We start from the raw sequence: 57201 nt of genomic DNA, 5'->3' as shown, positions 1-57201 counted from the left end.
GACCCCGGCAGCCAACCAGCGGGCAACGCCGACCGCGCCAACCCAGCCGGCGCCGCAACCGCAGACACCGGCGGCCAAGCAACCCGGCACCGATGTCGTCATCAATGTGCCCAAGCCGGCGCTTCCGTCAGCGGAAGATGACATGGCCAAGTGGAACGACCAGCGCTCCTGGGTGCGCAACTTCAACGGCGGCAATTGCTTCTACGCGAACGTGACGTCAGGACCCGGCGCCACCCCGACGATCGAAGGATATGCAACGGCGGTCCAGCCGTTTGAACAATTGCTCAACGATTTCCAGACCAGGTTCCATATCGAGCCGGACATCAGCGTACGGCTCATCACGCTCTCCCAGTGCGGGGTGCCCACTTTCCTTCGCTTCCTCGACCGGAGTTCGGCCGCGAAGCCGCAGCTTGTCCTCGACAAGACATCGATACCGGATGGCGCGCCGGTCAGCGGCGCGCTCTATACGGGCGGCGGGCTGATCTCGAACGTCATGCTGATCGACCACAAGGGTGTCGCATTCAACCTCGACGACCGCATGGTGGCGCAAACCGACAAGGTGACCTTCAACATCCCGATCGGCCTTGCCGCCGCGGACAAGGCGGCCGGCAAGGCGGTGCCGCAGATCATGCTGGTGATCACCGGCCCCAAGGACATCCAGGCCGCCATGTTCTCGAGGCCGACGCCGGCCTCGGAGCTGTTGCCAAGGATCCTCGAGGAGATCGAGGCCGACGGCTCGCAGTTCTCCGCCACGGCCACCTATTTCCGGCTTGGCGGATAGCATGAACGCCGATGGATCTTCGCACCTTGCGTTCTTTGCACCAGCCCCCGCCACGCAAGCTGCGTAGCCGGCTCCGATTGCTGTTTCCGGATCGTATGACGCTAGCCGCACTGCTCGGCGCGGCGCTGTTCTCGATGCTTTCGCCCGGCAAGGCGCATGCCGAATTCACCGTCTGCAACCAGACGCTCGACGTCGTCAATCTCGCCGTCGGACAGAAGGTCGACAATGCCGACCAGACGGACGGCTGGTGGACGATCGGCGCCAACCAGTGCGTCAACGTCATCCGCGAGGAGCTGACCAACCGCTACATCTATCTCTACGCGACGGACGTCTTCGGCCACGCGATCCTCAACGGGTCGACCGAGATGTGCATCGATCGGCGGCGCTTCTCGATCCGCGGCATCGAGGAGTGCTGGCAGCGCGGCCATATCGCGGCGCGCTTCGTCGAGGTCGATACGCTCGAGCAGGTGCGCTGGACCTATTTCCTGACCGGAAACAGCCCGTGACGCACGCGATCGACACGAGCTTCAAACAGAAGAAGCTGGCGCGGCTGGCCGAGCGGCGGCGCAAGCTCTGGCGCCGGGCTCTTGCCGGCCTTGCCACGCTCGCCGTCGTTGCCGTCGCCACCGGCTTCTATCTGACCAGGGACTATTGGTCGTTCGGCGACGAGGACGAGGAGCTGCATCCGGTCGAGGGCATGGAAGACGTGCCGCCCGACGCGTCGGTCTATGTGCCGGCGATCATCGACCTTGCCGGCGATCCGATGTGGATCACGCTTGCGCCCGACGCCGACACCGCAACGAAGGGCAAGACCGTCGCGCGTCCGGCCGAGCTCGACAGTTCCGGGGCATCGCCGCAGATCGAGATCCTCTCCGACGTGATGCTGAGCGCCAGCGAGAAGTTCATGACGACGATCCCGTCGACGCAGGAGGATTTCGCCTTCTTCCAGGCGCAGCGGCAGGCCGCGCCCAAGCCTTCGGCGACGGCGCCCGACGACCAGCAACCGGCCCCGCCGGCTCCGGCCGCGGCGCCGGACGATCAACAGGGCGATCCGCAAGGCGACCTGCAGAACGATCTCCAGGCGGCGCCGGACGAGAGCGACGCCGGCTCGGCGCCCAAGGCCGACGCCGACGACCCCGAGGCCGGCTGGGGCGAGACCATTGACCAGGGGGAAGCGGCGCTTCCCGCGTTCAAGAAAACCGCGATCGAGAACAACACGACCGTCGCGACAGTCACCAGCGAATATCAGCGCTTCGAGGCGACCGAGGACACGTTCGTGAAGATCCTCAACGACCGCAGCCTGGACTCGGTGGCGCTCGACGCGCATTTCTCTCCCGACGACGCGAAGCTTGCCGGCGAGGCGCTGAAGGCGCTGTTCAACCGCGACGGGCTGGAAGCTGGCTTTGTCGTCGCCATGCGTGGCTTCCGGCTGAACCGCGAGACGACGACCATGTCGCTGATGCAGGTCTCCATCTACGCCAAGAACGTCTATGTCGGCACGCTGACGCGCAATGCGGCCGGCGCCTTCGTGTCGGGCGTCGACCCATGGGTCCGCGAGGACCTGTTCAACTATTCCGGCACCTCCGATCAGGGCGGGCCGAAGCGGCAGTACCGCCTGCTCGACGCGATCTATTCGACCGCGGCGCGCAACAAGGTGCCGACCAGCGTCATCGGCGAGGCGATCATGTATCTGTCGCGGGGGCAAGACCTCGACGCCTTCGCCAGCGAGGACCAGCGCCTGGTGCTGATCTACTCGCAGACGCCGCGCGGCCAAGGCGAGATCTCCGGACGGGTGCTCTATGTCGGCGTCCAGGGCGCGGACAAAAGCCTTGACTGCTTCGTCTTCCAGCAGAGCGACGGCCAATATGCCTGCGTGACCGGCGACGACCAGGTGCGTTCGCTGACGGTCACCAACGGCATGGTTACGCCGGTCGCCGGGGTGATGACCTCGACCTTCGGCCCGCGCAAGCATCCGATCCTGGGCACGGTCCGCATCCACAAGGGGGTCGACTGGGCGGCTCCGGTCGGCACGCCGGTGATGGCCGCCTTCGACGGCGAGATCTCTTTCCAGGGCGATGGCGGCAGCTACGGCAATCTGGTGAAGATCACGCATGCCAATGGCCGCGAGACGCGTTACGCGCATATGCAGAAATTCGCCATCGCGAGCGGCGTCGGCACCAAGGTGAAGGCCGGCGACGTCATCGGCTATATCGGCACAACGGGGCTTTCGACCGGCCCGCATCTGCATTTCGAGCTCTACCTGAACGGCGAGGCGATCGATCCGCTGGGGACGGTCACCACAGTCGCAACTGCCGTTGCCGTCAGCTCCGGCGGTTCCGGCGATACTGCCGTCGAGACGCTCACCGACCGGATCGTGCATGTCGAAAGCGGCGGCAGCGCCCGCGCCAAGAACCCGCTTTCCTCGGCGACCGGCGCCGGCCAGTTCATCTCCAAGACCTGGATCCGGATGATGAACACCTATCGGCCCGACCTTGCCCGCTCGCTGTCGACCGCCGACCTGCTCGCGCTTCGCTACGACGCGACGCTATCGCGCGAAATGGTGCGCAACCTGGCGCGCGAGGGCGAGGCCTATCTGCGCGCGCGCGGCCACCAGATCACCGCCGGCCGCCTCTATCTCTGCCATTTCCTCGGCATGGAAGGCGCGGCCCAGATTCTGGCGGCGCCGGGCTCGACGCAACTGAGCGCCGTGCTCGGATCGGCGGTCATCCAGGCCAACCCATTCCTCACCGGCAAGACCGCGAGCTACGTCGTCGACTGGGCCGAGCGGAAGATGGGGCAGAAGGTACCGCGCGCGGCGACCGACCAGGGCCTGCCGACGACGACCACGACCGAAGTGCGGCAGGCGTCGCCGGAATTCGAGAAATACAAGCAGGCGATCACCGCGCTGATAGGCTCCATCCAGGATACGCTGGAGCCCGGCTAGCCGGTTCACCAAACCTCGCATGGCTGGATGGGCCGATTGGTTTTCAGGCCTGCCAGTGGTACATTAGCGGCTACTCACGGAGGAAATTTCGGGCTCCCGTGAACCAAATCTGTGGTCGAGATCACAGACGCTCAAGAGACGATTTTGGCAGAAGCGACGTCGTCGCTTACGACATTCAGCATGCGCAGACATCGATAACGCGCCCCACGGGGCGGAGGGCTGATCCCATGAAAGCGTTCGCCATTCTTTTGGGCGGGTTGATCCTGCTTTTCCACGCCGCGTTCGGCGCCCAGGCCGCCAAGCTCGACAGCAAGCGTGTCGCGCTGGTCATCGGCAACAGCAAATATGTCAACGCGGTCGCTCTCCCCAACCCGGCGAACGACGCCCGCCTCATCGCGTCCACGCTGCGCAACGCCGGCTTCGAGGTGATCGAAGGCGTCGACCAGGACAATGCCGGCATGCACAGCCTGATCAGCAAGTTCACCGAAGAGTCCTACAATGCCGACCTTGCCGTCATCTACTATGCCGGGCACGGCATGCAGGTCGACGGCAAGAACTACCTCATTCCGGTCGATGCCGAGCTGACGGCGCCGGCCTATCTCAAGACCCGCACCGTGCAGATCGACGAGTTCATGGCGGCGCTGCCGGCCGACCCCGCCGTCGGCATCATCATCCTCGATGCCTGCCGCGACAATCCGCTCGCGCGCACGCTGGCCGCGGCACTGCCGAAGAGCCGCTCGCTCGGCGCCGGGCTGGCGCCGGTCGACGCGAAGGCCGACGGCATGGGCACGGGCGGCGTGTTGATCGCCTATGCGACCGACCCCGGCGCTATCGCCTTCGACGGCAACGGCGTCGACAGCCCCTATTCGCTGGCCCTGGCCAAGCACCTGACCGAGCCGGGCGTCGAGATCCAGAGCGCCTTGACCCGGGTGCGCGGCGAGGTGACGGAAGCCACGCAAGGGAGGCAGCGGCCATGGCACAATGCCTCGCTGGGACGCGAGGTGTTCCTCGGCAAGCCCGCGGCAGAAACACCCCCGCCCGCCGCGACGCCGGTGGCAGACGCGACCAAGGCGTCCGCAGCCCCTGCCCCCGTGGCGAGCGAGCCGCCGTCCTGGGAGGTCGAGCAGCGGCTTTGGGACGAGGCTTCGAAGAAGAACGCCATTCCCTATTACGAGGCCTATCTCGACCAGTTCCCGAACGGCCGTTTCGCAACTGTCGCGAAGCTCAACATCGATCAGTTGAAAGACCCGGCGGCCAGCAAGCAGGTCGCGGCGCTCGGGGCGGACGATGCCAGTGCGAATCCAGGCTCGGCCGTTCGCACCTCGGTCGGCATCACCGACGAGATGAAAAAGACGCAAGGCAGCGAGCTGACGGAAAGCGCCATCGGGCTCGACCGCAGCGGCCGGATCGACCTGCAATTGCGCATCGAAGCGCTGGGCAACGAGCTCGGCCAGGTCGACGGCAATATCGGTCCGAGGACGCGCCAGGCGATCGGCGTCTGGCAAGGCAAGAACGGGCTGCCCTCAACCACCTATCTGACGCGCGAGCAGCTTGCGTTGCTGGTGATCCAGACCGACGCGATGATGGATGCCGTGCGCGCCAGGCATGCCGCCGACCAGGCCCGCGCTGCGCCGACGAAGAAACAGGTCGCGCAGAAGACCCGCACGCTGAATCCGGCGGCACAGCAAAAGCCGCGCCGGCAACAGACGCAGGTCGTGCAGCGCCGCCGCAACAACGACACCGTGGTTCGTGAGGACGCGCCGCCGCCGAGAGAAAACAATGACTTCCTGACCAAGGCATTGATCTTCGGCAGCGGCGTTGTGATCGGCAACGCGATCAAGAATTGATCGTTGAGCAATTCCAGGAAAAGTGTGAAGCGGTTTTCCGCTTGGAATTGCGTCGAAACAAACAGAAACAAAAGGGGAGCCGGCGTTTTGACCGAGCTCCCCTTGACCTGTTTCGCTGTTGACGGGTCGGCTTGCTCGCCACCCGCCTATTCCGTCCTGATGCGCATTTCCACGCGGCGGTTGACCGGATCGTATGGATTGGCGACGCGCGGATGCGACTTGCCGAGGCCGATCGCTTCGAGCCGCGCCGACTGAACGCCGTTGGCTTCGAGGAAAGCGGCCACCGATTGCGCTCTTCGCTGCGACAGGCCCTGATTGTAGCTGTCCGTGCCGGTCGCGTCGGTGTGGCCTTCGACGACGAAGCTGAACGTGCTCAGCCGGTTGTCCTTAAGCGCCTTGGCGAACTCGTCCAGCTCGGCGCGGGCGGTCTGGTCGAGCTGGGCCGAATCCAGGGCGAAGTTGATCATCATGTCTAGGCCGGCCTTCTGGGGCGGCGCCTCGTTCTTCTCGGCCTTGCTCTTGCACTCTTCCTCGGTGCCGACACAGATGCCGCGTGACGCGCCAAGATTACCCTGGCCGGCGAAGAATTTTACGATGTCTTCCGATTTCTGAAGCGGATCGGCGTAAACGTGCGTTGAAAAAAGCACGGCCGCCAATGCCAAGGCTGAGCTGCCCCACCGCATGACCGTCACTCCTGTTTTGACCTGTTTCGAGCGGATTTTCGCTGGCGCGGACTATATCAAATCCTGAAACGATTGTCTGTGAACAAGCGCACGTTGCCGACGGCCGGCGCCTGATAAGGTTGAGGCTTGACCGGCGCTTGGCCGGGGGTTTCAGTGCTGTTTGTGCCGATGCTCGGGGTGTGGCAGCCATGGCCAATGAACTCGGATACAGAACGGCAAGGGATCTGTTTCTTGCCTGCCCCGCGATCGCCCGGGACATGAAGTCGCCGGCCGCCGCCCAACCCCCGCTGGAATTCTGCCGCGCGCTGCTTGCCGGGCGCGTGCCCGAGGAAGCTGTCACCTTCTGCGCATACCTGCTGCCCGAGCGCGCAGCGGTCTGGTGGGGGCATGAATGCCTGAGCCATCTCGCCGAGCTCCTTGTCGAACGGGATCTCGAGCTGCTGGCTCTTGTCAGCGACTGGGTGGGCGAGCCCGGCAATCCTCGCCATCGAGCGGCGCTGGGCAGCGCTGCCGATCCGTCGCCGGCAACGCCGGCTGCCTGGATCGCCTTGTCGGCGGCGTGGCGTGACCCGGCCTTCGATATGCTGTCGACCGGATTTCCCGCCGCCCACGCCGTCAACGCCGGGATCCTGGCGGGGCTGGCGCGCGTCTCAACCGCCGACCGCTTCGCCGTGCTTTCCGCCTTCGTCGAAATGGGCATCCAGATTGTGGAGATGGAGGCGCAGCGACAATCGGTCGACGCGTATTAGAGGCGCATGATATTTTCCGAAAGCCGGTTCCCGCTTTTCCGGATCAGCTTAGGTGGGCACTGAGTTGGATGCGTGCTGAAGAGTGAGGTCTTATCCCCAGCCACCGCCACCGCCACCGCCGCCGCCACCGCCCAAAGGAGCAACGACCGGTGGGGTTTCGTTGACTGGTTTGATCAGTTTCTTTGCAGTGACCTTCTGTTGCTTGACAACTTTTGGCGTCGTGGTGCGGACGACCTTCGCCTGAGGTCTCGCCGCCACCGGCGTCGGCTCTGGTCCGGGCGGCAACATGGACGTACAGCCCATGAGCGCCGCCAAAACCGTAGACAAAGTTGTCCCAACGATCACCTGTTTCGATGCCCAGCCCACCACTTTTGCCTCCTGTTGATCAGAACAAGTCCCGGCGCGGATTGGCTTGTTCCCAGACCGCCCTGGCCGTCTTGACCAGTTGATCGTCCAACGAGCCGGCTGCCGAAATCTTCGATTTGAGTTCCCCACGCATCTGTTTCAGAGCCGCTGTCTTCGCCTTCGCGCCGAATTTCGCGAGCGTCGCCTTTGCGTCCGGGATTTCGTTGCGAAGATCTAGCGCGGCTGCGAAAGCAAGGTAGCGCGCGGCCACCGCCTGATTGGCCTTGTCGCCCCTTTGCATCTCCAGCGCCGCGCGATCATACGCGGCCGACTGATCGCCACGGTCGGTCGCCAGCTCGAAAAGCCTTTGCGCTTCGGTCAGATCCTGCTGGACGCCGACTCCATCCCTGTACATGCGGGCAAGGCTGCCGGGCGCATAGGGCTGGCCGAGATCCATCGACTTCTGGAACAGCGAGAGGGCGGCCTTAGGGTCCTTCTCGACCCCCGTGCCGGCGAGATAATTGCGGCCGAGCAGGTTCATCGAATACATATCCTGCCGCTCAACGCCAGCTTTGAGGAAGGCCACCGCGCGCGCCGGATCTGCCGGCACGCCGTTGCGGCCCTCGGTGAAGATCGCCGCAAGATCGTTCATCGCGTAGGTATGGCCCATCGCCGCCGCCTTGAGCAGCAGGTCAAGCCCCTTGCCGGTATCGCGGTCTACACCGTAGCCGTTGAACAAAGCACGGCCCCATGAGGTCATGCCATAAGGATCGCCCTTGTCGGACGCCGCCGCATAGAAAGTGTTGGCCTGCTTGCGGTTGGCGGGCATACCCGCCCCGGTTGCGTTGAGGTAGCCAAGCTCGAACACGGCACGGACATGTCCTTTGTCCGCTGCTTGCTGGATGGCCTTCTTCGCCTCATCGACCTTGCCGGCGGCAAGCAGCGCGCGGCCGAGTTCGTAGTGGAAACGCGCGACATCGGGATAGGCCTTCACGGCCGCCCGGCAGGCCTCCACCGCGCCGGCGCCGATCTCGTTCGGCAGCAGGCCGGGGACGACGCCCTGCAGGTCCAAAGGTTCGCCTGCCTGCGTGTCGCAGGGATCGACGCTGGGCGACAGTTTCATGGTCGCCGGCTTCGCTGACGTGTTGGCGGCACTGATCTCGAAGCCGACGATCAATGGTTTGGCAGCACCTATCTGCGGTTCGTAGCGCAGCTGGTCGACTTCATCGGCCATCAGGCTCGATTGAGGCGACAGGGTCCTGTCCGGGAGGGACAGCGTCCCGGTTGCCGGATAGCTCGCGAGCTTCAGGCTGACGCCTGGATCCTTCGCCGGGAAATCCAGCTTCAGCGGCACGGGGCCGACACCGACGGGGATCTTGACGTCGCGGTTCTCGATCGCCTCGGCGGCGCCGGCGATGTGGATGCCGCGCTCCACCACCTGCTGCTTCTGCTCGGACTCCAGCGAGGCCACGAGCTGCTTGCCCGCGGCAGCGTCGCCGTTCTTGACCCGGAACACCAATATGCCCTGCGATCCGCCGCCCCATTCGTCATGCGTGGCATAGGCCAGCATGTCGACCTGATCCTCGGCGTCGGCGCCCTTCGGCACGTCCATCTGGAGCCGCGGCAGGTCCTTGCCCTCTATCGGCTCGCCCGTCGCGACCGGCTTGCCGTCCAGGATCAGGCGCCCCATCGCCGGCGGCCTTTCGATGCTGATGGTGACGGCGCCGCCGTCGACATCGACCGGCACCGGCAGGTCGAGCGCGACCGGTCCGACGCCCGACGGCACGGTTTTTTCCAGCACCGGCGGCAAAGCCGGCCGGCTGGCGCGGCGCATCAGCACCACCTCGTCGATCAGCGAGGAGTTTTCCCACGGAACCTGCGCCCCCTTGGTGGCCGCGACCACATCGCGGCGCACGGCCGCCATCACCGAGCGTATCTCCTGGTTCGGCGCCAGCGCGCGGCGGGAGAAGGCGGATGAGAAGGGGCTGAGATCGCCGGAGCCGTCATAGGCGACGGCGCCCGGCTCGGTGGCGAAGGCTATCAGCGTGTTCAAGGAGCTTTTCACCTGGGCGAGGCCGGTGCCGCCGGCCGCGATCAACTGGTCGCGCAGCCAATAGTCCTTGCGCGGGAACGGATTGTTGCGGCAGGCGTCGAGGATGATCACCTGGATCTTCGATTTGGCGCGCAATTGCTGCAGGACATCGTCGAGCTTGACCGCCTGGACCTCGATGTCGGCCGCACCTTTGAGCGACGCATCGACCGGGATCAGGAAATTCTCGCCACCGATCTGAAAGCCGTGACCCGAATAATAGACGACCGCCAGATCGGCGCCGTCCGCTGCCGCCAGATAATTGCGGAATTCCTTCTCGAACTGGAGCTTGGTGAGGTCCTTGGCGACGAACACATCGAACCCGGCCACCCGGAACGTGTTCGACACGTCCTCGGCATCCTTGTCGGGATTCTTGAGCGCTGGGATTTCGCGGTATTCGGAATTGCCGATGACAAGCGCAACTCTTCGATCGGCCTGCGCCTGCACCGTCGTGAGGCCCACGAGGATCAAGGCTGCAATCAGAGCGCAGCGTCGCAGCATGGCAAAATCCCTAACCGCTATGACCTGTCGGCCACAAGAATTCAGCTTGCGACGCGTAGGTCTGTTAAAGAGTTCACAATCCGATAAGGCCGGATGAAACCCTTGCACTAACGACAGGATGCATGCGTATCGTCCAATCCGCCTAAGATTACCGCAGTGGCTTCGGCACCGCAACGACGGAACGGATTCGATCGCGATGATCGTCATCGGCGGGCTCAGCTCGATATGGGGGCCGCTGCTGGGCGCCGCCGTGCTGATGCTGGCCGACGAAGGCATGCGAGAATTGTCCGATTACCGCAATATCGGCCTTGGGCGGCTGCTGGCGATCTTCGTCATTGCGTGGCCGAACGGGCTGAACGGCTGGCTGCAGAGGAGCCGAACCAACCGCGGTTGAGCAGCCGTTTCAACCCGCGCTGCTTTCTGGTTAAATACGCTCATACCATCCTGGAGAGCGCGCCAATCGCAAACGATCCCTTCGCCCCGTTGCGGCAACGCTTCCTCATCCGGTGTGGCGGTCAGTTGGAAGAGTTGAAGGCCATCGCTCGTCAAAGCAACCCCCAGCACGGCAGTGATCCCCTGATCAAGATCGCGCATTCGCTGGCGGGAGCGGCGGGAACGTTCGGATTTGCGGAGATCAGCGCGCGGGCGTCGGCGCTGGAGACGCTGCTGATCGAGCAGGCGGATGGCGCGACTGTCCGCGCGGGGCTCGATGCCTTGATGGGGGAGATCGAACGGACGCTGGCGTGACATGGACTGGCCTGACGCCAGCGGTCGGGCTCACTTCTTCCCAGCGCCGCCAAGTCCGGTCCGGGTCATTTCGCCCCAACCCTGGTTGCCGCGCAAGAATTGCCACCAGCCTTTCACCCGCCAGAAATTGTTCAGCTGGCGGTAGCCGAAATTCTCGATCACGGCGGCCACCGTCAGCACGGCGAGGTCCCTGGCGCGCGGAAAGCGCTGCAGCTCGGCTTCCTCGAGGATCAGCGAGCAGACGCTGACACAGACGCCATAGGTGAAGATGAGCGCGGTGAAGGCGAGCAGGTATTCGGCCGACAGGATACCGAGCAGCCAGAAGGCCGGGATCAGGATATAGCCCAGCACCTCCGCCACCGGTCCCAGCACATCGACGATCAGGATGTGGCCGAAGCCCAGGAAGCCGACGCGGCCATAGCGCGGGTTGAAGAGCATCGAGCGGTAGCGGAAGAAGCATTCGAGCGCGCCGCGCTGCCAGCGCGAGCGCTGGCGGGCGAGCACGCTCAACGTTTCCGGCGCCTCGGTCCAGCACACCGGCTCGGGAATGAACTGGATCCGGTATTTGCGCTTTTTGTCACGCATATGGCGGTGCAGCTTGATGACAAGGTCGAGATCCTCGCCCATCGAACCCTTGGTGAAGCCGCCCACCACCACCACTTCGGCGCGGCGGAACATGCCGAAGGCGCCGGACACCAGCATCAGCGTGTTGATGCTGCTCCAGGCCAGTCGCGCCATCAAGAACGCCCTGAGATATTCGACCACCTGGAACAAAGGCAGCAAGCGTCGCGGCAAATGGATCTCGCGCACCCTGCCCGCCTCGATCTTAGAACCGTTGGCGATGCGGATCGTGCCGCCCACGGCGATGGTGCGCTCCGGGTCGTCGATGAAAGGCTGGGCGGCGCGCATCAGGGCATCGGGCTCGAGGATGGAGTCGCCGTCGATGACGCAAAAGAGCGGCGCTCGGCAGACATTGATGCCGGCGTTCTGGGCATCGGCCTTGCCGCCATTTTCCTTATCGACCACGAACAGCCGTTCGGTCATCGGCGAGGAATAGAGACCACGGATTGGCTGGTGCGCGAGCGCCTCCTCGTAAGGCCGCTGGAACTTCACCAGCCTGAAGGCGTCGATCAGGCGCTGCAGCGTGTCGTCCTTCGAGCCGTCGTTGATCACGACCACCTCGAAATTCGGATATTCGAGCGCCAGCATCGAGTGCACGCTCTCGACCACGTTCAACGCCTCGTTATAGGCAGGCACCAGCAGCGCGATCGGCGGCGCGACGTCGCCATAGCGCTGCCACAACAGCGCCGAGCGCGCTACGGGCGGGCGGTTGGACAGCGCGTAGCCGGCGACGACGAGCTGCAGGAGGTAGATCGTCGTCTGCGCCAGCCCTGCCCCGATGATGAACCAGGACAGGATGGTGGCTGCCAAAACAACCTCATGGCTCCAGTCGGCGATCATAGGGCCGGCCCCTCGGCAAGGATGAGCGAGGCGGTGCGCTGGCTGCGCGAGACTTCCGCCGAAGCGATCTCGCGCAACAGCCGCTCTCCCGGCTGGCCGAAGGAGCGCAAGGCGTTGGCGGCGGCGTAGCGCACGGTCCAGAACTCGTCGTCCATCAGCCTGGAAAGCGGCACGGCGAGCTCGGGCAGGCCGAGGCGGCCCGCGGATTCGGCGGCGGCGGCGCGCACGTCCCAGTCGTCATTGGCCATGGCGCGCTTCAGGATCGCCGGCGCCTCGGCGTGGCCCGTCAGGCCCAGCGCCCGCACCGCGGCGGCGACAACCTCGGGCGCGGCATCGCCGGCCAGGCTGGCGAAGAAATCGGCGAAGCCAAAGCCGCCAGCGTGGGCAAGCGCGTCGATCGCGGCCGCCCTGATGAAGGGCGAGGCGTCCACCCGGGATGCGTGGACCGCAAGCTCGTTGAAGCGCGAGCGTGGAAAGCGCCTGAACAGCTCGATCAAGCGCCGCGAGCGCTGCCCCGCCACGCCGATAAAATCCAGCGCGGTGCCGAGCAGGGGCAGGCTGCCCAGATCGCAGAGCGCGATGGCCGCCGCGATCCTCACTTCGCGCGAACGGTCCTGGGTGAGCGCCGTAAGCAGGCTTGCCGACGCGTCCTCCGAACCCAGCGCCGCCAACATCTCCGCCGCGTGGATGCGCTCGGCGACGTTGCCTTTCCGCAGCTGCCTGCCGACGCGATCCGGCAGTCCGCATTCGATGAAGGCGACAAGCACGTCGTCCCTCTCCTCACCGCGCAGCAGCGAAATGAACTCGAAGCCGGCATCGATGACCACGCCGGCCGGCACGCCAAGCACCGTCGCCTTCAACGCCTCGCGATCGCGGTTTTCGGTGAAGGCGATCAACGCGGCCAGCAATTGGCGCCGTTGGTCGGCCGCCACCGTGGCCCGGCGCTCCTGCAGCAGGCGGCGCGCGATCAGGAACAGCATGATCACCAGCGACAGGGCGCTCAGCAGTATCGAGAGGTCCCAGATGTACCACATGGTCAGAACCGCGCCGTCAGGCCGAGGCCGAAAATGTTGCGGTCGAAGGTCGGGCGTTCCTCATGCGCGATGCTGGCGCGCAGCGTCAAAGGATCGCTGACGTCGAAGGAAATGCCGCCGAACACGGTGCGCGTCGGCACCAGCGCGCCGTCGTCGATCTCGGGAGCGTCGGCATAACCGGCGAAAACGTTGAAGCGAGGCGTCACCGTAAGGTCGGCGCGAAGCACATAGCCGTCCGCGCGCGTCCCGATATCGTCCTCGGCATGCACCCAGCGGGCGGAGAGGCCCAGGCGGCCGTCGAAGATATAGGCCTGCACCCAAGGCTGGATGCTGGTCACGCTCGTATCGGCGAAACTGTCGTAGCGGGTGTCGATGTTGAGCGAGAGCGGGCCGAACGCCTTTGCCGGCGTCACCACCTGCCAGGACGCGCCGGCGCCGATCGAATAGCGCGCCAGGAAGTCGGCATCCGGCGTCACTGCCGCGAGCGCATAGGCGGAGAAGGCCGGCGTGAAGGCCTGGTCGATGCGGCCTTCGATCTGGATATCGGTGCGGCCGAAGCGGGTCGCCACGCGGGTGTGGCCGGAAATCGTCGTGCGCGGCGACAGCCGGTAGGCAAGCCCGGCCGAACTGTCGGTCCAGTCGCCCAGCCCATTGGTGAGATCGCTGACCTCGCTGCCGAGATCGAGCCGCCATTTGCGCGGCGGCTGCACGGCCAGCCTCTGCTCGATATCGGCGGAGCCAGGCTCGATGGCGAGCGCGTGGCTATAGGCCTTCCGCGCGGCATCGTCGTCGCCTTCGGCCCGGCGCACATCGCCGATGCCCACCAGTGCCTCGGCATTCTGCGGCTCGAGCGCCAGCGCGCCCTGGAATGACTGCGCGGCCCGCGTGTAGTCGCCCTCCAGCAGGGCGATCCTGCCGTCGAGATCGAGCGCCTCGACATTGTCAGGCGCGGTCGCCAGCACGCCATCGACGCCCGAGCGGGCCCGCGGCGTGTCGCCTTGCCAGATCGCCAGGCGCGCCTTGCCCAGTCGCGCGTCGAGAAGGCCGGGCTTGATGGCCAGCGCCCGGTCGAATAAGTGCCCGGCTTCGTCGAAGCGCTGGCTGGAGCCCACGACAAGGCCAAGCGCGACCAGGATGTCTGTGTTTTTCGGGGCCACCTTGAGGGCACGGCGATAGACCTTCTCCGCCTCGGGCAGCTTGCCTGCTTGGCGGAGCCGCCTGCCCTCCTCCATCAGGCCAGGAAGGGGATCCGGCCGGCGATGCGGTTTCTTCCCCGCCACCAGAGCCGCGGCAGCCGGTTCCGGCTTGCTGGACGTTGCCTGTTCCGCCTTGCGGATGTTCTCGACAAGCGCTGCGGCATCGGCATTACCCGGATCGGCCTTGGCGACGGTTTCGGCCAACGGCAGCGCGGCATCCAAGTTACCGGAGCGATATTCGACCTCGGCCATGCCGAAGGAGGCATCCCGATAGTTCGGAGCAAGGGAAAGCGCCTTGGAAAAAGCGTCGCGCGCCGCCGTCAGATCGTTGCGGCCGAGCTCGGCGAAGCCAAGCTGGACCAGCGCATCGGCATTGTCGGGCTTGAGCGCCAGCGCGCGCTTCAAGAGGTCGGCGGCCTCGTCGAAATGTTGCGCTTGCCTCGCCTTGACGGCCGAGGCGTAAAGCTCGTCGACCGTCTGCGCCAGCGCCCCGCGCGGAACGGCGGCGACAGCCAGGATCAGGCATGCGGCGAAGCTGAGGCGCCGGCCACGCCGCATCAGCGCTTCCCGCCCTTGCGGGCGATCAGCCGCGCGAGCCTGGCCAGCAGTTCCTCGGGAATGAATGGCTTCACCAGATAGTCGTCGGCGCCCTTGTCCAGGGCCGAGACAATGTCCTTTTGGCCCTTGCGGGCCGTCAGCATGACGACCGGCGTGTCGGACAGGGTCGGGTCGCCCTTGATGCGCGCCAGCACTTCAAGGCCGTCGGCCTTCGGCATCATCGCGTCGAGCACAACGACGTCGGGGGCCTCCTGCTGCGCCTTCTCCAGCGCCTCCGCCCCGTCGACTGCCTTGATGACCTCGTATCCCTTCGCCCTCAACCTGAATTCCATCAGCTCGAGCAACAACGGGTCATCATCGCAGATCAGAACTCTTGCCTTCGCTCCATCCACCAGTTCTGCTCCGGTTCCGTCGCCCCCCGGAGTGATCACCCATGGACCCGCATCCGCCAAATGCGTTCCATGCGTACGAGACCGCGCAACTCACAGATTAAGCCGATTCGCGCCAGTCGCATTTCGATGCAATCAGTAGATGAATATCGGCGCATGGTATAGGAGGCGTAAACACCAGGCAGGGGCTTGCCGACAGGCTTTTTGCCGCTGGCGGCGCTCTCCCCGCTAGGCCACCGGACCGCCGGCGTGCGTGGCAAGCAGCTTCTTCACGTCAACGGCAAGCGCCATTGGGTCGAAGGGCTTGGCGATGACGCCTACCGCGCCCATGGCTAGATAGCGTTCGACCTCATGCGTCTGGGTACGCGCGGTGATGAACACCACGGGTATCGACGCCGTCGGCGGCGATGCGGCCAGGCGCTTAAGCGTCTCCGGCCCGTCCATGTCCGGCATCATCACGTCGAGCAGAATGAGGTCGGGTCGCCATGCTGCCGCATCGACCAGCGCCGCGGCGCCCGAAGCGCAGGACCGCACCTCGAACTCCGGCTCAAGCTCCAGCGACATCTGAGCGATTTCGCGGATGTCGTCCTCATCGTCCACATAAAGGATTCTTGCCGGCATAGTCACTCCTTGGCTTGCGCGCTGGCTCCCGCGCCGTCGCGGGCCGAAGCCAACATGTTCCTGACCAGCTTCGCGACGTCGATCTCCGACGCTTTGGTCTTGGTCATGATGGCCTGGACCCGATCGCCCAGCTTGTCGTCCAGCTCCGCCGCCGAGAACACGATGACCCCTGTTTCAAGCGGCAGATTGGCAAGCAGGTCCAGCCCCGATCCGTCTGGCAGCGCGATGTCGAGGATGACCAGATCGAAGCGATGGTTCGCGATCGCCTGCTGCGCGTCCTTCAGCGTTTTCGCCGAGGTGATCGAGACGCCGGAACCCAGCCCTTCCGACATCACCGCAAGCACACCCTCATCATCCTCGACATGCAGAATCCGCGGCTTCGGCTCGACCCGGCGGCCGGCGATCTTGGCGAGAGCGGCGTGAAGCCGTTTCGGATCCACCGGCTTCTCCAGCCAGTCGACGATGCCGATGGCGCTGCCGTTCAGCGAACGCCTGGCCTCGTCCGCGACGGCCGAGATGACGATGACCGAAATGTCGGAATTCACCGGCGACGCCCTTATGTCGTGGAAGAGCTTGATGCCGGACTCCCCCGCCAGCTTGATGTCGAGCGTCAGTGCCACGTAATCGCGGGAGGCAAGGAGCGCCTTTGCGGTGTTGATGTCGGGGGCGACGTCGCTGGAAAAGCCTTCCGCATCGAGAAGCGTCGCGATCACCGCGGCGATGTCGGCCTCGTCCTCGCAAATCAAGACACGCAGACGGCCATCGCGCCTGCGCGCCCGCCGCTCGACCAAAACCGGCTTCTCGGCCGGCCTGCGCGCTTCGGCAAGGTCGACATGAAACGAAGTTCCCTTGCCTTCCTCTGTCTCGAAGGAAACGGCGCCACCCAGCTTCTCGACGATGGCCTTGACGATGCTCAGGCCCAGGCCGGTGCCTCCCTTCTTGCGGGTGCTGGAGGCGTCGGCCTGTTCGAACTTGCCGAATATGCGGCCGCGGAACGCTTCGGGAATGCCCGCCCCCTGATCGATCACGGAGATGCGCAGCATGTCGCCGTCGCGGCGCAGAAGCTTCACCATAACGGTGCCGCCGGGCTCGGAGAACTTGATTGCGTTCGACAGAAGATTCGCCATCACCTGGTGCAGGCGGTCTGGGTCGATATTGGCTTCGGCGCGCGGCGCATCGTCGACCAGGACGATGCGGATCCTGTTCTCGGCCATGTAGTTGGAGCTGGCGGCGATCGCCTGCTCCAGCACCGGACGCACGAGCATCTGCTTGATCTTGAAGGCGATCACGCCCGATTCGATCTTCTCGATGTCGAGGATATCGTTGATGAGAAGGACAAGCCTTTCGCTGTTGTTGTGGGCGATGTTGACGAGGTTGGCGGCCTTGGGCGGCAATTCGCCGGCGACGCCCGCCGCAATTAGGCCCAGCGAGCCGCGGATGGAGGTCAAAGGCGTGCGCAATTCGTGGCTGACCGTGGAGATGAAATCGTTCTTGAGCTGGGCGTTCCGCTTCTGCTCGGTGATGTCGCGATTGTAGGTTATGACGCCGGTAATCTTGCCGGTCTCGTCGCGGAAAGGCGCCTTCAGCGTATAGAGCCAGCCCTGCCTGCTGTCCGGGAAAAGCGCGGGCTGGTCGATGCGCAATGTCTGCCCGGCCTCCAGCGCGCCCAATTCATCCTGCCGGAAGCGCTCGGCCACCTCCTTGGGATAGAAATCGAAATCCGTCTTGCCGATCAGATCCTCGACCGATGCGGCGCCCACCATTTCGGCGGTGGCGGGATTGGCGGCGATGAAGCGCCCCTCGCCATCCTTTATGTTAAGGCAATCCGGCAGCTCGCGGACCATGGCGCGGTAGATCATGTTGGACATGGCGAGATCGCGCCGCCGCTGCTGGCGGTCGAGCAGCACGGCGATGATGAAGGTGCCGACGAAGCGGAACACGAGGGACGGGAGCGTGCTCTGCTGCGCGAGCCCGGCGAATTGCGCGGGAATGATCGGGAGCACGATCAGCCCGGCGAGCGACACCGACACGCCGAGGCCGAGTATGTCGAACATGGTGCGCGAGCGGACCGCGACGATGTGGTGCCAGGCCAGGCCGACGACAGCGGTGATCAGAATGCCCATGACGCCGGCGGCTGCACCTTGCCCGCCGAGATAGAGCCGATAGGCGATGGAGCCGGCGGTGGCGATGACCATTGCCGGCCACCCGCCGAAGAACGCGGCCGCGCCAATAAAGGCGGCGCGCAGATCAATGACGAAGCCGGAGATCGACAGGGCGGTCGCCATGGAAATGATGGAGCCCATGCACATGACCAGGCCGAGAAGCAGCGACTGTATCCGCCGCGGCAGACGCCCGGTGAAATCCACCACAAGGTCCCAGGCGACGACCAGGATGGAGACAAGGGCAAGGTTGGCTAGGAGTGAGTGCCAGATTTCGGTCATGACTTTCCGGCTCCTTTTCCAGACCAATACCGGCAAAACCTATCCGAGGTCTAAACGCCGCGCGCCTGCCTATGCATGTCGCCCAAAAGTGTGCTGCGGTTCTGGGACAACGACATGCATCAAAACAAAGACTTAAAGCGCGTCGCCTGAATCCGGTTCAGCGCGACGCGCTCTCCATGGGAGGGCCTCGGCGCTACCAAGATGGTTGATCACCGTCCTTCTCTTCAGGCGCAGGTCCGGCGCCTCGTATCGCAGGACGGTGCGCATGTCGGGATCGACGCGCAGGCGCCGCTTGAGCGGCGGCACGGCGCGCTGCAGGAGATGCCGATCGGCTGGAAGGCGACCCGACCAGGTTCGAGGGCGGCGCGATCGACCGCGCCGGGCGCTCTTTCCCGGGTCAGGCGCCGCTCCACATCGCATCCGGCACCACCACCAGCTTGCCGACGAAGTCCTTGCCCATGAAGTCGGTCTGGGCGCGGCGGAAGTCCGACAGCTTGTAGACGCCGCCGACCAGCGGCTTGATCTTCTTTTCCTCGATGTAGCGCACGATGCGGCGGAAGTCCGCGCGTGTGCCTTGGCTCGAGCCATGCAGCTGGAGCTGCTTCAGATACATGGTGCGCAAATCGAGCTGAACGACCGGACCGGCAATGGCGCCGGCCGTGGTGTAGCGGCCCTCGGGTCGCAGGATGCGCAACAGGTCGTTGAAGATGGCGCCGCCGACCAGATCGGCAACCACGTCGATGGGCTCGCCGCCGGTCGCTTCGTTGACGGCGGCGAGCAGGTCGGCCACGCCGCGCGTGATCACCTTCTCGGCGCCGATGTCGAGCACGGCCTGCTCCTTGCCCTTGCCGACGACGGCATAGGGGATGGCGCCGCGCGCCCGCGCCAGTTGCACGATGCCCGAGCCGACGCCGCCGGAGGCGCCGGTGACCAGGACGCGCTCGCCGGCTTTCAGGGCAGCACGCTCCAGCATCTGTTCGCCGGTCAGATAGGCGCAGCAGAAGGTGGCGAGCTCGACATCGCTCAACTCGGTGTCGACGACATGCGCGTTCTCGGCCGGCAGCGCCTGGTATTCGGCATAACCGCCGTCGCGGCCGTGCCCCATATAGTCGATGTCGGCCAGCGAATCGTCGTCGCGGTTGTAGATCGAGAAGTCGACCATCACGCGCTCGCCGATGCGGCTGGCAGGCACGCCGTCGCCGATGGCGACGATCGTGCCCACCGTGTCGGTGCCCTGGATGCGCGGGAAGGTCAGCGTGTTGCCTTGCCGGCGCCAGGTCGACACGGCGGCCGCGTCTTCCTCCGTGCCATAGGCGCCCTGGCGCACCCAGACATCGGTGTTGTTCATGCCGCAGGCGCTGACCTTGACCAGCACCTCGCCGGCGGCAGGTGCGGGCACTTTCACATCGGTGCGGTAGACGAGCTTCTCCAGGCCGCCATGGCCGGTAAGCTGCACGGCGGCCATGGTGGCGGGGACGGTTCTGGTCGTGGCATTCATGTCGCTTCTCGGATGTCGCTTCTTCAGATGCTGGCAAAAACGCCGTTCACCGCGTCGGCGGTCTTGGCGACGATGGTGTCGGCCTCCTCGCGCGTCAGGCAGAGCGGCGGCGCGAAGCCGAGGATGTCGCCCTGCGGCATGGCGCGGCCGATGACGCCGCTGGCGGCGAGCGCCGTGGCGATCTGCGGCCCGACCTTCAATGCCGGATCGAAGAAGACGCGATCATCGCGATCCTTGACGAACTCGACCGCGGCCAGCATGCCGTCGCCGCGCACCTCCCCGACATGCTTGTGACCGCCGACGGCCCTGGCAAGCTCGGCGCGGAAATAGGCGCCTGTTTCGCCTGCGTTCCGCACCAGGTCCATCTCGTCGATCAGCTCGAGATTGGCAACGCCTGCGGCAACGCAGATCGGGTGCGCCGAGTAGGTCCAGCCATGGCCAAGCGAGCCCAGCTTGTCGGAGCCCTTGACCAGCACCTGCCAGACCTTGTCGGAGACGATGACGCCGGAAAGCGGCGCATAGGCCGAGGTCAGGCCCTTGGCGATGGTGATCAGATCCGGCTTGATACCGTAATGGTCGGAACCAAACATGGTGCCGAGACGGCCGAAACCGGTCACCACCTCGTCGGCGACGAGCAGAACGTCGTATTTGTTCAGCACGGCCTGGATCTTCTGCCAGTAGCCGGCCGGCGGCGGTACGATGCCACCGGTGCCGAGGATCGGCTCGCCGATAAAGGCCGCGACCGTGTCCGGGCCTTCGGCGAGGATCATCTCTTCCAGCTTGTCGGCGCAATGCTGCGAGAACTGCTCCTCATTCATCGAGCGGTCGGCGCGGCGGAAATAGTACGGCGCCTCGGTGTGCAGGATCGGCGCGCGCGGCAGGTCGAAGGCGTTGTGGAACAGCTCGAGCCCGGTCAGCGACCCGGTCATCACGCCTGAGCCGTGATAGCCGCGCCAGCGCGAGATGATCTTCTTCTTTTCCGGCCGTCCGAGAACGTTGTTGTAATACCAGATCAGCTTGATGTTGGTCTCGTTGGCGTCGGAGCCCGAGAGACCGAAATAGACTCGGCTCATGCCCGTCGGCGCGCGGTCGATGATCATCTTGGCGAGCGTGATCGAGGCTTCAGTACCGTGGCCGACATAGGCGTGATAATAGGCGAGGTTCTTCGCTTGGCTTGCGATAGCGTCGGCGATCTTCTGGCGGCCATAGCCGACATTGACGCAATAGAGGCCGGCGAAGGCATCGATGCTCTTCCTGCCGGTGTTGTCCCACACGGTGACGCCCTCGCCGCCGGCCATGATGCGGGCCGGCGATTCACCGCGCGCGTGCGTGCCCATATGCGTCGAGGGATGGAAGAAGTGGTCGCGGTCCCAGGCCGACAGTTCGTTGGATTGTTCGAGCATCTTTTTTCTCCTGATTGGGATCCAGCCGGCGCGCTCAGGCGACGTCCAGGCAAAGGTATTTTAGATCGGTGAAGGCTTCGAGGCCGTGGCGCGAGCCCTCGCGGCCGATACCGGATTGCTTGATGCCGCCGAAGGGGATCGGCGCGCCGGTGATCTTGACCCGGTTGATCGCGACCATGCCGTATTCAAGGGCGCGGCCCATGCGCGCCTGCCGCGCGCCGTTCTCGGTGACGACATAGGCGACCAGGCCGTACTCGGTGGCGTTGGCGCGGGCGATAACTTCCGCCTCATCGTCGAACGACGTCACCGCGGCGACCGGGCCAAAGGTTTCCTCGTGCATGATCAGCGCTTCGTCCGGGACATCGACGACCAGCGTCGGCTGGTAGAACAGCGGTCCGGCAGCATGGCGCTTGCCGCCGGTCAGGCAGCGCGCGCCGTGGGCGAGCGCATCGGCCACCTGTTCCTCCACCTTCTTGACCGCGCGCTCATGCATCAGCGGCCCGATCACGGCATCGTCTGAAAGTCCGTTGCCGACACGGAGCTGCTCGATGCGGCGCGCGAAGGCAGCGCAGAAGCGGTCGTAGATCGGCCGCTGCACATAGATGCGATTAGCGGCGAGGCAATCTTGGCCGGAGGTTGCAAACTTTGCATCGAGCGCGATCGTGACGGCCTTGTCGATGTCGGCATCGTCGAACACGATCAGCGGCGCATGGCCGCCGAGCTCCATCACCAGCCGCTTCATGGTCGCAGCACTTTGCGCGGCGATCAGCCGGCCGACTTCGGTCGAGCCCGTGAAGCTCATGGCGCGGACCCTGGCGTCGGCGCACATCGCGCCGACAATGGTTCGCGCATCGCCGGTGACGACGTTGAAGACGCCGGCCGGCAGTCCGGCGCGCTCGCCAAGCTCGGCCAGCGCCAGCGCCGACAGCGGCGTCTCGGAAGACGGATGCGCCACCACCGTGCAGCCGGCGGCAAGAGCCGCGGCCGCCTTGCGGGTGAGCATGGCCGACGGAAAATTCCAGGGGGTCACGACGCCGACGACGCCGAGCGGCTCGCGGCGCACCGACATCTGAGCATTCGGCAGATGGCTGGTGACGCTCTCGGCGTTGAGGCGCTTCGCTTCCTCGGCATACCACTCGACGAAGGAGGCGGCATAGTCGATCTCGCCCAGCGATTCCTTCAGCGGCTTGCCTTGTTCCAGCGTCATCAGCAGCGCCAGATCGTCCTTCGCGGCGATGATCAGATCGAACCATTTCCGCAGGATCTTCGAGCGCTCTTGCGGCAACATCGTCCGCCACGCAGGAAACGCGCGGGACGCTGCGCTGATCGCCTTCGTCGCCTGGGTGGCATCGAGTGCCGCCACGAACGCGACGGTGGCTCCGGTCGCCGGATCGGTGACCTCGAAACTTGCCGCCGCTTCGCTCGCCGTCCAGTGGCCGTCGACATAGGCGAGCGCGCGCAACAGCCGGCGATCGGCAAGGCGGTCGAGCGCTTCATGGTGGTTGGTGCGGGCAAAATGCGCGGACATCGATCAGGTCTCCCGGTGCCGAGGCGATGCGGAGAGAGTAGTCTCGCGGTCGAGACAAAGAGGCTGTTTCGGCAAGCTGATAGAGAGAGATTGTCTCTATTGGCCGGCGAACGTAGACGATCTGTCTAGATGCGGCTGAGGCGGGGTTCGCCCTCACCCGGATTGCCAACCGAATTGCGAAGGGCAATTCGGGGCAATCCGACCTCTCCCCAAGGGGAGAGGAGTTGGTCAACGCCGGCGCCCAATCTCTTCTCCCCTCGGGGAGAAGGTGGCCTCGAAGCGGCCGGATGAGGGGGCCTCGCTGGGCCCTCACCCTTGCTCCGGCAGCAGGTCGGCCACCGGCAGCACGGTCTCGTCCTTGACCGTCTTGGTGACGATGTAGGTGAAGTAGCGGTCGATGCCGATCTCGCGTTCAAGCAGGCTGTCGACCAGCCGCTGATAGGCATCGATGTCGCGCGCCATCACCTTCAGCACATAGTCGACGCCGCCGCCCACGGACCAGCAGGCGACGATCTCCGGGACGTCGCGCACCACCCGCTCGAAACGGTCGAAGTCAGCCTGGCGGTGGTTGGCCAGGGTCACCTCCATCAGCACCGTCGCCACCGGCGCGATGACGCGCATGGCGATCGCGGCGTGATAGCCGGACACGATGCCGGCCTTCTCCAGCTTGCGCAGCCGCATCCAGCACGGCGTCGGCGACAGCCCGACCTTTTCGGCCAGCGCCAGCTTGGTGATGCGCCCGTCGCGCTGGATGGCGTCGAGAATCCTGAGGTCGATCGGGTCGAGCTTCGCTGCCGCCATGCGGTATCCGCCTTTCGTTCAGGACACCATGACGATGCATTATTTCGATTGTCAATTGCACTGATTTCGATCTTTAATAAGTCATGACATTATGGCAGCCAGATCCTGCTCTCATCCGCCGCCCGGCCTATCTCTCGCTGGCCGACCAGTTCGCCCGCGCCATCCATGACGGGCGGCTGGCCAATGGCACGCGGCTGCCGACGCACCGCCGGCTGGCGGACGACCTGAAGCTTTCGGTACAGACCGTCAGCCGCGCCTATGAGGAACTGATCCGCCGCGGCCTGATTTCCGGCGAGGTCGGCCGCGGCAGCTTCGTGCAGACGCAGCGCCGCGAGCCGGAGCCGCCCTACATCCCGGAGCGGCTGGGCGAGGTCATCGACCTTTCGATCCTGAAGCCGGTCTGCGAGCCTATGCATCTGGAGAAATTGAAGCAGGCGCTGGGCTGGCTGGCGGAAAACCTGCCGTCAAGCTCGGCGCTGTCGTTCCGGCCGAACATGGTTTTCCCTCGTCACCGCGCGGTCGCGGTCGAGTGGCTGAAGCTTTGCGGGCTCGAAGCATCGCCGCAGAACATCAACCTCACCAACGGCGCCACCGCCGGCATGACGGTGGCGCTGATGAGCGTCGCGCCGCCCGGCTCGACGGTCGCCACCGAGGCGATCGGCCACCACACGCTGGTGCCGTTGGCCCGCTATCTCGGCTTCAACCTCGAAGGCCTGCCGATCGACGGCAACGGGCTGATCCCCGAAGCGCTCGACGAGGCCTGCCGTCACTCGGACATCCGTGCCGTCTTCGTCCAGCCATCGGTGATCAACCCGACGGCGACGTTGATGGATGCCGTACGCCGCGAGCAGATCGCGGCGGTCGCCCGCAAGCACGACATCGCCATCATCGAGAACGACGTGCTCGGGCCGCTGGTCGAAGGCCGGCCGGCTGCCGTTGCCGCTTTCGCGCCCGAGCGCACGCTCTACGTCACCTCCTTCACCAAGATCACCGTGCCCGGCCTGCGCATCGGTTATCTGGCGGTCCCGGACCGCTACGTGGCCGCCGTCGCCAACCGCCACCTCGTCTCGAACTGGATGGCGACGCCGATGGTGGCGGAGATCGCCACGCGCTGGGTGAATGACGGCACGGCGATGGAGCTGGTCAACTGGCAGCGCGCGGCGCTGAGGCGACGCCAGGAGATTGCCGCCGAAATGCTGGCGGGCGTCGATTACCGCGTCCACCGCGACGGGCTGCATCTGTGGCTCGAACTGCCGGGCGACCGCGCCGAGGGGAGCTTTGTTTCGCAGGCGCGCCTGCGCGGCGTGGCGATCGCGCCGGGCACCTCGTTCCGCATCGCCGACACGCCCTGGCGTCCGGCCGTGCGCATCTCGCTCGGATCGACCACCGAGGGGGAACTGCGCGCGGGCTTGAGCGTTGTCGCCAAGCTGTTGCTCGGCGATCCGGAGCATCTCCTGCTCGCGATCTGATGCACAAGCCGAGCGCAGATTGCCCTGAAATTGTGCCGCGTCGGAAATATTGTCATGATATTATTTTCCTAATTGACATGATTTGACGCGTTTCGCATCGTTAAGGGCATAGGCTTCTCCAGAACGGGGAAATGGATTGCCCGCACCCATCATCAAGGTCGATGCAATTTCGAAGAGCTTCGGCACCTTCAAGGTGCTGGACGGGTTGTCGATGCAGGTGATGCCCGGCGAGAAGCTGGCGCTGATCGGCCCGTCAGGCTCAGGCAAGACGACGATCCTGCGCATCCTGATGACCTTGGAGAAGATCGACGGCGGCCATATCCAGGTCGATGGCGAGCAGCTCTACCACATGGAGCGCAACGGCCAGTTGCTGCCTGCCGACGAGCGGCACCTGGCCAGGATGCGCCAGAAGATCGGCATGGTCTTCCAGCTCTTCAATCTCTTCCCGCACAAATGCGTCATGGACAACGTCACCTTGGCGCCGATGCTGACCAAGGGCGTTGCGCGCGCCGCCGCGGAAAAGCGGGCGATGGAACTGCTCGACATGGTAGGCCTCGCCGACAAGGCGAAGGCGATGCCGGCACAGCTTTCCGGCGGCCAGAAGCAGCGCGTGGCGATCGCGCGCGCCCTGGCGCTGTCGCCCAAGATCATGCTGTTCGACGAGGTCACCTCGGCGCTCGATCCGGAGCTGGTCGAGGAAGTGCTCAACGTCATGCGCAAGCTCGCCGCCGAGACAGACATGACGATGCTTCTGGTCACCCATGAGATGGGCTTCGCCCACGACTTCGCCGACCGCGTGCTGTTCTTCGACCGCGGCAGGATCGTCGAGGAAGGCAAGCCCGACGAGATTTTCCGCCATCCCAAACAGGAAAGAACGCAGAGCTTCCTGAAGAAGATCATCGCGGCCGGACACCGCGTCTGACCGCTATGCAGAGGCGACTTTGTCGTCCTCAACGGGCGGCGCAAGCCGTCCACGGACGGCCAAAGGCTGTCCCGAACCGAGCAAACCAATAACAGAAACAAGGAGTTGGGAACGATGAAGAAACTTGGCATTCTGGCTGGCGTCGCCGGCCTCGCAGTGAGCACGATGCTGCTCGCCTCCGGCGCGCGTTCGGCCGACGATGCAAAGCTGGAGCAGCTCAAGCAGCAGGGCTTCGCCCGCGTCGCCATCGCCAACGAGCCGCCCTATACGGCAGTGGCCGCCGACGGCAAGGTGTCGGGCGCGGCGCCGGACGTGGCGCGCGAGATCTTCAAGCGCCTCGGCGTCAACGACATCGTCGCTTCCATCTCCGAATATGGCGCCATGATCCCCGGCCTGCAGGCCGGACGCTTCGACGTCGTCACCGCCGGCCTGTTCATGAAGCCGGAGCGCTGCGCGGCGGTCGCCTATTCCGAGCCGGTGCTTTGCGATGCCGAGGCGATGCTGGTGAAGAAGGGCAATCCGAAGGGCTTCAAGAGCTATGAGGACATCGCCAAGGACAGCTCCGCCACCGTCGGCGCGCCCGGCGGCGGCACCGAGGAGAAGCTGGCGCTGAACGCCGGCGTGCCGCGCGATCGGGTTATCGTCGTGCCGGATGGCCAGAGTGGCCTGAAGATGGTGCAGGATGGCCGCATCGACGCCTATTCGCTCCCCGTTCTGTCGATCAACGACCTGATGAAGAAGGCCAATGATCCGAACCTCGAAGTGATCGCACCGGTGCAGGGCGCGCCGGTCTATTGCGACGGCGCCGCCTTCAAGAAGGGCGACGAGGCGCTGCGCGATGCCTATGACGTCGAGCTCGCAAAGCTGAAGAAGTCCGGCGAGTTCGCCAAGATCATCGAGCCCTACGGCTTCTCGGCGAAGGCGGCGATGTCGACGACGCGCGAGAAACTCTGCGCGGCGAAGTGATTTTTTCCTTCTCCCCGTTCTACGGGGAGAAGGTGTCACCTGATGCATGTCGCCCAAAAGTGCGCAGCGGTTTTGGGACAACGACATGCACAGATAAGTGACGGATGAGGGCGGCGCCGTACTTTCGTAAGTTTGCGCTGCCCCTCATCTGCCTGCCGGCATCTTCTCCCCGTGAACGGGGAGAAGGGGCTGTCGCGGCCGCCTCGCTTAACGGCAAACGTAAGGACACTTCTAGTTTCATGACCCAGTGGTCCGGCTATCTCGGCCTGATATTGCAGGGAGCGCTTGTCACCATCGAGCTGACGCTGATGGGGTCGGTGCTGGCGCTGATCATGGCCTTCCTTGCCGGCATGGGGCGCGTGTCGCGCTTCTTCATCGTGCGGGCGATCGCCACGGCCTATATCGAGTTCTTCCGCGGCACCTCGATCTTCGTGCAGCTGTTCTGGGCCTATTTCGTGCTGCCTTTCGCCGGCCTGTCGCTGACGCCGCTGCAGGCCGGTGTGCTGGCGCTGGGCCTGAATGTCGGCGCCTATGCGGCGGAAGTGGTGCGTGGCGCCATCCTGTCGGTCGGCCGCGAGCAATACGAGGCCTGCACGGCGCTCAATCTCGGCCGCTGGCAGGGCATGCGCCACGTGATCCTGCCGCAGGCGCTGCTCGTCATGCTGCCGACCTTCGGCAACAACGCGATCGAACTGCTCAAGGCGACCTCGGTCGTGTCGCTGATCTCGCTCGCCGACCTCACCTTCCAGGCGCAAGTGGTGCGCTCGCAGACCGGCAGCACGCTGATGCCGTTCCTGTCCGTGCTGATCATCTATTTCGCGCTGGCGCTGATCATCTCCTGGGGCGTGCGGACGCTGGAGCGCCGCATGGCGCGCGGCTTGGATGGAGTGCGCGTCTGATGGATTGGGATTGGAACTTCGTCCGGGAGATCATGCCGACCCTGATCCAGGGCGTGAAGATCACCATCCTGGCGACCATTCTGGGTTCCATCCTGGCCGCCATCGTAGGTCTCGGCATAGCGCTGGCGCGGCGCTCGGAGAACCGGCTCGTCGCGCGCAGCGTCAGCTGGTTCGCCGAGTTCATCCGCGGCACGCCGCTTCTGGTGCAGCTCTATTTCATCTTCTACGTGCTGCCCGATATCGGCATCCTGTTGCCGCCGCTGGTGGCCGGCGTCATCGGGCTTGGCCTGCACTACGGCACCTATACGGCGGAAGTCTATCGCGCCGGCATCGACAACGTGCCGCGCGGTCAGTGGGAGGCGGCCAAGGCGTGCAACCTCAACGGCCGCCACACCTGGACGCATATCATCCTGCCGCAGGCGATCCCGCCGATGATCCCGGCCCTGGCCAATTATTTCATCGCCATGTTCAAGGAGACGCCGCTGCTTTCGGCGATCACGGTGCTTGAGCTGATGAACCAGGCGAAAAGCGTCGCCAACACCTACTACCGCTATATCGAGCCGATGACGCTGGTCGGCGCCTTCTTCCTCGTCATCAGCCTCTGCTCCGTCGTGCTGTTGCGCTGGCTGGAGCATCGCTACGGCAGGATCGAGAGATGAAAGTCATGAAACCATTGCCCGAGATCCGCCTCGAAACGGCGCGCCCCGTGCTGGACGCGCGTCCGCTGGAAAAGCGCGTGGGACTGATCGCTTTAGCCACCGACCACACAAGCGAGGTCGACTTCCGCCGCATGGTGGCGAGCGAGCGCATCGGCGTCTATGTCGCGCGCATTCCCTACGCCAATCCGACGACGCCGCAGAATTTGCGCAAGATGCAGCCGTCGCTCTCGGCGGGCGTGGCGCTGATCCTGCCGGACGAGCCGCTCGATGCGATCTGCTATTCCTGCACTTCGGCCTCCGTGGTGATCGGCGACGCCGAGATCGAAACAGCCATCCAGGCGGCCAAACCGGGCGTGCCCGTCGTCACGCCGCCGATGGCCGGCATGCGCGGGCTCAACGCTTTCGGGGTGAGGCGCATCAGCATTCTCACCCCCTACACCGTCGAGACCAGCCGACCCATGGCCGCCTATTTCGCCGCGCATGGCTTCGACATCCAGAGTTTCACCTGCCTGGGCTTCGAGGACGATCGCGAGATGGCGCGCATCACGCCCGCCTCCCTTGTCGAGTTGGCGCGCAAGGTCACGCATCCGCAAGCCGATGCGCTGTTCGTCTCATGCACCGCACTGCGCGCCGCGCTCGCCGTGCCGGGCATGGAAGAGGCGATCGGACGTCCGGTCGTCACCAGCAACCAGGCCAGCGCCTGGAACTGCCTGCGGCTTTGCGGCGACGAGACGCCACGACCGGAGTTCGGCCGCTTGTGGACCAAGCCGCTGGCCGCGTGATCGCAATGCTAGTTACGCTTCAGCATATTCGCGCCGCGCGCGAACGCATTGTCGGCAAGGTCGAGCGGACACCCTGTGTGCTGTCGCAAAGCCTGTCGGACCGCGCGGGCCACCCTGTTCACCTCAAGCTGGAGCACCACCAGACCACCGGCGCGTTCAAGCTGCGCGGTGCTTCCAATGCCATCGCCGCCCTGAGCCCGGAAGAAAAATCGCGCGGGGTCGTCGCCGCCTCGACCGGCAATCACGGCCGCGCGCTGGCGCATGCCGCGAAGCTCGAAAGCATGCGCGCGGTGATCTGCATGTCGAGGCTGGTGCCCGGGAACAAGCTGGATGCCATCCGCCGCCTGGGCTCCGAAGTGCGCATTGTCGGCAACAGCCAGGACGACGCCCAGCAGGAAGTCGACAGGCTGGTGGCCGAAGACGGGCTGGTCATGCTGCCGCCTTTCGACCATCCCGATATCGTCGCCGGGCAAGGCACGCTCGGGCTGGAGATCATGGAGCAGGTTCCGGATGCCGCAGCGGTGCTGGTGCCGCTCTCGGGCGGTGGGCTGGCCGCCGGTGTGGCGGCGGCCGTCAAAGGCGTGAGCCCGGGCACCAAAGTCACCGGCATCTCGATGGCGCGGGGCGCCGCGATGAAAGCCAGCCTCGACGCAGGCCGGCCGGTGCAGGTCGAGGAGTTGCCGACTCTGGCGGACTCGCTCGGCGGCGGCATCGGCCTCGACAACCGGCTGACCTTCGCCATGTGCCGGGACCTGCTCGACGACGTGATCCTGCTTGCCGAGGACGAGATCGCCGCCGGCATCCGCCATGCCTATGGGCAGGAACGCGAGATCGTCGAGGGCGCCGGCGCCGTCGGCATCGGCGCGCTGCTTGCCGGGAAGGTCAAGACGAGCGGCCCGACCGTCCTGATTCTCTCCGGCAAGAACATCGATATGGGCCAGCACCGCCGCATCGTCTGCGGCGAATCCTCCGGAAGGGAGCGTGCCGCATGAGCCGGATGACCATTCTCACCGAAGCAGAACTGCGCAAGATCGTGACGCTCGACCTCGACGCGGTCGCCTGCGTCGAAAACGCCTTCCGCGCTTTGGCCACGCTGCCGGTGGCGATGCCGCCAATATTGAGGCTCGACATTCCCGAGCATCGCGGCGAGGTCGATGTGAAGTCCGCCTATGTGCCGGGCATAGACGGCTTCGCCGTCAAGATAAGCTCCGGCTTCTTCGACAATCCGAAGCTCGGCCTGCCAAGCGGCGGCGGCATGATGGTGCTGCTCTCGGCCAAGACCGGGGTGGTCGAGGCGCTGTTGCTCGACAATGGCTATCTGACCGATGTGCGAACCGCCGCCGCCGGCGCGGTCGCGGCCAGGCATTTGTCACGCGAAGACTCCAGGATAGCGGCCATCTTCGGCGCCGGTCTGCAGGCCGGCTTGCAATTGGAAGCGCTTCGCCTGGTACGTCCGATCGAGGAAGCGCGCATTTGGGCGCGCGACGCCGCCAAGGCCGAGGCAACCGCCGCGCGCCTGCGCGAGAAGCTCGGCATCCTGGTGCGGGCCGAGCCGGATGCGGCGAACGCGGCAGCCGGCGCCGACATCATCGTCACCACCACGCCGTCGACCGAGCCGCTGATCAAGCCCGGCTTCGTCTCCGCCGGACAACACATCACCGCGATGGGCTCGGATGCCGAGCACAAGAACGAGATCGCGCCGGCGATCCTGCGCATGGCCGATCTCTATGTCGCCGACAGCGCCAAGCAGACGCGGCGTCTGGGCGAGCTTCACCACGCCATCGATGCGGGCGTGATGGCTGCCGACGACGAGGTCACCGAACTCGGCCAGATCATTGCCGGCAAGAAACACGGACGACGCTCGGCGAGCGACATCACCATCGCCGACCTCACCGGTACCGGCGTGCAGGACACCGCGATTGCCACGCTCGCGCGCGACCGTGCGCGGGCAGCAAACGCCGGGGCGATTTTCGAAAGCTGATACCGGCCGTAAGGCCCAACAAACGAGGACCCAAGAACAATGCAGCCAAACCTGAAATTCTCGCGGAGCGAATTTGCCCATCGCCTCGCCAAGACGCGGAAGGCTATGGAGATGAAGGGGGTCGATCTTCTGATCGTCAGCGACCCGTCCAACATGGCCTGGCTGACGGGTTATGACGGCTGGTCCTTCTATGTGCATCAGGCGGTGATCGTGCCACCTTCCGGTGAGCCGGTCTGGTATGGACGCGGCCAGGACGCCAACGGCGCCAAGCGCACCGCCTATCTCGCGCATGACAACATCATCGGCTATGCCGACCACTATGTGCAGTCGACCGAGCGGCATCCGATGGATTACCTCGCCAGCGTGCTGGCCGAGCGCGGCTGGGACAAGCTCAGCATCGGCGTCGAGATGGACAATTACTGGTTCTCGGCTGCCGCTTTTGCGGCGCTGCAGAAGCACCTGCCCAATGCCCGCTTCACCGACGCGACCGCACTGGTGAACTGGCAGCGCGCCGTGAAGAGCCCGACCGAGATCGACTATATGCGCAAGGCCGCCCGCATCGTCGAGGCGATGCACCAGCGCATCGTCGACAAAATAGAAGTCGGCATGCGCAAATGCGATCTCGTCGCCGAGATCTACGATGCCGGCACGCGCGGCGTCGCAGGCATCGGCGGCGACTATCCGGCGATCGTGCCGCTATTGCCGTCGGGAGCGGACGCCTCGGCTCCGCATCTCACCTGGGATGACAGGCCGATGAAGGCGAACGAAGGCACGTTCTTCGAGATCGCCGGCTGCTACAACCGCTATCATTGCCCGCTGTCGCGCACCGTGTTCCTCGGCAAGCCGACGCAAGCCTTCCTCGACGCCGAGAAGGCGACGCTGGAAGGCATGGAGGCAGGCCTGGCCGCAGCCAAGCCCGGCAATGCCTGCGAGGACATCGCCAACGCCTTCTTCGCGGTGCTGAAGAAGTACGGCATCGTCAAGGACAACCGCACCGGCTATCCGATCGGCATTTCCTATCCGCCGGACTGGGGCGAGCGCACTATGAGCCTGCGCCCCGGCGACCGCACCGAACTCAGGCCCGGCATGACCTTCCATTTCATGACCGGCCTATGGCTGGAGACGATGGGGCTGGAGATTACCGAGTCGATACTCATCACCGACACCGGCGTCGAATGCTTGGCCAATGTGCCGCGCAAGCTCTTCGTGAAGGACTGAACGATGTCCGCTCTGCGTCCATCGCCGATCGCGCCGACCGTCGACTTCGAGCGCGACGGCGTCCAGCACGGCTTCCTGCGCCTGCCCCATAGCCGCGACGATTCCGCCTGGGGCTCGGTGATGATCCCGGTCTGTGTCGTGCGCAACGGCAAGGGCTCGACGGCGCTGCTGACCGGCGGCAATCACGGCGACGAGTATGAGGGGCCATTGGCGCTCTACGAGCTCGCCCGCACGCTCGACCCGAAAAATGTCTCCGGCACGGTGATCATCGTGCCGGCGATGAACTATCCGGCGTTCAGGGCCGGCACGCGCACCTCGCCGATCGACAAGGGCAACATGAACCGCTCCTTTCCCGGCCGTCCCGACGGCACGGTGACGGAGAAGATCGCCGACTATTTCCAGCGCGAGCTGCTGCCGCGGGCAGACATCGTCTTCGACTTCCATTCCGGCGGCAGGACACTGGACTTCGTGCCGTTCTGCGCCGCGCATACGCTGCCCGACAAGGCGCAGGAGAAAAAAGCCTTCGCCGCGGTCGAGGCTTTCTCGGCGCCGTTCTCGATGCGCATGACCGAGATCGACGCGGTCGGCATGTACGACACGGCGGCCGAGGAGATGGGCAAGGTCTTCGTCACCACCGAGCTCGGCGGCGGCGGAACCTCTCGCGCAGAGACCGTGCGAATTGCCCGGCGCGGTATCCTCAACGTGCTTCGCCATGCCGGCATTGTGTCTGGTGCGGTCGAGAAGAGCAAAACCCAGTGGCTCGACATGCCGTCGGGCGATTGCTTCGCCTTCGCCGAGGATGACGGCATGATCGAGACCATGGTCGATCTCGGCGAACCGGTGGAGGACGGCCAGGTGGTCGCGCGCATCCACCCGCTCGGCCGCACCGGCCAGGCGCCGCAGGAGATCAGGGCCAGGATGTCGGGGCTGCTGGCCGCGCGTCACTTCCCCGGCCTGGTCAAAGCCGGCGACTGCGTCTCGGTGCTGGGCGTGGCCGTTCAGGGATAACCCTGGCCGCCCGCCTGGAGTCTTTGTTTTTACGCAATTCCGGACGGAAAACCGCTACGCACTTTTCCTGGAATTGCTCTACTGCACCACGCGCTTCTCGAGCTTGCGGGCAAGGGTGCGCCGGTGCAGGCCGAGCCGACGCGCGGTTTCGGAGATGTTGAAGCCGGTCTCGACCAGCGTCTCGTGGATGCGCTCCCATTCGAGGTTCTTGATCGAGGTGGGGCGGCTGGTGAGCGGCACAGACTCATCGCCCTCGTCGCGGCCGAAGGCGGCTTCGATATCGTCGGTGTTGGCAGGCTTGGCCAGATAATGACACGCGCCGAGCTTGATGGCCTCGACCGCCGTGGCGATGCTGGCAAAACCCGTCAGCACGACGATCCGCATCGACGCGTCGCGGGCGCTGAGCAGCTTGACGCATTCGAGGCCCGATCCCGCTCCGAGCTTGAGATCAACGACGGCGTAGGCAGGGACGACTTTTTCAAGCGCGACAAGCAGCGCCTCACGGTCGTGGCAAACCACGACGTGGTAGTCGCGCTTTTCAAACGAGCGTTTGAGCGTGCGCGCGAACGTCGCGTCGTCCTCGACGACGAACAGGGATCGATCAGGCTTCACGATCGCCTCCATCGGTCAGCGCCGCCAGAGGCAGCGAAAGGGTAACGCAGGCGCCCTCCTCCATGTTGCGCGCCGAAACGTCGCCGCCGAGCTTGCGCACGACATTGAACACCAAGAAGAGGCCAAGGCCACCGCCCGGACGCCCCTTGCTCGACATATAGGGCTGGCCGAGCCCGGCCAGAATATCCTTGTCGAAACCCGGTCCGCGATCCTTGACGGTGAACACCAGCTTCTCATCCTCCCGCTCGGCGGCGATGCCGACCCAATGGTGCGATGCTTCCAGCGCATTGTCGAGCACGTTGAAGATCACTTGTCGCAGCGCCGTGTCGGACACGATCGGCTCGTCCGGCCCGAAACCGTTGCTGAAGTCCAGCTTGGAAGGCTGGCGGCTGACGCGCCACTCCTGGACGAGGTCGTCGAGGAACTGGCGGATCGTGGTGCGGATCGTGCCCTCGCCGCGCGCCTGGCCGGAGGACATGAGAATGCCGGTGACGATGTTTTTGCAGCGCTCGATCTGCGCCTGCATCTCGGCAACGTCCTCGGAAAGCTCACGATTGCGCTTGACGCCCTGCATCTGGCGCCAGTCTGACAGGATGACCGATATGGTGGAGAGCGGCGTGCCCAGTTCATGCGCGGCGCCGGAGGCCAGCAGACCCATGCGCACGATGTGGTCCTCCTCGGCCGAACGCTGGCGCAGGTCGGCGAGGTAGGCATCGCGTTCGCGCAAATTTCGGTTGATGCGCGTCATGAAGATCACGATCAGCCCGGCCGCCAGCACGAAGCAGATGAACATGCCGCGCAGATGCAGTCCCAGAAGATCGCTGCCGCCATGATGCGGAAGAGCGATCGGCTGGAAGACGAAGATGAGGAAGACGAAACAGGCGGAGGCCGCCACGACCAGGATCCAGGTCGACCATGGCGCCAACAGCGCGGCGCCGAGCGTGATCTGCAGCAGATAGAGCGACACGAACGGGTTCGAGGCGCCGCCGCTCAGGTAGAGCTGCGTCGTCAGCGCCGCCATGTCGAAGATCAGCGCGACGAAAAGCTGCGCGTTGGAGATACGGCGATTGCCGCGCAAGGCGAGCAGGCTGAAGATGTTCAACCCGACAAGGAACAGCACCACGCCGGCCATCTCGGTGAGCGGCAGCGGGATGGCGAACCAGTATTGCGTCACCAGGATGGTCAGCACCTGCCCGGCCACCGCCAGCCAGCGCAAGTGAATGAGGAGCAGCAGGTTCTTCCTGTTCGTCACATCGGCGCTCGAGACGGCGCCCTGGCCGGCAAGAGGAGCCGCTGGGAACGGCTTCTCGTGATGAAGCCGCGCGATCGAGATGTTCATCTTGCCGCGTCCCGCTTCCGACGCCCGGCAAAAATCGGCCTGGCCATGGCGATCGCCAGCATCGCTGCCAGGGCAAACCAGGTCAAAGCATAGGCCAGATGGCTGTTGCGGAAGGTGACGACAGTCAGGCCGCCGCGCGGCCAGCCATCCGCGCCGGACGTCCCGGCATCGATGAAATAGGGCGCGACATCCGTCAGGCCGCGGGCTTTGGCGATTGCCGCGACATCGCGCGAATACCAGCGGTTGGCAGCCGGATCGTTGCTGCGCAAAAAACCGCCGCCGGGCTCGCTGATGCGCAGCAGCCCGTCAACCGCCGCAGGCGACCGCGGGCCGCTCTCTTGTTGAAATTCGGCCTTGCGCTCCTGCGGAACGAAGCCGCGGTTGACGAGGATCGTGAAGCCGCGATCGTCGCGCATCGGCGTCAGCACCCAATAGCCGCCACCGAGTTCGGTCACCGCCTGCACCAGCGTGTTGGCGCCGCCGGAAAAACTGCCGGTGAGACGTACGTGGCGATATTCATAGCCGGCCGCGTCGATATCAGCCCATGTTGCGGGTCCGGGCGCATCGACGACCGGAGCATGGATGCGCTGGTCGACGCGGGCGATCAGATCGAGCTTCCAGACCCGTCTTTCCAGCTGCCAGATGCCGAGCCCGACAAAGACCAGGACACCGAGAAACCCGAGCAGCAGCAGGAACCATCGCGACGCCAAGCCGACACGCTGCGGCGATGCGACGAAGGAGCCGGCACGGCCGGCGATATCGTCCGCCCTTGTCCTCCCGGCGCCCGATACATGGCTCATGGCATCTGCTGCATCTCGTGGAGCCCGGGCATCATGTTGGCGTTGAGGTGGTACATCACCCAGAGCGAGCCGCTCAGCACGATAACAACGAGGATCACCGTGAAGATGAGCGCCAGCATCGACCATCCGCCTTCCGAGGCGGGGTTCATATGCAGGAAGAAGATCATGTGCACCACGATCTGCACCACCGCGAAGGCCATGATGATGATGGCTGTCGCCTGTTTGTTGTCGATGGCGCCGGTCATGACCATCCAGAACGGGATGGCGGTGAGGATCACCGACAGGAAGAAACCGATCAGGTAGCCCTTCAGCGACCCGTGCGCGGCGCCGCCATGCGCGTGGTCGTGACCGGCATGATCATGAGCGCTCATCTCAACGTCCCCATCAGATAGACGAAGGTGAAGACGCCGATCCAGACGACGTCGAGGAAATGCCAGAACATCGAGAGGCACATCAACCGGCGGCGATTGGCCTCGATGAGGCCGTGTCGCGCGACCTGCACCATCAGCGTCACCATCCAGACGATGCCGAAGGTGACATGCAGGCCGTGCGTGCCGACCAGGGTAAAGAAGGACGACAGGAAGGCGCTGCGCTGCGGCGTCGCTCCCTCATGGATCATATGCGCGAATTCGGAGAGCTCGATCGACAGGAAGGCGAGGCCGAACAGCATGGTCACCGCGAGCCAGCCTTGCGTCGCCGCGACACGGCCCTTGTCCATGGTCAGCATGGCAAAGCCATAGGTGATCGAGGAGAGCAGCAGCATGGTGGTGTTGACCGCCACCAGGCCGAGATCGAACAGGTCCTTCGGCGCCGGACCCGCCGCGTAATTGCCGCCGAGCACACCAAAGGCCGCGAACAGCATGGCGAAGATCAGGCAGTCGCTCATCAGATAGAGCCAGAAGCCGAGCATGGTGCTGCCGCCTTCGGCGTGCGCATGCTCCTCTTCCAGGTGGAAGACTGCTGCGGTATCGGCCGTGATCGCCGTGGATGCCATGCTCAAGCCCTAGCCCCCTGAGCGGCGAGGAGCGCCGTCCTCACCTCTTCGGTTTGCGCGACCTCGGCCGCCGGGATGTCGAAGTCGCGGTGATAGTTGAAGGTGTGGCCGATCGCGGTGGCGATCAGGCAGACGAAGCTCAGCGCCGCCAGCCACCACATGTACCAGATCAGGCCGAAGCCGAGCGCCACGCTGAACACCGCCAGGACGACGCCGGTGCCGGTGTTCTTCGGCATATGGATCGGCTTGAAGCCAGAGAGCGGACGCCGATAGCCGGCCTTCTTCATATCCCACCAGGCGTCATTGTCGCGGATGATGGGGGTGAAGGCGAAATTGTAGGCAGGCGGCGGCGAGGAGGTCGACCATTCGAGCGTGCGGCCGTCCCAGGGGTCGCCGGTGACGTCGACCAGCTCGGCGCGCTTGCGGATGGAGACGAAGATCTGGACCAGGAAGGCCGCGATTCCGCAGGCGATCAGCACCGCGCCAAAGGCGGCGATGACGAACCATATCTGCAGCGAGGGGTCGTCGAACACACGCATGCGGCGCGTCACGCCCATCAGGCCGAGGATATAGAGCGGCATGAAGGCGAACCAGAAGCCGAGCACCCAGCACCAGAACGAGACCTTGCCCCAGAACGGATCGAGCCTGAAGCCGAAGGCCTTGGGCCACCAGTAGGCGATACCGGCGAACAGGCCGAACAGCACGCCGCCGATGATGACGTTGTGGAAATGCGCGATCAGGAACAGGCTGTTGTGCAGGACGAAGTCGGCCGGCGGCACGGCAAGCAGCACGCCCGTCATGCCGCCGACAACGAAGGTGAGCATGAAGGCCACCGTCCACATCATCGGCAGCTCGAAGCGGATACGGCCGCGATACATGGTGAACAGCCAGTTGAACATCTTCGCCCCGGTCGGGATCGAGATGATCATCGTGGTGATGCCGAAGAAGGAGTTGACGCTGGCGCCGGAGCCCATGGTGAAGAAGTGGTGCAGCCAGACCAGATAGGACAGGATGGTGATGACCACCGTGGCGTAGACCATCGAGGTGTAGCCGAACAGGCGCTTGCCGGAGAAGGTCGAGGTGACCTCGGAGAAGACGCCGAACAGCGGCAGGATGAGGATGTAGACCTCCGGGTGACCCCATATCCAGATGAGGTTCACATACATCATCGGGTTGCCGCCGAAGTCGTTGGTGAAGAAGTTGGTGCCGACATAACGGTCGAGCGCCAGAAGCGTCAGCACCGCCGTCAGCACCGGGAAGGACGCCACGATCAGCACGTTGGTGCAGAGCGAGGTCCAGGTGAAGACCGGCATGCGCATCATCGTCATGCCGGGAGCGCGCATCTTGATGATGGTGCAGATCAGGTTGATGCCGGACAAGGTCGTGCCGACGCCGGCGACCTGCAGCGCCCATATGTAATAATCAACGCCGACATCGGGACTGTAGTTGATGCCCGAGAGCGGCGGATAGGCCAGCCAGCCGGTGCGGGCGAACTCGCCGACGAACAGCGAGGCCATGACCAGGATGGCGCCGCCCACCGTCATCCAGAAGCTGAAATTGTTGAGGAAGGGGAAGGAGACGTCGCGCGCGCCGATCTGCAGCGGCACGACGAAGTTCATCAGCCCGGTGACGAAGGGCATCGCCACGAAGAAGATCATGATCACGCCATGCGCCGTGAAGATCTGGTCGTAGTGATGGGCGTTGAGATAACCTTCCGAACCGTTGAAGGCGATGGCCTGCTGCAGGCGCATCATGATGGCGTCGGAGAAGCCGCGAAGCAGCATGACGAGGCCGAGCACCATGTACATGACGCCGATCTTCTTGTGGTCGACGCTGGTAAACCACTCGCGCCAGAGATAACCCCAGAGTTTGAAATAGGTGATGGCGGCGAGAACCGCGAGGCCGCCGAGCGCCACCACGATGAAGGTGCCGACGACGATCGGCTCGTGCAGCGGCAGCGACTCCAGAGTGAGGCGGCCGAAGATGAATTTGGTCAGCGTCTCAGGCATCCGCCATTCCTCACAATTCGAAGCGCAGCAGGCCGAGCGACGGCGTCTCGGCGTCGGCGCGGCGGCTGCCCGTACCGGGCGCGAGCAGGCCAACGCCGCGCAGCGGGGACAGATCCCTGAGCGGCCAATCCTTGTCATCGTCGTTACGGGCCGCGCGCGAAGCGGCAGCCGCCTCCTCCGCTGTGCAGATGCTTGCAACATAGGACGGATCGCTGCCGAACACCGCGCCACGCCGGGCGACCTTGTCATATTGCAGCGGCAGGGTGTTACGGACGCCGGCGAGCCCCAGGCCGCCCTTGGCGTCGATCGACATCATCTCGTTCATGCACATCTTGCCGGGCTCGACGCACAGATTGAGGATGGCGCCGAAGAGATCGGCATCGACGGAGGCATAGTGCCGGACCGGCTCGTTCTCGCTCGGACGTTCGAGCTCGAGATAGGTCTCGCGGCTGAGCGTGCCCTGCGCGCTCTTGGCCTGCGCCACCCAGTCGGCGAAGGCCTGGTCGGAGAGGCCGTGGAACGCGAAGTGCATGCCGGAGAAGCCGGCGCCGCTGTAATTGGCCGAGAAGCCGATATAGGTGCCCGGCCTGTTGACGACAGCGTGCAGCTTGGTCTCCATTGCAGGCATGGCGTAGATCTGCCCGGCAAGGGCCGGAATGTAGAAGGAATTCATCACCGTGGACGAGGTGATGCGGAAGTCGATCGGCTGGTTGACCGGCGCTGCCAGTTCGTTGACGGAGGCAATGCCGTAATCCGGATAGATGAACAGCCACTTCCAATCGAGAGCGACGACCTCGACCCTGAGCGGCTTGTGGTTCTGCGTCACCGGCTGTCCCGGCTCGATCCGGTCGATGCGCCGGTAGGGGTCGAGCAGATGCGTGCCAAGCCAAGTGAGCGCGCCCAGGCAGATGATGACGAGAAGGGGCGCCGCCCAGATCACCAACTCCAGTTTGGTCGAATGGTCCCAGTCAGGCGTATAGGTCGCCGTGGTGCTGGATTGCCGGTAGCGCCAGGCAAACAGCACGGTCAGCGCCATGACCGGCACGATGATGAGCAGCATCAAAAGGGTCGAAACGACGAGCAGGTCGCGCTGCTGCGCCGCCACGTCGCCCGCGGGCGACAGCACGACGAAGTCGCAGCCGCTCAGCAGCACTGCCAGGGGAAGCAGAAGCAAGGCTCCGGATCGTTTCATCAAACGCTGCTCTCGATAGTCCGGCGCAACAGGCCTATCATGTTGCAATGCGGTATCAACCAACGGCTACCGCTGACAGGCCCGAGACGACATTGGACAATTTGTCCAATGCCCAGTCGGCGCGGCTTTGGCGAAAGTGTGCAACGCACAATGGGATGACAATCGCGTCCCGCATCCAACTCGGTGGCGACGGAATAGATGGCTGAAACTTCGACTGCCGAAACTGACAGCAGGCTGATCGGCTCGCATCACGGCCAGGTCAGCGCCGGCGATATCGCGGTCGGCGTGATCATCGGCAGGACGTCAGAATTCTTCGATTTCTTCGTCTATGCGATCGCTTCCGTGATCGTGTTCCCCAAGCTTGTCTTTCCAATGCATGATCCGCTGGTCGGGACGCTTTACTCCTTCGCCATCTTCGCGCTGGCCTTCATCGCGCGTCCGTTCGGCACGGTGCTGTTCATGGCGGTCGACCGCGCCTATGGCCGCGGCGCCAAGCTGACCATCGCGCTTTTCCTGCTCGGCACCTCGACCGTCGCCATGGCGTTCCTGCCGTCCTATGAAGACGTCGGCGCGGTCGCCGCCTGGCTGCTGGCGCTGACCCGGTTCCTGCAAGGCCTGGCGCTTGGCGGGACATGGGACGGATTGCCCTCGCTGCTGGCGCTGAACGCGCCGCAGAACCGGCGCGGCATCTATGCGATGATCCCGCAGCTCGGCGCGCCGATCGGGCTTATCGTGGCGAGCTCGCTCTTCGCCTTCTTCGTCGCCAACCTCTCGGCCGACGATTTCTTCAGCTGGGGCTGGCGCTATCCGTTCTTTGTCGCCTTCGCCATCAATGTCGTGGCGCTGTTTGCTCGGCTGCGCATTGTCGTCACGCCCGAATTCTCGAAACTCTACGAGAGCGGCGACCTGCAGCCGACCCGCATCAGGGACATGATCAGCACGGAAGGCCGCAACGTCGTCGTCGGCGCCTTCGCGCCGCTGGCAAGCTTCGCCCTGTTCCATATGGTCACGGTGTTTCCGCTGTCCTGGGTGTTCCTGTTCACCAATGAAGGGCCGGAGCGCTTCTTGGTGATCGAGGCGGTGAGCGCGCTGTTCGGCATCGCCGCGATCGTCGCATCGGGGCCGCTGGCCGACCGCGTAGGGCGTCGCGCCCTGCTCGGCGGCGGCGCCGTCGCCATCGCCGCATTCAGCGGGTTTGCCCCGCAGCTTCTCAACGGCGGCACCGTCGGCGAGACCGTGTTCATGGTGCTGGGCTTCATCCTGCTCGGCTTGAGCTTCGGACAGTCCTCGGGCGTCGTCGCGTCGAGCTTCTCGCGCCAGCACCGCTATACCGGCTCCGCGGTGACCTCGGACCTCGCCTGGATGTTCGGCGCCGGCTTCGCGCCGCTTGCAGCGCTGCTGCTGGCCGGCACGTTCGGCCTCATCGCCGCCGGCGCCTATCTGCTTTCAGGCGCGGCCTGCACGCTGGTCGCGCTGTGGATCGACAGGCAGGCCTCGACGACCGGCCGCTAGAACCCGACCGCTAGCACATTGTCGCAGGCGCCCAATCAGACCTGGTAAAAATCCCGATACCATTCGACGAAGCGCGGAACGCCGACCTCGATCGGGATCGTGGGCTTGAAGCCGGTCACCTCCTCGAGCGAGGTGACGTCGGCGTAGGTCGCCGGCACGTCGCCCGGCTGGAGCGGCATCAGGTTGCGGATTGCCTTGCGCCCGAGCGCCTCTTCCAGCACGTCGATCAGCCGGCTCAGCTGGACGGGTGAACTGTCGCCGATATTGTGGATCCTGTACGGCGCATTGCTTGTCGCCGGGTCCGGGGCCGCGCTTGTCCACTCGGGGTCGGGCGTCGCGGGATGCTCCATGACGCGGATCACGCCCTCGACGATGTCGTCGATGTAAGTGAAGTCCCGCTGCATGTTGCCATGGTTGAAGACGTCGATCGGCTGGCCGGCGAGAATGGCCTTCGTGAAGATGAACAAGGCCATGTCGGGCCGGCCCCACGGACCGTAGACGGTGAAGAAGCGCAAGCCCGTGGTCGGCAGCCCGAACAGATGGCTGTAGGTGTGGGCCATCAGCTCGTTCGCCTTCTTGCTGGCGGCGTAGAGGCTCAAGGGATGGTCGGCGGAATCATGCACCGAGAATGGCATGCGCGTGCTGCCGCCATAGATCGAGCTCGACGATGCATAGACGAGATGACCGACCGAGGCCTGACGGCACCCTTCCAGGATGTTGAGGAAGCCGTTGAGATTGCTCCGCGCATAGACGTGCGGATTGATCAGCGAATAGCGGACGCCCGCCTGCGCGGCGAGATTGACGACGATCTCCGGCGCTGCCGAGGCAAAGAGCGCCGAAATGCGGTCGCGGTCGGCGAGATCGACATGTTCGAAGCGGAAGTTCGCGAACCCTTTCAGCCGCTCGAGCCGCGCCTTCTTCAGGGCAACGTCGTAATACTCGTTCATGGAATCGAGGCCGACAACCTGCCGGCCTTCGGCGAGCAGCCTGTGGCAGAGGTGAAAGCCGATGAAGCCGGCCGCGCCGGTGATCAGGATAGGCCTGCTCGACGTCAATTCGTGCCCCCAACGTTGTAGTCAGACCAGACCGATCTTTCGTCGGCAGCCCGCGGTCCCGTCCGGAATTCCTCAAGGCGGTCGAAAACTTGCGCCTTTTATGGCAGGCCGTCGACGAATTCAACGATACGCCTTTCTCTGCCGTCGCGACACAACCTACCGGTCATTGCGACGCCAGTGGCTGCAAGGTTGGCGCGGCCAGATGCGGCGGCAGCGCCGTCGATCTCAGGCTGCGCGAACCCGCCATCGGTGCGGCTGGGGCCGGCCCGGAAGGCGACCAGTATCCGACAGCGGAAATACGGTCTCAAGCCGATGCTCATATACGAGCGCTATCAGGGATCGGACCCATTCATGCGAAATGAGATTGCGCTTCCAAGGCCGATTGAGGATTTGATTTTCTTGGTGATCCTCCTTTGCTGAGGCAAACTGCTACAGGGCTGTCAGGAGGAGAAATGAGAGCACGCGCGGCGACGGTCGGAGACTTGGAGGATGTTTTCCGCGGCCTGTCCAAGCGAATGTCGGACGAATATGTGGCGGCCGGTAAGGACAGCAAAAGCGCCTATGACAATCTGATGATGAATTTGAAGGAAGGCCGGGCGCATGCGCTCGTGCAGGACGACAGGACGGTGGCGATCATCGCCTGGCACGAGCATACGGACGCCGCAGATACGCTGTTTGCCGCGCGGGAAGATTTCTTCAACGCCGCGACGGTCCGCTTCTGCAAGCGGCACATCCGCCATGTCCAGGCGCTTGCCGGCAACCTTCCCATACATTCGCGCAGCTGGCTGGACAGGCCGGACGTCGCGAAATGGTTCCGCGTGATCGGCTATGTCGAGCGAGGGCGGGAGAACGGCGCCCACCTGTTCGAGCTGCCGCCGGCCGCCAATAGCTGACCAAAGCGAGGCTCCTTGCAGCTCTTGAATACAGGGCGGCTTGCGCGAAAATCCAATTGGAAAGATTGTAGGCGCAGGCAGCCGGGCAACCTGGCACGCCGGATGGGTATGGCTGCTGGAAATGGGGATGTTGCGCGTCTGCCTGGCGGTTGTCGCCATCGCTGCCCTGACGAGACCGTCAGGGGCAGAACCGCGTGCGTCCCGTCTTTTCGACCGAGCTGACCTCACGGCAGCCTATTCGGGGCAATCCGATCTCGTCACCGCGTATGCGACCGGCATGGCGCGCTACCGGCTTCAATATTTGGCTCCCGCGACTCAGTCCGGCTTGGCCGCGCCGCTCGAGCCTCGGCTGCTGCGGCCTGAATTCCAGCAACGGACATGGCGTTCGGCCGATGGCAGCCTGCTTCAGGGATTCGCCGGCAAGGGCGGCTTTCGCCTGACCACGGGCAACTGCGTGAGCCGCATCTGCGTAGCCAGCGAGTGCAGCGAAGCCGGCTGGCCGCTCTATGCCTGCAGCGACGGGCGCAAGCGCAAGATGTCGGTCCAGAGCTTCGTCACGGCAACATTCGACGGCGTCCCCTACAGGCGGCTGAGCGCGCCGCAGGAGTGAAATTGGCGACGCTCGCCGGATAGAGGAGCCGCTTGCGCTCATCTCGCCATGCATGGCATCGGTTGCGGCGTTTTGAAACGATCGAAGACAAGATAGTGGCACGCCAACCCGACCGACGATCCGCAACCCCAAGGGTCAGCCTCGCCCGAGCGCTGTCCAAGCTTGGCTTCTGCTCGCGCACGCAGGCAGAGCGCCTGGTCGTCGCGGGGCGCGTGAGCGTCGCCGGCAAGGTGGCGCGCGACCCGTCAATCTGGATCGACCCCGACCGCGACCGCATCACCGTCGACGGCGAGCGCATCGTTGCCGAGCGCAAGGTCTATCTGATGCTCAACAAGCCGCGCGGGCTGGTCACCACCCGCGACGATCCCGAAGGCCGCGGCACCGTCTATGACTGCCTGGAAGGGCTCGACCTGCCCTTCGTGTCGCCGGTAGGCCGGCTCGACAAGGCAAGCGAAGGGCTGCTCTTGATGAGCAACGACACGCGCTGGGCGAACGGCCTGCTCGACCCCGCTTCGCATGTCGCCAAGACCTATCACGTGCAGATCGCGGCCGCGCCCGACGACGAAATGTTGGAACGCTTTCGGCAGGGCGCGGTCGTCGACGGCGAGTTGCTCACCGCACGCTCGATCGGGTTGTTGCGCAGCGGCGGGCGGACGGCCTGGCTGGAAATCGTGCTCGACGAAGGACGCAATCGGCAGATCCGCAGGCTGCTCGGCGCTTTCGACATCGAGGTGCTGAGGCTGGTGCGCGTGGCGATAGGCGGTCTTCAGCTCGGCGAGCTTGCCAAGGGCAAGGCGCGCCATCTGACGAGCGAAGAGCTGGCGATGCTGGGGATTTGACGCGCCAGGCGCTCCCCCTCACCCGGATTGCCAACCGAATTGCGAAGAGCAATTCGGGGCAATCCGACCTCTCCCCGAGGGGAGAGGAGCAGGTAAGCGCCGGCGCCAACCTCTTCTCCCCTCGGGGAGAAGGTGGCCGCGAAGCGGCCGGATGAGGGGGAGTCGCGACCGCTATTTCTGGTTCCACCGCCGGATGACCGGTTCGGTCAGGTCGTGCTCGTAGCCGAGGATGCTGAGGCTGGCGGTGTCTAGCACGAAATGCTGGCCGCCCTCAGGCGGCAGGCCGACCCAGCGCGCCGCGAAGACACGCAGGAAATGCGAGCTGGAGAAGATGAGCACGTTGCCGGCAATCGCGCGCAGCCCGGCGATGATGGCGTCGGCGCGGGCGCCGACATTGGCCGCCGTCTCGCCGTTCGGGCAGCCGTCGCGGAACAATTGCCAGCCGGGGCGCTTCGCCAGGATTTCCTTGGTCGTCACGCCTTCATAGGCGCCGTAATCCCATTCCTGCAGGTCCAGCTTCTTGACCCCGCGCGCGCCAAAGCCGGCGAGCCGGCAGGTATCGAAGGCGCGCTGCGAGGGGCTCGACCAAACCGCCTGGAAGGTCAGGCCCTTGAGACGATCGGCCACGCCGCGCGCGGCCTCCTCGCCTTTTGCGGTCAGAGGGATGTCAGTGCGGCCAGTATGCCTGCCAGAGGCGCTCCATTCCGTCTCGCCGTGGCGAACGACGTAGATTTCGGGAAACGCACTGCTCATCGACCGCCCTCATCCTTGAATTCACCGGTGGGAGAGCCGGCGGCGTCACCCTATGCGGCGGCCGGCAAAAAGAACAGGCCGCGGCTGAGCCGCGGCCTGCACAGGCTCGGGAGGGATGCCTGAATTGCCTGTCACTCCGCGGGCAGCAGGCCGCCGGACAGCGCGAGGTCGGCCTCCTCCGGCAACTGGCCGGCCATGGCGGCGGCGAATTGCTTCTGGTCGAGCTCGCCTTCCCAGCGCGCCACGACGATGGTCGCCACCGCGTTGCCGACAAAGTTGGTGAGCGCGCGGCATTCCGACATGAAGCGGTCGACGCCGAGGATCAGCGCCATGCCGGCGACCGGCACCGAAGGCACCACCGAGAGCGTGGCGGCCAGCGTGATGAAGCCGGCGCCGGTGATGCCTGCGGCGCCCTTGGAGCTCAGCATGGCGACGAGCAGGAGCAGGATCTGGTCGCCGAAGGTGAGCGGCGTGTCGGTCGCCTGGGCGATGAATAGCGCGGCAAGCGTCATGTAGATGTTGGTGCCGTCGAGATTGAAGGAATAGCCGGTCGGGATGACGAGACCGACCACCGAGCGGTTGCAGCCGGCGCGCTCCATCTTGGCCATCAGGCCTGGAAGTGCCGCCTCCGACGACGAGGTGCCGAGCACCAGGAGCAGCTCTTCCTTGATGTAGCGGATCAGCGCCAGGATGGAGAAGCCGTTGTACCATGCGACGGCGCCCAGAACGACGAGCACGAAGAGCAGCGACGTCAGGTAGAAAGTGCCGATCAGGAAGGCGAGATTGGCGATCGTGCCGATGCCGTATTTGCCGACGGTGAAGGCCATGGCGCCGAAAGCGCCGATCGGGGCTGCCTTCATCAGGATGGCGACGAGGCGGAAGATCGGCGCGGTCAGCGCCTGCAGGAAATCGACCACGGGGCGGCCGCGCTCGCCGACCAGCGCCAGCGCGACGCCGAACAGCACCGAGAAGAACAGCACCTGCAAGATGTCACCCTGCGCAAAGGCGCCGGTGATGGTGTCGGGAATGATGTTCATCAGGAAGCCGACGATGGTCGTGTCATGCGCCTTCTCGGTGAAGGTCGAGACCTTCGAGGCATCGAGTGTCGCCGGATTGATGTGCATGCCGGCGCCGGGCTGGATGACGTTCGACACAACCAGGCCGACGATCAGCGCCAATGTCGAGAAGACAAGGAAATAGATCATCGCCTTGCCGGCGACGCGGCCGACCTTGTGCAGGTCGGAGACGCCCGCGATGCCGGTCGCCACGGTGAGGAAGATCACCGGCGCGATGACCATCTTGACCAGCTTGATGAAGGCATCGCCGAGCGGCTTCAGCGAAGCGCCCAGATCGGGATAGAAATGGCCAAGCAGGATGCCGGCGGCGATCGCCACCAGGACCTGCACATAGAGATGCCGGTAAAAGGGAACCTTGCCGCGCGGTTCGGCGGCAGCGATTGCTGTCTGCATGATATCCTCCGTTCGACCCCCGATCGAGACGCTCGACCTCCCAGGGGGCTGTTGACCTCCGCAGCCTCGCGGCTGCTGCGGAGGCACTCGCAACACGCGTGCCAGATCCCATCCGCAGTCCCTGAACACTGATTTCGTTGGCTTTTTCGAAAAGAAGGCACGTGTCTTCGAGAGCTCCCGTGCGGTTATCCGCATAGGCCGAATTGCGCCTTGTGCGAAAACATGCACAAATACGCCATGCTGCAACGCCCCGCCGCTGCTCTCGTCCCGACGCCCGAACTGCTTACCGGGCGGGCGCGGCGCGCCTGGCTGCTGTTTACGGCGGTGGCGCTGGCGATCATCGCGGCAGCGCTCTACGGCGCCGGGCTCTATGGCCGCTCGACTGAGATCGAGGCTTTGGCCACGCAGGGACGCACGGACGCCAATCTCAAGGTCGCGCTGCTGCGGGCGGTGCTGGAAAATCCGCGCGCGCTGCCGCTGCTCCTGTCGGAAGACCAGCAGGTGCATGACGCGCTGAGCGAGCGCAGCCCTGCCTCGATCGACGTGCTCAACCGCAAGCTGGAAGGGCTGGTTTCCGGCACCAAGGCCTCGGTGCTCTACGTCACCGGCACGGACGGTCTGGCGATCGCCTCCAGCAACTGGCGCGAACCGGAAAGCTTCGTCGGCAGCGACTACAGTTTCCGGGCCTATTTCTCAGGCGCGATGCAGACCGGCACCGCCGAATATTTCGCGCTCGGCAATGTCTCCAAACGCCCGGGCCTCTACATCTCGCGCCGCGTCGACGGCGCCTCGGGACCCCTCGGCGTCGTCGTGGTCAAGATGGAGTTCGACCAACTCGAAGCCGACTGGCACGAGGCGAGCCGGCCGGCCTATGTCAGCGACGCGCATGGCGTGGTGCTGATCACGAGCGTGCCGTCCTGGCGCTTCCTGACGACGGAGCCGCTTAGCCGGCCGATGCTCGCCGAAATCCGCGCCAGCCAGCAATTCGGCGATGCGCCGCTGGTGCCTCTGCCGATCACGAGGCCGGAGGCGCTCTCCGGCGACGTCGCGCTGGTTCATGCCCTCACGCCCGGAAGCAGCGACGCCGAGTATCTGCGGCTTTCAACCGCGGTGCCGTCGACGCCGTGGCGGCTCGACTATCTTGTCCCAGCCGAAGCGCCGATCGCCGCCGCCCAGCGCGAGATGCGGCTCCTGGCGCTGGGTATCCTTGTCCCGCTCATCGCCTTTGCCGCCTATCTGCTTTGGCGCCGGCAGTCCGCCCAGATGCGGATTGCCGCTGAACAGGCGGCGCGCGCCGAGCTGGAGCGACGCGTCGTCGAGCGCACGCAGGACCTCAGCCTTGCCCGCGATCGGCTGCAGGCCGAGATCGCCGATCACCGAAGCACCGAGGCAAAGCTGCAGGTGATGCAGCAGGATCTGGTGCAGGCCAACCGGCTTGCCACGCTTGGTCAGGTCGCCGCCGGCGTCGCGCATGAGATCAACCAGCCGGTGGCGACCATCCGCGCCTATGCCGACAATGCGCGCGTGTTCCTCGAGCGCAAGCAAAGCGCGTCAGCCGAGGAGAATCTTGGCGCCATCGCCGCGCTGACCGAGCGCATCGGAACCATCACCGAGGAGCTGAAAGCCTTCGCCCGCAAGGGCCGCACCGCCGCCGAGCCCGTCGAATTGCGCAGCGTGATCGAGGGCGCCGTCGTCTTGCTCAGGAGCCGCTTCGCCGGCCGGCTGGACGCGCTGGCGATCACGCTGCCGCCGCCGGCGCTGAAGGTTATGGGCAACCGGCTGCGGCTGGAGCAGGTGCTGATCAACCTTTTCCAGAACGCGCTGGAGGCGCTCGAAGGCCGTGATGGCGCCCGGGTCGAAGTCTCCGTCGCCGAAACCGTCGAAGACGTGGCGCTGGTCGTTTCCGACAACGGACCAGGAATCCCGCCCGCGATCCTGAAATCCCTGTTCACGCCCTTCAACACCTCGAAGGAAAAGGGTCTTGGCCTCGGCCTCGTCATTTCCAAGGACATCGTCGCCGATTATGGCGGGCGCATCGAAGTGGCGAGCGGCGGCCAAGGCACACGCTTCACCATCCATCTGTCAAGAGCTGGCGCAGCATGAGCAACGACGATCGCGCACCAGTCATCCTGATCGACGACGACAGCGACCTGCTCAAGGCGACAAGGCAAACGCTGGAGCTCGCCGGCTTTGCGGTGTCGGCCTACGCGGTGGCGAAGGAAGCGCTGGCGGCGCTGGACAAAAGTTTCGCCGGCGTCGTGGTGTCGGACATCCGCATGCCGGAGATCGACGGGCTGCAGCTTTTCGATCGGGTGTTGCGGCTCGATCCCGATATTCCCGTCATCCTGGTCACGGGGCACGGCGATATCGCGATGGCCGTCAAGGCGATCAAGGACGGCGCCTACGACTTCATCACCAAGCCTTTCGCCACTGAGCGGCTGGCGCAGAGCGTTGCCCGCGCGGCCGAAAAACGCCGGCTGGTGATGGAAAACCGCGCCTTGCGCGAAGCGGCCGAGCAGGCGCAGGAAGGCTTGCCGCTGATCGGCCAGACGCCGGCGATGGAGCGGTTGCGCCGCACGCTGAGGCAGATCGCCGACACCGATGTCGACGTGCTGGTGACCGGCGAGACCGGCTCGGGCAAGGAGGTGGTGGCGAACCTGCTGCATCGCTGGAGCCGCCGCGCCAAGGGCAATTTCGTCGCGCTCAACTGCGGCACGCTGCCGGAAACGGTCATTGAAAGCGAGCTGTTCGGCCATGAGGCCGGCGCCTTCACCGGCGCCCAGAAGAAGCGCGTCGGCCGTATCGAGCATTCGAGCGGCGGGACGCTGTTCCTCGACGAGATCGAAAGCATGCCGGCTGCTACGCAGGTGCAGATGCTGCGCGTGCTCGAAATGCGCGAGGTGGCGCCGCTCGGCACCAATGAGGTGCGCCCGGTCGACCTGAGGGTGGTCGCGGCGGCCAAGGTCGATCTCGGCGATGCCAGCCAGCGCGGCGCTTTCCGCGAGGACCTCTATTACCGGCTCAATGTGGTGACGCTGTCGATCCCGCCGCTGCGCGAAAGGCGGGACGACGTGCCGCTGCTGTTCGGCTATTTTACCGAGCGCGCTGCCGCACGCTTCCGCCGCGCTGTGCCGGCGACATCCACTGCGGTCCAGCGGCACCTGCGGGAGCATGACTGGCCGGGCAATGTGCGCGAGCTCGCCCATTTCGCCGAACGCTTCGTGCTGGGGCTGGAAGACATCGCCGAAGCGCCTTCCGCTGCGGCAGCACAGAACGATTCTTCCGCGCCCTTGCCGGAAAGGCTCGATCGCTACGAGGCCGACATCATCCGCGAGACACTTGGTCGCAATGACGGCGACGTGCGCCGCACCATCGAGGCACTCGGCATTCCGCGCAAGACCTTCTACGACAAGCTGCAGCGGCACGGCATCGTGCGCAGCGATTTTTCCAGATAGATCAAGCTTGTGGAACCCAATCCAACCCCCGTCCGTTGAGCTTGCCCGGCAAACCGTGGCACGTTGGCACCAGCCGGCCAGTGAACGCATCGCCGTGGCGGCGTTGCCGGGTTGCGCTCGGCAGGCGTTGATGGTTTGTTGCCGCCCAGCGGAGAATGAATGATGCGCGAATCCCTCGGTCAAGACGAATACGGCTCGACCAGCCCCTTCGACCCGGACGACCTGCCCAATCTCAATGCGATGGGCCCGGTCATGGGGGGCGGCAATGATTTCGAGAAATATGCGGTCGCCGTCATCATCGTCTTCGGCGCACTGATCATCGGCGGCCTGATGGCCGCCTCCATGTCCTTCGGCCACCGCAACGGCTTCCTGTTCGCGCTCGGCGGCGCCACCGCAGCCTGGATTTCCGGCAATGCTCTGCTGCTCGACCGGCCGCGCATCTACGCGCTGTTCGTCGCCATTGCCGCCGTCATGCTGATCGCCTCGACGATCACGCTGGTGACCTGATCAGACAATCCGGTTGGTGTGCGACAAACCAACCTAGGCCTCTCCGCATGGGATGGCCTCGGATAAAGCCGCAGGTGCTTGGGCCTCCCAGTCGACCACGTCGGCCTTGATCGGATGGTAAAGCATGGCCCGTTGCGTGAATGCGGTATCGTCTTCGTGAAAATAAGCCCCCATCGATGGGCGCCAGACGAACGTCCCCGGGCTGAGATGAGGGTCCTTCGCCGCATTCAGATAGTTTCGTCCCCTTCGGCGCCAGGGCACGAACGGCCCGGTCCCGCCGATATCCTCGATCCTGAGACCATGAACGCGCGCAATGGTCGGCACGAGGAATTCGTAGTGCCCACTCCACTCGCCTGTCGAAAGCGCCTCCTCATAGGTGCCGACAAAGCGCCTCGAAACGCGCATGATGGGCATAAATGCTCTCGTGAAGCGTGATTTCGGGCACGGTCCGTTTGCCGAGCCCCAGAACGTCCAGCGCGGGTCGCGGCGGCGCGTGTTGAGCGTCGTCGTCAGCAAGTCCGCGCCATTGTTTGAAAATTGCTGGAAAAAATCGAGCCAGGTGCCGGCAAAGTCGACGTCATATTCGAGAATCCAGACGAATTCCCGATTTGCGGACTTCGCCAAGGGAAAGAGCACGACGTCCATATAGCCCATCGCCAAGTTTCCGTTATTCAGAGCTTGCCGCACGCGCACGGAGGTTCGGTCGATCTCGAACTCTGCTCGTCCGCCGACGAGATCGCTCAGGGTCCACGGATTATAGGCGAGCTGCCAGTCGATGATCGCCTCCGTTTCGCTGCGGAGACGGTCAAAATGAGCCTGTATTCGATGGTTCAGCACATGCGTTATGAAGATTCCCGCCTGCCGGCCACCTGCCGATGGACCGGGCAATGGCCGCTGAACCGACACGAAACGAAAGGGATTCATCGACAGGGGATCCCGCGGAAAAGCCGCTTCCATCCCTTGGTCGCCTCCGCGGGTGCAGGCCGCTCGCCATGGAGCCGAAGGGCCAGGGCCGATACGTCCGGATCGTCCAGCGGGGTAAATTCATAAAGGGCCGGATCGAAATCCTCGTAGAGATACTGATACTTCAACAATTCGAACGCTCCCGGCTCTATCCTCTGGTAGAATTCGAGTTTGCTGGCCCGCTGGTCCCGGCTTCGTACAACCCAATCGAAATGGTAGATGTGGCACTCCGAAGGCGCGTACAAGACGTCGGATTCATTGAACGAGAAGCCCGGCGTGTGGATTTTTTTCTTGAATTTTACCGAATCGACGAGGAACCCTCTAAACTGAAAGTCGCCCGGCGGCAAATTGGGTAACCTCGCGGCAAAAACAGCCTTGGAATCGATAACGGCTACGGCGCGGCGTGGGATGGCGATCACCGGTTTATTAGTCGGCGCTGCAACATCGCGCAGCCAGGTCAGCAAGGCACGCGAGGGAAATTCATCGTCGTCCAGCCGGAAAATACGCCTTGCGCGTGAAACGGCTGCAATCTTCGGCAGAATGCCTTCGACATAAGACCGCCCCCACCTGACGGATAGCTTGGTGGCCAAGTCAACTTTGCGAAGCACATCTTCTATGTATCGCGGCGACGAACGGCTATCGACGAAATACCGAATTTCAATCCCGAGCCGTCGATATTCTTCGGCAATGATCAGACTGTGCGGCGCTCCGTCACGCGTAGGAACCACCAAAGAAAAACTCTCGCTCATTCATCGACTGCCGCTGGAGCGCCGGCCTCGGGGCCTTGGCATGTTTAGGCATACAGGGACATCGCCCGCTCCTCTTCTAGCGATTTATCATTAATCTTCAACGGCCTGAGCCGTCGTGAGTGCCAGCGGGTCGCATTCCCTACCCCGGCAGCGACAGCACCATCGCCGCGGTCAGTGGGTCGGCCGGCCAAGGCGCGCCCACTGCCACGTTAAATGACCGGCCAATTCATAGGCCCTGAGCTAATATCCCAGCGCCTCGCCGGCAGCCGCGCGGCTGTCCATGGCGCCGTTGTAGCGCGCCCCGCCGCCCTTTTCGATTTCCGCCAGGCTTTTGCCGCCGACCAGAATGCCGGCGGCCCGCCCCCAGGTCTCGTCGCTCAGGTCGAGATGGTAGCCCATGCCGGCGAGCAGCCGCTCCGTGTCCGGGGACAACCCGAACGGCTCGACATAGACCGTGTCCGGCAGCCATTGATGGTGGACGCGCGGCGCGTCGATCGCTTCCTGGATGTCCATGCCGTGGTCGATGACATTGACGATCGCCTCCAGCGTGATGGTGATGATGCGCGAGCCGCCCGGGCTGCCTATGACCATGAACGGCTTGCCGTCCTTGGTGAGGATTGTTGGGCTCATCGAGGATAAAGGCGTCTTCTTCGGCTGAATGGCGTTGGCCTCGCCCTGGACCAACCCGTAGAGGTTCGGCACCCCCGGCTTCTGTGTGAAATCGTCCATCTCGTTGTTGAGCAGGATGCCGGTGCCGTCGGCGACGACGCCGGCGCCGTAGGAGCCGTTCAGCGTGTAGGTGACTGCAACCGCGTTGCCGTCCTTGTCGATGATCGAATAGTGGGTGGTCTCCTTCGACTCGTCGAGGCCTTTCGGCATCAGGTCCTTCGAGACGCCGGCGCGGAACGGGTCGATCTTGCCGCGGATGTCCTTCGCATAGTTCTTGTCGAGCAGCTTCGAGACCGGATTGTCGACGAAATCAGGGTCGCCGAGCGCCGAATTGCGGTCGACATAGGCATGCCGCATGGCCTCGACCATGACATGGACCGTTTCGGCGGACCCTGAGCCGAGATAGGACAGCGGATAGCCTTCGAGCACATTGAGGATTTCGCAGATGATGACGCCGCCCGAACTCGGCGGCGGCGAAGAGATGATCTCGTAGCCGCGATAGGAGCAGGTCACCGGCTTCAATTCGCGCACCGCATATTGCTCGAAATCGCCCTTGCTAAGGATTCCGCCCTTGGCACGGCTCGCCCTGACGATGGCGTCGGCGATCGCGCCCTTGTAGAAGGCGTCCGGCCCCTTTTGCGAGATCGCCGACAGCGCGGCGGCGAGGTCCGGCTGAATGAGGTTCTCGCCGATGCCATAAGGCTTACCGTCCTTTTTCAGGAAGATGGCGGCAGCAGCCGGATCCTTCGCCAAACGATGGGCGCTGCGGGCGAAAGAGGTGGCGTCGCCTTGGTTAAGCACGAAGCCGTCCTTGGCGTAGGCAATCGCCGGCGCCATCAGATCCTGCCTCGAAAGCGTGCCGTATTTCTCGCGCGCCATCTCGAAGCCGGCGACGGAGCCGGGCACACCGACGGCGAGATAGCCGTCGAGACTGGCGCCCTTGATCGGCTTGCCGTCCTTGTCGAGATACATGGTCCTGGTGGCGGCGAGCGGCGCGCGCTCGCGGAAATCGATGAAGGTGGTGCGGCCGTCCTTCAGCCGGATGGTCATGAACCCTCCGCCGCCGATATTGCCGGCTTCGGGAAAGACGACGGCAAGCGCGTAGCCGACCGCGACAGCGGCATCGATGGCGTTGCCGCCTTTCTTCAGCACGTCGACACCGACTTCGGTTGCCAGATGCTGCTCCGTGACCACCATGCCATGCTCGCCCTTGGCTGGAGCCGGCGAGGCGGCGAAGGCGATGGTCGGCGGCGTGAGGGCAATCGCGAGCGAAAGGGTGACGCCGATCAGCGTCCGGCGGGTCAAGGGCATGGCGGTGCTCCAATGCTGCGTGCATAGAAGAGCTACTTGGAGCGGCCGAGTCCATCCATCAATGTGAGGGTACACATATTGGCGTTCGCTCGCCGGCCAGCTCGGCGCTGCAGGAAAAAGAGCCGAGGCCGATGCCAGCCAATCTCCCCCCTTGTGGGGAGATGCCGGCAGGGCAGAGGGGGGCGCGAAGGATCGCCGACCTTCGGATTTGCCCGACCAGCTTCATCTGTTTGGTGTGCAAACGGAAAGTTTTGAGACGTCGGCGGACAGCGCCCCCCTCTGTCCTGCCGGACATCTCCCCCACAAGGGGGGAGATCAGCTAATCTCAGACGATCCCGCCGCCGCCACTCGCAACAGCCGGTCGTTCCGCCGCAACCTTGGCCCGGTAGCCGGCTTCGCGATAGGCGGCGACCGGATCGATGGCGCCGCCGGTTCTGAGCCTCGCCATGGCAAGGATCGGCTCGACATCGGTGCGGTAGGCGCTTTTCAGCGTCTGCGTCGCCATCAGCGCGTCGTTGGCCTCCTGGAAGCCTTCCAGCGCCTTGCGGTCGACCAGCAGCGCCTGCGCGTAGGCGCGCTGGACCTCGACCGCCGACAGCATCAGGCTCTCGATCGGATCGGTGACGTTGTGGCTCTGGTCGAGCATATGCGCGGGATGGAAATCCTTGGCGCCGGAGAGCTCCGCATCGACCAGCTCGTTGAAGACGAGGAACAGCCGGTAGGGATCGATCGAACCGGCATCGAGGTCGTCATCGCCATATTTGGAATCGTTGAAGTGGAAGCCGCCGAGTTTCTTGAACTGGATCAGCCGCGACACGATCATCTCGATGTTGACGTTGGGCGCGTGATGCCCAAGGTCGACCAGGCAGAAGGCCTTGTCGCCGAGCTCCTTGGCGATGATGTAGTTGGTGCCCCAGTCTTGCACGACCGTCGAATAGAAGGCCGGCTCATACATCTTGTGCTCGGTGAACAGGCGCCAGTCGTCCGGCAGGCCGGCATAGATGTCGCGCATCGCGTCCAAGTAGCGCTCGAAGGCCTTTGCCAAATTGACCTGCCCAGGAAAGTTCGAGCCGTCGCCGATCCACACCGTCAGCGCTTTGGAGCCCAGTGTCTTGCCGATCTCGATGCATTCGAGATTGTGCTCGATCGCCTGCCGGCGCGTGCCAGCATCGGCATGCGACAACGAGCCGAACTTGTAGGAAAGCTTTTGGTCCTTGGCGTCGGAAAAGGTGTTGGAGTTCATGGCGTCGAAGCCTAGGCCGAAGCGCGAGGCCGCCTGCTTCAAGCGGTTCGGATCGGCCTTGTCCCAGGGGATGTGCAGGGAGACGGTCGGCGTCGCCTGCGTCAGCTGGCTGATGACGGCGCAGTCCTCGATCTTATCGAAGATGTCACGCGGCTCGCCGGCGCCCGGAAAGCGGGCGAAGCGCGTGCCGCCGGTGCCGACCCCCCAGGACGGGATCGCGACACCGAATTTCTCGACCTTGTCGAGGATGGCGTCGATGGCGATGCCGCGGCGGTCGAGGCGCTCGCCGAGGGAGACGTAGTCGCGCTCGAGGTCGGGTTGGCGCGCGGCGTTGTGGCTGGCGACGAGGTCGGCGCGGATAATTGTTTCTGACATGCAATTCCTCCCAGAACTCGTTCGGCTGGCGCTGCCCCTCATCCGCCTGCCGGCACCTTCTCCCCGTTGAATGGGGAGAAGGAAGCTTATCGCGTAAAACTCTGCGCGTTGCCGGCGTCGACGTTGACGATGTTGCCGGTCGACTTGGCCGACATGTCGGAAGCGAAGAAGTAGATCGCCTCGGCGATGTCGTCCGGGAAGACCGAGCGCTTCAGCATCGAGCGCGAGCGGTAATGCTCCTCAAGGTCGTCGGTCGACATCTTATAGGCGGCAGCGCGCTGTTCCTTCCATTCCCCGGTCCAGATTTTTGAACCGCGCAGCACGGCGTCCGG

The 57201-nt window shown here is 64.6% G+C and carries 52 protein-coding genes (2 of these 52 only partly in view); 24 read left to right on the top strand and 28 right to left on the bottom strand.

Annotated elements, in window-relative coordinates:
• From EN862_RS29875 to EN862_RS29860, 4 genes are all read left to right on the top strand, one after another.
• Positions 1 to 781 carry the final stretch of a serine/threonine-protein kinase gene (locus EN862_RS29875; protein ID WP_127868536.1) on the top strand. The gene continues 1709 nt to the left of window position 1, outside the view, so only the last 781 of its 2490 coding nucleotides appear in the window; its start codon lies off the left edge, out of view; the stop codon is at positions 779 to 781.
• Between the two features lie 11 nt (positions 782 to 792).
• On the top strand, positions 793 to 1287 hold the full coding sequence (locus tag EN862_RS29870) for a DUF1036 domain-containing protein (RefSeq protein WP_193771610.1): 495 nt from the start codon (positions 793 to 795) through the stop codon (positions 1285 to 1287).
• Positions 1284 to 3725 (top strand): M23 family metallopeptidase, encoded by a 2442-nt coding sequence (locus EN862_RS29865; protein WP_127868537.1) that lies wholly within the window; start codon positions 1284 to 1286, stop codon positions 3723 to 3725. Before EN862_RS29870 ends, EN862_RS29865 begins: the two co-directional genes overlap by 4 nt.
• Positions 3726 to 3952: 227 nt before the next feature.
• Positions 3953 to 5572 (top strand): caspase family protein, encoded by a 1620-nt coding sequence (locus tag EN862_RS29860; RefSeq protein WP_127868538.1) that lies wholly within the window; start codon positions 3953 to 3955, stop codon positions 5570 to 5572.
• Positions 5573 to 5718: 146 nt separating this feature from the next.
• On the opposite strand, the gene EN862_RS29855 is transcribed toward EN862_RS29860, so the two are convergent.
• Positions 5719 to 6255, bottom strand: a complete 537-nt coding sequence (locus EN862_RS29855; protein WP_193771609.1) for an OmpA family protein — start codon at positions 6253 to 6255, stop codon at positions 5719 to 5721.
• A gap of 188 nt (positions 6256 to 6443) precedes the next feature.
• Between EN862_RS29855 and EN862_RS29850 the strand changes: the two genes are divergently transcribed.
• Positions 6444 to 7004 (top strand): hypothetical protein, encoded by a 561-nt coding sequence (locus EN862_RS29850; protein ID WP_245519734.1) that lies wholly within the window; start codon positions 6444 to 6446, stop codon positions 7002 to 7004.
• Between the two features lie 90 nt (positions 7005 to 7094).
• On the opposite strand, the gene EN862_RS29845 is transcribed toward EN862_RS29850, so the two are convergent.
• Together EN862_RS29845 and EN862_RS29840 are read right to left on the bottom strand one after the other, a co-directional pair.
• Positions 7095 to 7373 (bottom strand): hypothetical protein, encoded by a 279-nt coding sequence (locus EN862_RS29845; protein ID WP_127868540.1) that lies wholly within the window; start codon positions 7371 to 7373, stop codon positions 7095 to 7097.
• A gap of 16 nt (positions 7374 to 7389) precedes the next feature.
• The gene (locus EN862_RS29840) at positions 7390 to 9939 is read right to left on the bottom strand and encodes a caspase family protein (RefSeq protein WP_127868541.1); all 2550 of its coding nucleotides are present in this window, start codon (positions 9937 to 9939) and stop codon (positions 7390 to 7392) included.
• Between the two features lie 196 nt (positions 9940 to 10135).
• Here EN862_RS29840 and EN862_RS29835 point away from each other — a divergent pair, with 196 nt between their 5' ends.
• Entirely contained in the window at positions 10136 to 10333 is a 198-nt protein-coding gene (locus EN862_RS29835) for a hypothetical protein (RefSeq protein WP_127868542.1), read from the top strand.
• Positions 10330 to 10686: an Hpt domain-containing protein gene (locus tag EN862_RS29830; protein ID WP_193771608.1), complete on the top strand. Its 357-nt coding sequence runs from the start codon at positions 10330 to 10332 to the stop codon at positions 10684 to 10686. The genes EN862_RS29835 and EN862_RS29830 overlap by 4 nt, the downstream gene beginning before the upstream one ends.
• Positions 10687 to 10716: 30 nt before the next feature.
• Here the strand turns inward: EN862_RS29830 and EN862_RS29825 are convergent, their stop codons facing one another.
• The 10 genes from EN862_RS29825 to EN862_RS29780 form a co-directional block, all read right to left on the bottom strand.
• Positions 10717 to 12147, bottom strand: coding sequence for a glycosyltransferase (locus tag EN862_RS29825; protein ID WP_193771607.1), 1431 nt, complete (start codon positions 12145 to 12147; stop codon positions 10717 to 10719).
• Positions 12144 to 13181 carry a HEAT repeat domain-containing protein gene (locus EN862_RS29820; protein ID WP_127868543.1) on the bottom strand — a complete coding sequence of 346 codons (1038 nt, stop codon included), beginning with the start codon at positions 13179 to 13181 and terminating at the stop codon, positions 12144 to 12146. Before EN862_RS29820 ends, EN862_RS29825 begins: the two co-directional genes overlap by 4 nt.
• Before the next feature lie 2 nt (positions 13182 to 13183).
• Positions 13184 to 14935: a YaiO family outer membrane beta-barrel protein gene (locus EN862_RS29815; protein ID WP_127868544.1), complete on the bottom strand. Its 1752-nt coding sequence runs from the start codon at positions 14933 to 14935 to the stop codon at positions 13184 to 13186.
• Positions 14935 to 15327 (bottom strand): response regulator, encoded by a 393-nt coding sequence (locus EN862_RS29810; protein WP_127868545.1) that lies wholly within the window; start codon positions 15325 to 15327, stop codon positions 14935 to 14937. Before EN862_RS29810 ends, EN862_RS29815 begins: the two co-directional genes overlap by 1 nt.
• A gap of 225 nt (positions 15328 to 15552) precedes the next feature.
• On the bottom strand, positions 15553 to 15945 hold the full coding sequence (locus tag EN862_RS29805) for a response regulator (protein ID WP_127868546.1): 393 nt from the start codon (positions 15943 to 15945) through the stop codon (positions 15553 to 15555).
• A gap of 2 nt (positions 15946 to 15947) precedes the next feature.
• Complete coding sequence (locus EN862_RS29800; RefSeq protein WP_127868547.1) at positions 15948 to 18386, bottom strand: ATP-binding protein; 2439 nt, start codon at positions 18384 to 18386, stop codon at positions 15948 to 15950.
• 397 nt (positions 18387 to 18783) lie between these two features.
• Positions 18784 to 19884 carry an alcohol dehydrogenase family protein gene (locus tag EN862_RS29795; RefSeq protein ID WP_127868548.1) on the bottom strand — a complete coding sequence of 367 codons (1101 nt, stop codon included), beginning with the start codon at positions 19882 to 19884 and terminating at the stop codon, positions 18784 to 18786.
• 23 nt (positions 19885 to 19907) lie between these two features.
• Positions 19908 to 21287 (bottom strand): aspartate aminotransferase family protein, encoded by a 1380-nt coding sequence (locus EN862_RS29790; protein WP_127868549.1) that lies wholly within the window; start codon positions 21285 to 21287, stop codon positions 19908 to 19910.
• 34 nt (positions 21288 to 21321) lie between these two features.
• A complete protein-coding gene (locus EN862_RS29785; RefSeq protein ID WP_127868550.1) occupies positions 21322 to 22815 on the bottom strand; it encodes an NAD-dependent succinate-semialdehyde dehydrogenase in 1494 nt (497 codons plus the stop codon).
• A gap of 309 nt (positions 22816 to 23124) precedes the next feature.
• Positions 23125 to 23616 (bottom strand): Lrp/AsnC family transcriptional regulator, encoded by a 492-nt coding sequence (locus EN862_RS29780; RefSeq protein WP_127868551.1) that lies wholly within the window; start codon positions 23614 to 23616, stop codon positions 23125 to 23127.
• Between the two features lie 83 nt (positions 23617 to 23699).
• Between EN862_RS29780 and EN862_RS29775 the strand changes: the two genes are divergently transcribed.
• The 10 genes from EN862_RS29775 to doeB all read left to right on the top strand — a co-directional run bounded on the left by EN862_RS29775 (position 23700) and on the right by doeB (position 33520).
• Positions 23700 to 25085, top strand: coding sequence for a PLP-dependent aminotransferase family protein (locus tag EN862_RS29775; protein ID WP_127868552.1), 1386 nt, complete (start codon positions 23700 to 23702; stop codon positions 25083 to 25085).
• Between the two features lie 136 nt (positions 25086 to 25221).
• Positions 25222 to 26007: an ectoine/hydroxyectoine ABC transporter ATP-binding protein EhuA gene (gene ehuA / locus EN862_RS29770; protein WP_042638471.1), complete on the top strand. Its 786-nt coding sequence runs from the start codon at positions 25222 to 25224 to the stop codon at positions 26005 to 26007.
• Positions 26008 to 26121: 114 nt separating this feature from the next.
• A complete protein-coding gene (ehuB, locus tag EN862_RS29765; RefSeq protein WP_042638470.1) occupies positions 26122 to 26973 on the top strand; it encodes an ectoine/hydroxyectoine ABC transporter substrate-binding protein EhuB in 852 nt (283 codons plus the stop codon).
• Between the two features lie 239 nt (positions 26974 to 27212).
• Positions 27213 to 27872: an ectoine/hydroxyectoine ABC transporter permease subunit EhuC gene (gene ehuC, locus EN862_RS29760; protein ID WP_127868553.1), complete on the top strand. Its 660-nt coding sequence runs from the start codon at positions 27213 to 27215 to the stop codon at positions 27870 to 27872.
• Positions 27872 to 28531, top strand: coding sequence for an ectoine/hydroxyectoine ABC transporter permease subunit EhuD (gene ehuD / locus EN862_RS29755; RefSeq protein WP_127868554.1), 660 nt, complete (start codon positions 27872 to 27874; stop codon positions 28529 to 28531). The genes ehuC and ehuD overlap by 1 nt, the downstream gene beginning before the upstream one ends.
• A gap of 5 nt (positions 28532 to 28536) precedes the next feature.
• The gene (gene eutA, locus EN862_RS29750) at positions 28537 to 29313 is read left to right on the top strand and encodes an ectoine utilization protein EutA (protein ID WP_127868592.1); all 777 of its coding nucleotides are present in this window, start codon (positions 28537 to 28539) and stop codon (positions 29311 to 29313) included.
• A gap of 5 nt (positions 29314 to 29318) precedes the next feature.
• Entirely contained in the window at positions 29319 to 30305 is a 987-nt protein-coding gene (gene eutB, locus EN862_RS29745; protein WP_193771606.1) for a hydroxyectoine utilization dehydratase EutB, read from the top strand.
• Positions 30302 to 31294, top strand: a complete 993-nt coding sequence (locus tag EN862_RS29740; RefSeq protein WP_127868555.1) for a cyclodeaminase — start codon at positions 30302 to 30304, stop codon at positions 31292 to 31294. Before eutB ends, EN862_RS29740 begins: the two co-directional genes overlap by 4 nt.
• Before the next feature lie 39 nt (positions 31295 to 31333).
• Positions 31334 to 32512, top strand: a complete 1179-nt coding sequence (gene doeA / locus EN862_RS29735) for an ectoine hydrolase DoeA (protein WP_127868556.1) — start codon at positions 31334 to 31336, stop codon at positions 32510 to 32512.
• 3 nt (positions 32513 to 32515) lie between these two features.
• Positions 32516 to 33520: a N(2)-acetyl-L-2,4-diaminobutanoate deacetylase DoeB gene (doeB, locus tag EN862_RS29730; protein ID WP_127868557.1), complete on the top strand. Its 1005-nt coding sequence runs from the start codon at positions 32516 to 32518 to the stop codon at positions 33518 to 33520.
• Between the two features lie 78 nt (positions 33521 to 33598).
• Here doeB and EN862_RS29725 read toward each other — a convergent pair whose 3' ends face one another.
• Genes EN862_RS29725 through cyoA form a run of 7 tightly spaced genes read right to left on the bottom strand, consistent with a single transcriptional unit; the run spans position 33599 to position 40466 of the window.
• The gene (locus EN862_RS29725) at positions 33599 to 34132 is read right to left on the bottom strand and encodes a response regulator transcription factor (protein ID WP_193771605.1); all 534 of its coding nucleotides are present in this window, start codon (positions 34130 to 34132) and stop codon (positions 33599 to 33601) included.
• Positions 34122 to 35471, bottom strand: coding sequence for an ATP-binding protein (locus EN862_RS29720; protein ID WP_127868559.1), 1350 nt, complete (start codon positions 35469 to 35471; stop codon positions 34122 to 34124). The genes EN862_RS29725 and EN862_RS29720 overlap by 11 nt, the downstream gene beginning before the upstream one ends.
• The gene (locus EN862_RS29715) at positions 35468 to 36271 is read right to left on the bottom strand and encodes an SURF1 family protein (protein WP_127868560.1); all 804 of its coding nucleotides are present in this window, start codon (positions 36269 to 36271) and stop codon (positions 35468 to 35470) included. Before EN862_RS29715 ends, EN862_RS29720 begins: the two co-directional genes overlap by 4 nt.
• Positions 36268 to 36642: a cytochrome o ubiquinol oxidase subunit IV gene (cyoD, locus tag EN862_RS29710; protein WP_127868561.1), complete on the bottom strand. Its 375-nt coding sequence runs from the start codon at positions 36640 to 36642 to the stop codon at positions 36268 to 36270. The genes EN862_RS29715 and cyoD overlap by 4 nt, the downstream gene beginning before the upstream one ends.
• On the bottom strand, positions 36639 to 37265 hold the full coding sequence (gene cyoC / locus EN862_RS29705; RefSeq protein ID WP_193771614.1) for a cytochrome o ubiquinol oxidase subunit III: 627 nt from the start codon (positions 37263 to 37265) through the stop codon (positions 36639 to 36641). The genes cyoD and cyoC overlap by 4 nt, the downstream gene beginning before the upstream one ends.
• Before the next feature lie 2 nt (positions 37266 to 37267).
• Entirely contained in the window at positions 37268 to 39274 is a 2007-nt protein-coding gene (gene cyoB / locus EN862_RS29700) for a cytochrome o ubiquinol oxidase subunit I (protein WP_127868563.1), read from the bottom strand.
• 10 nt (positions 39275 to 39284) lie between these two features.
• Positions 39285 to 40466 carry a ubiquinol oxidase subunit II gene (gene cyoA / locus EN862_RS29695; protein ID WP_127868564.1) on the bottom strand — a complete coding sequence of 394 codons (1182 nt, stop codon included), beginning with the start codon at positions 40464 to 40466 and terminating at the stop codon, positions 39285 to 39287.
• Between the two features lie 198 nt (positions 40467 to 40664).
• Between cyoA and EN862_RS29690 the strand changes: the two genes are divergently transcribed.
• On the top strand, positions 40665 to 41978 hold the full coding sequence (locus EN862_RS29690) for an MFS transporter (protein ID WP_127868565.1): 1314 nt from the start codon (positions 40665 to 40667) through the stop codon (positions 41976 to 41978).
• A gap of 35 nt (positions 41979 to 42013) precedes the next feature.
• On the opposite strand, the gene EN862_RS29685 is transcribed toward EN862_RS29690, so the two are convergent.
• Complete coding sequence (locus tag EN862_RS29685; RefSeq protein ID WP_127868566.1) at positions 42014 to 43033, bottom strand: NAD-dependent epimerase; 1020 nt, start codon at positions 43031 to 43033, stop codon at positions 42014 to 42016.
• A 452-nt stretch (positions 43034 to 43485) separates the two neighbouring features.
• Between EN862_RS29685 and EN862_RS29680 the strand changes: the two genes are divergently transcribed.
• The 3 genes from EN862_RS29680 to EN862_RS29670 all read left to right on the top strand — a co-directional run bounded on the left by EN862_RS29680 (position 43486) and on the right by EN862_RS29670 (position 45375).
• Positions 43486 to 43926: a hypothetical protein gene (locus EN862_RS29680; protein WP_127868567.1), complete on the top strand. Its 441-nt coding sequence runs from the start codon at positions 43486 to 43488 to the stop codon at positions 43924 to 43926.
• Positions 43927 to 43966: 40 nt separating this feature from the next.
• Complete coding sequence (locus tag EN862_RS29675; RefSeq protein WP_245519733.1) at positions 43967 to 44536, top strand: hypothetical protein; 570 nt, start codon at positions 43967 to 43969, stop codon at positions 44534 to 44536.
• A 95-nt stretch (positions 44537 to 44631) separates the two neighbouring features.
• Positions 44632 to 45375, top strand: a complete 744-nt coding sequence (locus tag EN862_RS29670) for a pseudouridine synthase (protein WP_245519732.1) — start codon at positions 44632 to 44634, stop codon at positions 45373 to 45375.
• A gap of 171 nt (positions 45376 to 45546) precedes the next feature.
• Here the strand turns inward: EN862_RS29670 and EN862_RS29665 are convergent, their stop codons facing one another.
• Both EN862_RS29665 and EN862_RS29660 read right to left on the bottom strand, forming a co-directional pair.
• Positions 45547 to 46128, bottom strand: coding sequence for a histidine phosphatase family protein (locus EN862_RS29665; RefSeq protein WP_127868568.1), 582 nt, complete (start codon positions 46126 to 46128; stop codon positions 45547 to 45549).
• Positions 46129 to 46259: 131 nt separating this feature from the next.
• On the bottom strand, positions 46260 to 47597 hold the full coding sequence (locus EN862_RS29660; protein WP_127868569.1) for a dicarboxylate/amino acid:cation symporter: 1338 nt from the start codon (positions 47595 to 47597) through the stop codon (positions 46260 to 46262).
• Between the two features lie 237 nt (positions 47598 to 47834).
• Between EN862_RS29660 and EN862_RS29655 the strand changes: the two genes are divergently transcribed.
• The 3 genes from EN862_RS29655 to EN862_RS29645 all read left to right on the top strand — a co-directional run bounded on the left by EN862_RS29655 (position 47835) and on the right by EN862_RS29645 (position 51559).
• Positions 47835 to 49700 carry a sensor histidine kinase gene (locus EN862_RS29655; RefSeq protein ID WP_127868596.1) on the top strand — a complete coding sequence of 622 codons (1866 nt, stop codon included), beginning with the start codon at positions 47835 to 47837 and terminating at the stop codon, positions 49698 to 49700.
• Positions 49697 to 51052 carry a sigma-54 dependent transcriptional regulator gene (locus EN862_RS29650; protein ID WP_127868570.1) on the top strand — a complete coding sequence of 452 codons (1356 nt, stop codon included), beginning with the start codon at positions 49697 to 49699 and terminating at the stop codon, positions 51050 to 51052. The genes EN862_RS29655 and EN862_RS29650 overlap by 4 nt, the downstream gene beginning before the upstream one ends.
• Positions 51053 to 51211: 159 nt before the next feature.
• On the top strand, positions 51212 to 51559 hold the full coding sequence (locus EN862_RS29645; RefSeq protein WP_245519731.1) for a hypothetical protein: 348 nt from the start codon (positions 51212 to 51214) through the stop codon (positions 51557 to 51559).
• 33 nt (positions 51560 to 51592) lie between these two features.
• On the opposite strand, the gene EN862_RS29640 is transcribed toward EN862_RS29645, so the two are convergent.
• The 5 genes from EN862_RS29640 to EN862_RS29620 all read right to left on the bottom strand — a co-directional run.
• Positions 51593 to 52516 (bottom strand): hypothetical protein, encoded by a 924-nt coding sequence (locus EN862_RS29640; RefSeq protein ID WP_127868571.1) that lies wholly within the window; start codon positions 52514 to 52516, stop codon positions 51593 to 51595.
• Positions 52480 to 53271 carry a hypothetical protein gene (locus tag EN862_RS29635; RefSeq protein ID WP_127868572.1) on the bottom strand — a complete coding sequence of 264 codons (792 nt, stop codon included), beginning with the start codon at positions 53269 to 53271 and terminating at the stop codon, positions 52480 to 52482. The genes EN862_RS29640 and EN862_RS29635 overlap by 37 nt, the downstream gene beginning before the upstream one ends.
• 240 nt (positions 53272 to 53511) lie before the next feature.
• Complete coding sequence (gene ggt, locus EN862_RS29630) at positions 53512 to 55251, bottom strand: gamma-glutamyltransferase (protein WP_127868573.1); 1740 nt, start codon at positions 55249 to 55251, stop codon at positions 53512 to 53514.
• Between the two features lie 325 nt (positions 55252 to 55576).
• Complete coding sequence (rhaI, locus tag EN862_RS29625) at positions 55577 to 56869, bottom strand: L-rhamnose catabolism isomerase (RefSeq protein WP_127868574.1); 1293 nt, start codon at positions 56867 to 56869, stop codon at positions 55577 to 55579.
• A gap of 86 nt (positions 56870 to 56955) precedes the next feature.
• Positions 56956 to 57201 carry the final stretch of a bifunctional rhamnulose-1-phosphate aldolase/short-chain dehydrogenase gene (locus EN862_RS29620; RefSeq protein ID WP_127868575.1) on the bottom strand. 1857 nt of this gene lie beyond the right edge of the window, so only the last 246 of its 2103 coding nucleotides appear in the window; its start codon lies beyond the right edge, outside the window; it ends in the stop codon at positions 56956 to 56958.

Origin of the sequence: Mesorhizobium sp. M2E.F.Ca.ET.219.01.1.1 (assembly GCF_004016445.2) — a bacterium.
In the GTDB taxonomy this organism is placed as follows: domain Bacteria; phylum Pseudomonadota; class Alphaproteobacteria; order Rhizobiales; family Rhizobiaceae; genus Mesorhizobium.
This window is presented reverse-complemented; position numbering and strand designations above follow the sequence as displayed.

Coding starts and splice junctions, on each gene's coding strand:
- EN862_RS29870 (WP_193771610.1), top strand. CDS start 793: ATGGATCTTCGCACCTTGCGTTCTTTGCACCAGCCCCCGCCACGCAAG.
- EN862_RS29860 (WP_127868538.1), top strand. CDS start 3,953: ATGAAAGCGTTCGCCATTCTTTTGGGCGGGTTGATCCTGCTTTTCCAC.
- EN862_RS29855 (WP_193771609.1), bottom strand. CDS start 6,255: ATGCGGTGGGGCAGCTCAGCCTTGGCATTGGCGGCCGTGCTTTTTTCA.
- EN862_RS29850 (WP_245519734.1), top strand. CDS start 6,444: ATGGCCAATGAACTCGGATACAGAACGGCAAGGGATCTGTTTCTTGCC.
- EN862_RS29840 (WP_127868541.1), bottom strand. CDS start 9,939: ATGCTGCGACGCTGCGCTCTGATTGCAGCCTTGATCCTCGTGGGCCTC.
- EN862_RS29835 (WP_127868542.1), top strand. CDS start 10,136: ATGATCGTCATCGGCGGGCTCAGCTCGATATGGGGGCCGCTGCTGGGC.
- EN862_RS29825 (WP_193771607.1), bottom strand. CDS start 12,147: ATGATCGCCGACTGGAGCCATGAGGTTGTTTTGGCAGCCACCATCCTG.
- EN862_RS29820 (WP_127868543.1), bottom strand. CDS start 13,181: ATGTGGTACATCTGGGACCTCTCGATACTGCTGAGCGCCCTGTCGCTG.
- EN862_RS29815 (WP_127868544.1), bottom strand. CDS start 14,935: ATGCGGCGTGGCCGGCGCCTCAGCTTCGCCGCATGCCTGATCCTGGCT.
- EN862_RS29805 (WP_127868546.1), bottom strand. CDS start 15,945: ATGCCGGCAAGAATCCTTTATGTGGACGATGAGGACGACATCCGCGAA.
- EN862_RS29800 (WP_127868547.1), bottom strand. CDS start 18,386: ATGACCGAAATCTGGCACTCACTCCTAGCCAACCTTGCCCTTGTCTCC.
- EN862_RS29795 (WP_127868548.1), bottom strand. CDS start 19,884: ATGAATGCCACGACCAGAACCGTCCCCGCCACCATGGCCGCCGTGCAG.
- EN862_RS29790 (WP_127868549.1), bottom strand. CDS start 21,287: ATGCTCGAACAATCCAACGAACTGTCGGCCTGGGACCGCGACCACTTC.
- EN862_RS29785 (WP_127868550.1), bottom strand. CDS start 22,815: ATGTCCGCGCATTTTGCCCGCACCAACCACCATGAAGCGCTCGACCGC.
- EN862_RS29780 (WP_127868551.1), bottom strand. CDS start 23,616: ATGGCGGCAGCGAAGCTCGACCCGATCGACCTCAGGATTCTCGACGCC.
- EN862_RS29775 (WP_127868552.1), top strand. CDS start 23,700: ATGACATTATGGCAGCCAGATCCTGCTCTCATCCGCCGCCCGGCCTAT.
- ehuB (WP_042638470.1), top strand. CDS start 26,122: ATGAAGAAACTTGGCATTCTGGCTGGCGTCGCCGGCCTCGCAGTGAGC.
- ehuC (WP_127868553.1), top strand. CDS start 27,213: ATGACCCAGTGGTCCGGCTATCTCGGCCTGATATTGCAGGGAGCGCTT.
- ehuD (WP_127868554.1), top strand. CDS start 27,872: ATGGATTGGGATTGGAACTTCGTCCGGGAGATCATGCCGACCCTGATC.
- eutA (WP_127868592.1), top strand. CDS start 28,537: ATGAAACCATTGCCCGAGATCCGCCTCGAAACGGCGCGCCCCGTGCTG.
- eutB (WP_193771606.1), top strand. CDS start 29,319: ATGCTAGTTACGCTTCAGCATATTCGCGCCGCGCGCGAACGCATTGTC.
- EN862_RS29740 (WP_127868555.1), top strand. CDS start 30,302: ATGAGCCGGATGACCATTCTCACCGAAGCAGAACTGCGCAAGATCGTG.
- doeA (WP_127868556.1), top strand. CDS start 31,334: ATGCAGCCAAACCTGAAATTCTCGCGGAGCGAATTTGCCCATCGCCTC.
- doeB (WP_127868557.1), top strand. CDS start 32,516: ATGTCCGCTCTGCGTCCATCGCCGATCGCGCCGACCGTCGACTTCGAG.
- EN862_RS29720 (WP_127868559.1), bottom strand. CDS start 35,471: ATGAACATCTCGATCGCGCGGCTTCATCACGAGAAGCCGTTCCCAGCG.
- EN862_RS29715 (WP_127868560.1), bottom strand. CDS start 36,271: ATGAGCCATGTATCGGGCGCCGGGAGGACAAGGGCGGACGATATCGCC.
- cyoD (WP_127868561.1), bottom strand. CDS start 36,642: ATGAGCGCTCATGATCATGCCGGTCACGACCACGCGCATGGCGGCGCC.
- cyoC (WP_193771614.1), bottom strand. CDS start 37,265: ATGGCATCCACGGCGATCACGGCCGATACCGCAGCAGTCTTCCACCTG.
- cyoB (WP_127868563.1), bottom strand. CDS start 39,274: ATGCCTGAGACGCTGACCAAATTCATCTTCGGCCGCCTCACTCTGGAG.
- cyoA (WP_127868564.1), bottom strand. CDS start 40,466: ATGAAACGATCCGGAGCCTTGCTTCTGCTTCCCCTGGCAGTGCTGCTG.
- EN862_RS29690 (WP_127868565.1), top strand. CDS start 40,665: ATGGCTGAAACTTCGACTGCCGAAACTGACAGCAGGCTGATCGGCTCG.
- EN862_RS29680 (WP_127868567.1), top strand. CDS start 43,486: ATGAGAGCACGCGCGGCGACGGTCGGAGACTTGGAGGATGTTTTCCGC.
- EN862_RS29665 (WP_127868568.1), bottom strand. CDS start 46,128: ATGAGCAGTGCGTTTCCCGAAATCTACGTCGTTCGCCACGGCGAGACG.
- EN862_RS29660 (WP_127868569.1), bottom strand. CDS start 47,597: ATGCAGACAGCAATCGCTGCCGCCGAACCGCGCGGCAAGGTTCCCTTT.
- EN862_RS29655 (WP_127868596.1), top strand. CDS start 47,835: ATGCTGCAACGCCCCGCCGCTGCTCTCGTCCCGACGCCCGAACTGCTT.
- EN862_RS29650 (WP_127868570.1), top strand. CDS start 49,697: ATGAGCAACGACGATCGCGCACCAGTCATCCTGATCGACGACGACAGC.
- EN862_RS29645 (WP_245519731.1), top strand. CDS start 51,212: ATGATGCGCGAATCCCTCGGTCAAGACGAATACGGCTCGACCAGCCCC.
- EN862_RS29640 (WP_127868571.1), bottom strand. CDS start 52,516: ATGGAAGCGGCTTTTCCGCGGGATCCCCTGTCGATGAATCCCTTTCGT.
- EN862_RS29635 (WP_127868572.1), bottom strand. CDS start 53,271: ATGAGCGAGAGTTTTTCTTTGGTGGTTCCTACGCGTGACGGAGCGCCG.
- ggt (WP_127868573.1), bottom strand. CDS start 55,251: ATGCCCTTGACCCGCCGGACGCTGATCGGCGTCACCCTTTCGCTCGCG.
- rhaI (WP_127868574.1), bottom strand. CDS start 56,869: ATGTCAGAAACAATTATCCGCGCCGACCTCGTCGCCAGCCACAACGCC.